Raw genomic sequence first — 56,767 nt, forward strand, 5'->3', positions numbered from 1 at the left:
TCAGCAGCAGCATCAGCGTGCCCAGGCCCACCATCACGCGGAAACCCCAGAACACCGGCGCAACCGGCGGCCGCTCGCTGGCGGGCACCGACTTCAGCGGCGGGATCTCGCCGTCCCAACTGTGCGTGAGGATCACGCTGCCCAGTCGCGGTACCGCGACTTCCAGATCGTTGCGCTCGGCCTCTTCGTCAGGCATCCCGAACAACACCAGCGGCACGCCTTCGCCCTTGGGGTAATGCTCCCAGTGGCCTTCCATCGCCGCGACCTTGATCGGCTGGTGCTCCAGCGCGTTCAGGCCGTGCTGGTCGCCGACGAAAACCTGCATCGGCACGGTGATCGCGGCGAAGATCACCGCGGCTTTGAGCATCCGCTTGCCCGCATCCACGTGCACGCCGCGCAACAGGTACGACGCAGCGACGCCGCCGATCACGAAACACGTGGTGATGAATGCCGCCAGCACCATGTGCGCCAGACGGTAGGGGAACGATGGGTTGAAGATGATCTCGAACCAGCTTTCGGGGTGGAACACGCCGTCGATGAGGGTGTAACCCTGCGGCGTCTGCATCCAGCTGTTGGCGGCGATGATCCAGAACGTGGAGATCAGCGTGCCCAGCGCGACCATCGATGTCGCCAGGAAATGCAGCTTCTCGCTCACCCGGCCCCAGCCGAACAGCATCACGCCCAGGAACGTCGCTTCCAGGAAGAACGCGGTGAGCACTTCGTAGCTCAGCAGCGGGCCGAGGATGTTGCCGGCCTGCTCGCTCAACGTCGCCCAGTTCGTGCCGAACTGGAAACTCATGACGATGCCCGACACCACGCCCATGCCGAAGGACACGGCGAAGATCTTGGTCCAGAAGAAGTAGAGGTCGCGCCAGAGGGTGTCGCGCGTGCGCAGCCAACGCCATTCCACGAAGGCCAGCCAACTCGCCAGGCCGATCGTGAAAGCCGGGAACAGGATGTGGAACGAAATCACGAACCCGAACTGGATGCGCGAGAGCAGCAGGGCGTCCACGGCGTCACTCCATCGATGTTGGCCGGGTGCGAAGTGTGCGACCGGCGTGGCGCGTGTGTCGTGCGCCAGAATGTCCTACCCCGGCGGGACCGGGTCCGGCCGGCCCGCGCCGGCCCTGCGCATCCATGACGCATGGCCCGATCCGGCAAAGCGGCGGGCTGCTAGGCTGCGGGGGTTTTGTCCAACCGTCCCGGTACGACCACATGCCATCGCGACCCTTCCGCATCACTTCCCTGGCGGCCTCCGCCCTTTTCCTGACCGGCGCGACCCTGGCCTGCGCCGCGAACGCGCAGACGCCGGTCACGCTGACCGAAGCGATGGCCGATCCCGACTGGATCGGGCCTCCGGTCGAACAAGCCTGGTGGGCCTGGGATGGTCAGCGGGTTCAGTACCAGCTCAAGCGTGAAGGGGCCGCGATCCGCGACACGTACCAGCAGGGCATCGCTGGCGGCACCGCGGTGAAGCTGGATGGCGCCGCGCGCGCCGATCTCGATGCACCGCGCGCGGTGTACGACGCCTCGCGCCAGCGCGCGGCCTTCGTGCGCAACGGCGACGTCTTCGTGCGCGACCTGCGCACCGGCGCGCTGACGCAGGTCACGCGCAGCAACGCCGACGAAGCCACGCCGCAGTGGAGCCGCGACGGCAACCTCGTCTTCCGCCAGGGCAACGACTGGTACCAGTGGCGTGCCGGCCAGGGCGTCGGCCAGGCCGCGGTGGTGAAGGCCGAGAAGGACCCGGCCGCCGCGCCCAAGCCCGACGACCTGCGCGAGCGCCAGCTCGCGATGATCGCGACGCTGAAGAAGGACAAGGAAACGCGCGACGCCGCACGCGAGCAGAACGACGCCTGGCGCCGCGCCGATCCCACGCGCGCACCCGCGCCGACGTACCTGGGCACCGACGTCGCGGTCGTCGACAGCGCGCTTTCGCCTGACGGCAAGTGGCTGCTCGTGGTCACCACCGCCAAGGGCGCCGACGAAGGCCAGGCCGGCAAGATGCCCAAGTACGTGACCGAGTCCGGTTACGAGGAATTCGAGGACGTGCGCACGCGCGTCGGCCGCAACGATCCGCTGCCGCACAAGCTGTGGCTGGTGGACGTGAATGCGTCCAAGGCGACCGAGCTGAAGTTCGATTCGCTGCCGGGCATCCAGGACGATCCGCTCGCCGCGATGCGCAAGGCCGCCAAGCAGGATCCGCTGAAGGGCGACCGCGCGGTTCGCATCGAAAGCGACGGCGACGGCAGCGGCCCGGCGATCCACTGGAGCGACGATTCCCGCAACGTCGCGCTACTCGTGCGCGCCGTGGACAACAAGGACCGCTGGATCGCCAGCATCGACCTGGCGAACGCGAAGCTGGTCACGCGCGACCGCCTCACCGACAAGGCGTGGATCAACTGGGGCTTCAACGACTTCGGCTGGACCGGCGACGGCGCGCTGTGGTTCCTGTCCGAGCGCAGCGGCTATTCGCACCTGTACGTCAACGAGAACGGCAAGTCGCGCCAGCTCACCTCGGGCCAGTGGGAAGTCTCCACGCCGACGCTTTCGGCCGACGGCACGACGTTCTTCTTCACCTGCAACCGCAAGTGGCCGGGCGACTACGAAGTCTGCGCCGTGCCGCGCAGCGGCGGCGACGTGCGCGAGGTGACCTCGCTCGACGGCGTGGAGGACTTCTCGCTCTCGCCCGATGGCAGCAAGGTCCTCGTGCGCCATTCGGCCAGCTACATGCCGCCGCAGATTTCGGTGGTGAACGCGGCCGGCGGCAACGCCACGCAGCTCACCGACACGCGCAAGCCCGAGTTCAAGAATCGCGAGTGGATCGCGCCGCAGTACGTGCAGGTGCCGAGCAAGCACGGCGCCGGCGTGGTGTGGGGCAAGTTCTACGGACCGAAGAACTTCGATCCGGACAGGAAGTATCCGATCGTGATGTTCGTGCACGGCGCGGGCTATCTGCAGAACGTGTCGGAGCGCTATCCGAACTACTTCCGCGAGCAGATGTTCCATAACCTGCTCGTGCAGCAGGGCTACGTGGTGCTCGACCTGGATTACCGCGCGAGCGAAGGCTACGGCCGCGACTGGCGCACGGCGATCTACCGCCAGATGGGTCATCCGGAACTCGAGGACTACCTGGACGGCCTGGACTGGCTCGTCGCCAACAAGCAGGGCGACAAGGACCACGCCGGCATCTACGGCGGCAGCTACGGCGGCTTCATGACGTTCATGGCGCTGTTCCGCTCGCCCGGCACGTTCAAGGCCGGCGCCGCGCTGCGCCCGGTGGCGGACTGGTCGCAGTACAACCACGAGTACAGCAGCAACATCCTCAACACGCCCGAACTCGATCCGCAGGCCTACCAGGTCTCTTCGCCGATCAATTACGCCGACAAGCTGCAGGACAACCTGCTGATCGCGCACGGCATGATCGACGACAACGTGTTCTTCAAGGATTCGGTGATGCTGTCGCAGCGCCTGATCGAACTGCGCAAGGACAAGTGGGAGATCGCGCCGTATCCGCTGGAGCGCCACAGCTTCACGCGCTCGGACAGCTGGTACGACGAGTACCGTCGCATTTACGAGCTGTTCGAGCGGACGTTGAAGTGATCCGGTTTCCCTCTCCCCTTGCGGGAGAGGGAAAGGCCGCGCAGCGGCCGAGGGAGAGGGGTCGGGCAACGTCACGGCCCTCGCCCTGACCGCCTCCGGCGGTCTGTCCCTCTCCCGCAAGGGGAGAGGGATTGGGGGGGGGCTACGGGGTCGTCGCAGCCGTCGCATCCACCTTCGCATCCGTCCAACTGCTATCCGGATCGTAGGCCTTCATCGCCTTCGCCAGCGCTTCACCGTTCGGGCCCAGGTCCTTCTCGAACACCTGCCCGTCCGGGCCGATCATGAAACTCATCACGCCGGTATCGGCGTACTTCGCCGGCCAGGCGACCAGCGCGAAACCGCGCGTCATGCGATCGCCGATCCTGTAATTGCGCGCACCACCGGGCGCTGACGGTCCCTGCGCAGTGAGGATGCGATAGCGGTAGCCCAGGTAATCGCCCTTGGGCGTGTCGTCGCCGAAGATCGGGCCGAGCGGACTCACGTCGCCGCTGTCGTCATCGGGCCAGTACAGGCCGTCGTGCTCGCCGTCGCTGCTGAGGATGCGCTGCGCGTACTCGAGCACGCCGTCGTCGTTGTGGTCGGTCTCGGCGTAGTCCAGCTGCGCATCGCGATACGCCTGCACCGCCTGCAGCACCGCCAGTTCGTTGCGGCCGATCCGACGCACGCGCATTTCCTCGCCGCCGGCCTTCGTATCGAAGCGCCACCCGCCCTTTTCCTGCTTCAGCGGGATGGGCAGCGTCCAGCCGTCGTTGCCTACCGCGACCTTCGCCGTCGCACCCTCGGCGAGGATGCGATGCGATAGCTTCCATTGCGCGAGGAAGGCGTCGATGTCTTCCTGGTCGATGCCTTCGGTCGGAATGTAGTCGCGCCACTGCGCGCCCAGCACCTTCTGCATCGCCGGGTGGTCGCGCTTCTCCACTGCGGCGACGAACGCGTCGGCGGCCGCCTCGGCGGTGGGATAGGCGCTCTGCGCGAAGACGGGCGTGGCGGCCATCGTCATGGCAAGGACCAGCGCGATCCGCATGGGACGATTCATCGCATCCTCCTCGTCGATCTGAACGCTCAACCGCGGCGCCGCGCGCCGCCTCCGCCGTGCTGGGCCCGCTGCACCTGGTGCCCACCCGATCCGCGCGACGACTGCGGCCGCTGCGAACTCTGCCGGCTCGCCTGGCCCCGATTGGCCTGCGCGCGCGCCTGCTGCGGATGGCTGGCGCCGGCGAATGCGTTGTTGCGCGAGGCTTCGTGCGAAGCGCGCGGTTGCGGGCGATTCTGTTGGCGCTGCACCTGAGCGCCTTGCGGCCGCGGCGTGTGCACCTGCGAGCGTTGCTGATGCTGCGTGCGCGCCTGCTCACGCGCCTGCGTGTTGGCGTGCGCGGTGCGCGGCCCCGCCTGCTTGGCACGCGAGCCGTCGCGGTGCTGCCCGGCCTGTGGATGTTGTGTGCGGGCGTTGGCGACATCACGCGCACGGTCGCGCTGCGCCTGCGTTCCTGCACCGCCCGCGCCGGGTCGTGCATCCAGACCGCCGCCGCCCGGGCGATCGCGAAGATCGCGCCCGGCTTCGCGCGCACGGTCCTGCGCCTGGCGATTGCTCGCGGCGGGCGCTTCCAGTCCACGACGCTGCATCTCCTGCCGCGCGCGATCGCGGCTGGCCTGGTGCGCGGCGTCGTTGCCGCGGAACGCCTGGCGGTTCTCCGCACCGGGCAGGCGCTGCTGGCCGAACTCCTGACGGCTGCGCGCGTCGCGGTACGGCACGTCGCCGCGGAAGTTCGAGTCGTGCCGCCATGTGTTGCGGTTCGCGTCGATCTGCCGGTTGACGTTGATGTTGTTGTAGCGGTTCACGTCGATGTCGACGTCGCCGCCGTGCCAGTCCCAATCGCCCCACAAGGCGTCTGCGACCGCGACGCCGGTGCCGAATGCCAGGCCCGCGACGATGGCGCTGCCCGGATACCACGCCGGCGACGGCGGGTAGTACGCGGGCGGATACGACGGATACGGCCATGCGCCGTAGACCGTGGTCGGGTTGTACGAGGGGACGTAGACGACCTCAGGATTGGCCGGTTCGATCTGGATGATGGTCTCGCTGCTGGCCGGCGGCGGCGGCGCGCCACCATCGGACGGCGCGGGCGCCGGTGCGGGCGCGGCCTGCGCGGGCACCACGGTGATCTTCTGCTGCTCGGAGGATTGCAGGTTGCCCGCGGCCTGCGCGGCGCGGCGCAGGCGCTGCACCGCGTCCATCACGTCGCCGGGCTGCGCGAGGAAGGCGTCGCCCAGACGCTGCACCCAGCCCGGATCCTGGCCCAGCGTCGCCATGACCTGCGGGAAGGCCACCAGCGACTGCACGCTCGGATCCCACGGCTGGGCGGCCACCTGCTTCACCGCCTCGTCGCCCTTGGCGTCGGGATTGGCCTTCGACCACGCCACCGCATCGGCGACGTTGCCCGGATACGTGGCTGCCATCAGCACCTGCGTCAGCAGCGAATCGGGATACAGCGCGATCGGCGCGACCATCTGGTCGAGTTCTTCCTGACCGAACACGCGCTCGGCCGGCGCCGTGGCCGGTGCGGTGGGCGGCACCGTGACCGGGGCCTTGGCGGCAGACGGGGTCGCGGCCGGTTGGGCCTCGCGTTTGCATGAGGTCGCGGACAGTCCGGCGATCAGCACGACGGACAGGACACACCACGGGCGGAGCATGCGCACGACACACCTCCCACACCAATCGATCCGGAACGCCCCGGCGCCGGCTCGCTGCGCGCGCATGCCGGTCCTTCGACGTTCCCCTGAACGGGCGGCGGCTATCATGCGCGCCGTCCCCGCTACGTTCTTGTGAACATGACCGAGCCCGCCCCCGGCTTCGACGACGTCCGCGCCTACCTCACCGGCTTGCAGGACCGCATCTGCGCGGCGATCGAGGCCGCCGACGGCAGCGCCCGCTTCCGCGAAGACCTGTGGGAGCGCGCCGAAGGAGGCGGCGGCCGCACGCGCATCCTGCGCGACGGCGCGGTTTTCGAGCAGGCGGGCATCGGCTTCTCGGACGTGTCCGGCACGAAACTGCCGCCGTCGGCCACGGCCGCAAGGCCGGAGCTGGCCGGCGCATCGTGGCGCGCCGTCGGCGTTTCATTGGTGTTCCACCCGCGCAATCCGCACCTGCCGACCACGCACGCGAACGTGCGCCATTTCCGCGCCGTGCGCGACGGCGAAACCGTGGCCTGGTGGTTCGGCGGCGGCTTCGACCTCACGCCGTTCTATCCCGTCGACGAGGACGTGCTGCACTGGCACCGCACCGCGCGCGCGCTGTGCGAGCCCTTCGGCGGCCAGGCGCGCTACGACAAGCACAAGCACTGGTGCGACGAATACTTCTTCCTCAAGCACCGCAACGAGACGCGCGGCGTCGGCGGTTTGTTCTTCGACGACCTGCACGAAGACGCCTCGCGCGACTTCGCGTACCTGCGCGCGGTGGGCGACGGCTTCCTCGACGCGTACCTGCCCATCGTCGAACGCCGCAAGCACACGCCCTACGGTGACCGCGAGCGCCAGTTCCAGCTCTACCGCCGCGGGCGCTATGTCGAGTTCAACCTGGTCTTCGACCGCGGCACGCTGTTCGGACTGCAATCGGGTGGACGCACCGAATCGATCCTGATGAGCCTGCCGCCGCTGGTGCGCTGGGAATACGGTTTCACGCCGGAAGAAGGCAGCGCCGAAGCGCGGCTGGCCGACTACCTGCGACCGCGCGACTGGCTGTCCGAGCTGGGCTGAGCGCGCCGATCACACACCTTCGTCGCCGCCCTTGGGCGGATCGCGCAGGAGGATGGTGATGTGGCCATTGGTTTCCAGCAGCGCGAGGTGGATGCGATCGACCTCGCTGCAACCGGCCTCGCGCATCGATTTGGCGAAGTCGTCGCGGCTGACCAGTTCACGGCGCAGCACATCGCGGTAGATGTGCCCGTTGCGCGCCAGCACCACCGGCGCGCCTTCCAGCAGGCGCTCGGCCTTGCGACTGCGCGCGGTCAGAAGGCCCACCGTCCAGTTCAGCACGATCAGCGTCGCCGCCAGCAGCAGCCCGCCGGTCATCGAGGTGTCCTTGCCCAGCAGCGCGTTCTGCACCGCGTTGCCGAGCAGCACGATCAGCAGCATGTCGAACGCGGTGAACTGCCCCATCGTCCGCTTGCCCGACAGCCGGATCATCGTCAGCAGCACCGCGTACACCACCACCGCGCGCAGCACGAACTCCCACCACGGCATCGACATCTCGAACATGGGCATTCCCGAACCGTTGGAATGCCGCCACGCTAACGGCCAACGGTCGCGCTGGTAAGGGGCGAGGTGTGAAGCGCGCTGACGGAGGACGTGGCGGCCTGGATCCCGGCCTGCGCCGGGATGACGGGATATGAAAAAGTCGCGGCGCCCCAGAACGGAGCACCAGCCCCCTTGGTAAGGGGGCGCGGCGGCAGCCGCAGGGATTGGAAGCATCGGCGCGGGGGCCCAAAGTTTTGCATCGCGAAACTTTGGGTTTATTTCTGGCGACGCCAGAAATAAAAAGCCCCGCAGGCAGGGGGGGCCGGCGGGGCTGGGGAGCGGGACCTGGGGAGGGGTCTTCGCTCCGGGATCACTCCAGGGGAGGGAGAGATCGGCGACAGGCGTTGCACCTGTCGCGACCTATATGACCATTCCGTACATGGATGGTTCGTGAAGATCCGGGTTAACAATTCGTTGGATTCAGGATGCATTCACTGAATTGGAAACGTTTTTCCCCGGGATTGCCGCTTAGAAGGCCTTCCGGGCATGTGGCATGAAACCTGACGGAAGGCCTCTCCGACGAACGGTCAGTGGGCCTCGTCCCAGTTGAGCCCGACGCCTGCGTCCACCACCAGCGGAACCCTCAGCCCGGCCGCACGCGACATCCGTTCACGGGCCTGCGTGAGCAGCGTATCGACGAACCCGGTCTCGACCTCGAACACCAGTTCGTCGTGCACCTGCAGCACCATCAGCGCGCGGTCGCGATGATCGGCCAGCCATGCGTCGATGGAGATCATCGCACGCTTGATGATGTCCGCGGCGGTGCCCTGCATCGGCGCGTTGATCGCGGCGCGCTCGGCGCCCGCGCGCAGGCCCTGGTTGCGGGCGTGGATGTTGTCCAGGTACAGGCGTCGGCCGAATACGGTTTCCACGTAGCCCTGCTCGCGCGCCTGCTGGCGTGTGCGCTCCATGAAGTCGCGCACGCCGGGATAGCGGCTGAAGTACAGCGCGATGTAGTCCTGCGCCTCACCGCGCGCGATGCCCAGCTGCCGCGCCAGGCCAAACGCGCCCATGCCGTACATCAGGCCGAAGTTGATCGCTTTCGCGGCGCGGCGCTCGTTGCCGCTCACCTCGTCCATCGCCTTGCCGAACACCTCCGCCGCCGTGGCGCGATGGATGTCGGCGCCGGACTCGAACGCGCGCAGCAGGCCCGGATCCTCCGACAGGTGCGCCATGATCCGCAGCTCGATCTGCGAGTAGTCGCAGGCGACGATGCGGCGGCCTTCCGGCGCGACGAACGCCTGGCGGATGCGACGGCCGTCGTCGGTGCGGATCGGGATGTTCTGCAGGTTCGGATCGCTCGACGCCAACCGGCCCGTCGCCGCGCCCGCCTGGTGGTAGCTGGTGTGCACGCGGCCGGTGTCGCGGTTGACCATCTCCGGCAGCTTGTCGGTGTAGGTGCTGCGCAGCTTGGCGAGGCCGCGGTACTCCAGGATCACGCGCGGCAGTTCGTGCTGGTCGGCGATGGCCTCCAGCGCCTCTTCGTTCGTCGACGGCGCGCCGGACGGCGTCTTCACCAGCGCCGGCAATTTCAGTTCGTCGAACAGCAACTGCCCGAGTTGCTTGGGCGAGTCCAGGTTGAACGTGCGGCCGGCCAGCTCCGTCGCCTTCTGCTGCGCGGCGAGCATGCGCTTGCCCAGATCGGCGGACTGACGGCGCAGCTCGTTGGCGTCGATCATCACGCCGTTGGCTTCCACGCGCTCCAGCACCGGCACCAGCGGCATCTCGATCTCGTGGTAGACGTGCGACAGGCCCGGCACGGCTTCCACCTTCGGCGAGAGCACGCGATGCAGGCGCAGCGTGACGTCGGCGTCCTCGGCGGCGTAGCGCGTCGCGTCCTCGATGGCCACCTGCGAGAACGGAATCGACTTGGCGCCCTTGCCAGCGACGTCCTCGTATCGGACGGTGTCGTAGCCCAGGTAACGCTTGGCGAGTGAATCCATGTCGTGCCGCGTCGCCGTCGCGTTGAAGACGAAGCTTTCCAGCATGGTGTCGTCGGCGTAGTTGCGCACCTCGATGCCGTTGCGACGCAGCACGTGCAGGTCGTACTTGCCGTGCTGGCCCATCTTCTTGCGCGAGGCATCCTCGAACAGCGGACGCAGCGCGGACAGCACTTCGTTACGGTCGAGCTGCTTGGGCGCACCGGGATAGTCGTGGCCGAGCGGAAGGTAGGCGGCGCGGCCCGTTTCGGCGGCGAAGCTCAGGCCGACGAGATTGGCCTGCATCGGATCGAGCGAATCGGTTTCGGTGTCGAACGCGAACTCCTCCGCCTCGCGCAGCCGCGCCAGCCAGGCATCGAACTGCTCGGGCGCGAGGATCGCCTCGTACTCGCCCTTCGCCGACAGCGCCGGATCCACGCCTTCGGCCACCGCGCCCGAACGCGCGTAGCCGGCGGCGGTGTTGCGCACGCCGCTGGGGCTGTTGGCGTGATCTTCGACCACCGCGCCGGGCCCTTCCAGCTCGCGCAACGCCTGCTTGAAGCCGTAACGCGCGTAGAGCTCGCGCAGCTCGTCGATGTGACGGTCGCGCAGGACCAGTTCGGTCGGCGTGCGTTCCAGTTCGAGGTCGGTGCGGATCGTCGTCAGCGTGCGGTTGAGCGGCAGTCGCGGCAGCGCGGCGCGCAGGTTCTCGCCGATCTTGCCCTTGATCTGCTCCGCATGCGCGATGACGCTGTCGAGCGTGCCGTACTCGCCCAGCCACTTCGCCGCCGTCTTGGGCCCGCACTTGTCGACGCCGGGAATGTTGTCGACGCTGTCGCCCATCAGTGCGAGCAGATCGATGATCTGGTTCGGGCGCACGCCGAACTTCTCGATCACGCTCTCGTCCGAATCCAGGCGGCTGCCGGTCATCGTGTTGACCAGCGCGATGCCGGGCCGCACGAGCTGGGCGAAGTCCTTGTCGCCGGTGGAGATGGTGACGTCGATGCCCTGCTCCGCCGCGCGCACGGCGAGCGTGCCGATGACGTCGTCGGCTTCCACGCCATCCACGCGCAGGATCGTCATGCCCAGCGCGTTGACGATGTCGCACATCGGCTGCACCTGCGCGCGCAGGTCGTCGGGCATCGCGGCGCGATTGGCCTTGTACTCGGGGTAGAGGTCGTCGCGGAACGTCTTGCCCGGCGCGTCGACCACGAAGGCGACGTAGGCGGGCTGTTCCTTCAACGTCGCGCGCAGCATGTTGACCACGCCGAACAACGCGCCGGTGGGTTCGCCGGCATCGTTGGTGAGGGGCGGGAGCGCATGGAAGGCGCGATAGAGGTAGCTGGAACCGTCGATGAGGACGAGGCGGGGCGTGTCGGTCATGGCGGGGATTCTACGCTCCGCTGCCGGCGCGGCCGTCACCCGCGCGATGATCGGCAGCGCGTATCCTGTGCGCTGGACCCGCCCCGTTCGCCCCCCCGGCCAGGAGACCGTCATGCGCACCGTTCTGTTTGCCCTGCTGCTTCCGCTGACCCTGATCGGCTGCGCGACGATGAGCAACGACCCGACCGCCGACCTGCAGAACGCGGAAGTGCGCTCGCGCACCGTGAGCGGCGGCGACACCATCGACGAGTACTACGTCGCCGGCCAGTTGCGCGTGGTCCGCATCACGCCGGCGCGCGGCCCGGTCTACTACCTGGTGGACAACAACGCCGACGGCATCCTCGACAGCAGCAAGGGCGAGGGCCCGATCTCGCCGGTGCAGTACAAGCTGCTGACCTGGTAAGCGCTCGCACGACACGCCGCACGATCCGGATATCGGGCGTGCATCGCGCCACCTAGAGTCGATCGCGTTCCTTCCACGGGAGAACGCGATGGACCTCAACGACACTTTCGACCTCCGGCACGATCCGCGCTGGGCTGCGCTGTGCGCACGCGATCGCGACGCCGACGGGCGCTTCGTCTATTCGGTCAGGACGACCGGCGTGTATTGCCGCCCGTCCTGCGCCGCACGTCGACCGCGCCCGGAGAACGTGCGTTTCCATGCGACGCCCGACGAGGCCGAGCGCGCGGGCTTTCGTGCGTACCGCCGCTGTCATCCGCGACGCGACGCGGCACGCCCGCAGGCCGTCCGCTTCGCCATCGGCGAAAGCTCGCTCGGCCTGGTGCTGGTGGCGCAGAGCGATGCGGGACTGCGCGCGGTGCTGTTCGGCGACGACGCCGGCGGGCTCGTGCACGACCTGCAAGCCCGCGAGCCCGACGCGACGCTCGCCGTGGACGCCGCCGGCATGCAGGCGACGCTGGAGGAAGTGGTCGATTGCATAGAGGCGCCGCACCTGTCGCTGGATCGACCGCTCGACCTGCGCGGCACGCCGTTCCAGATCCGCGTCTGGCGGGCGTTGCGCGAGGTACCCACCGGCACCACGGTGAGCTATGGCGAATTGGCGCGCAGGCTCGGCGCCGCAGGTTCCGCGCGCGCGATCGCCGCGGCTTGCGCGGCCAATCCGCTGGCGGTGGTGGTGCCGTGCCATCGCGTGGTGGCGGCGGACGGCGCGATCTCCGGCTATCGCTGGGGCGTGGCGCGCAAACGGGCGCTGCTGCAACGCGAGGCGCGCGCATGAGCGCCGCGCTGCGTCTTCGCGACGATGCGGCTGCGTTGACCGAGCGCATCGCGTGGCAGGACTGGGCAGGCGTCAGCACCGCGCTCGACGCACGCGGTCATGCCGTGCTTCCAGGCCTGCTCGACGACACCGAATGCGCCACGCTGGCCGCGCTGTACGACCTACCCGACGGTTTCCGCAGCCGCGTCGTGATGGCGCGGCATGGGTTCGGCAGCGGTGAATACCGCTACTTCGCCTATCCGTTGCCGTCGGTCGTCGCGCGGCTGCGCACGTCGGTGTATTCGCACCTCGCGCCCATCGCGAATCGCTGGTACGCGGCGATGGGCGTGGATGTGCGCTATCCGGCGGTGCATGCGGAGTTCGCGCGGCGTTGCCACGACGCCGGGCAACTGCGACCCACACCGCTGCTGCTGCGCTACGACGCCGGCGACTACAACTGCCTGCACCAGGATCTGTACGGCGAGCACGTGTTCCCGCTGCAGATGGCGGTGCTGCTGTCGCAGCCGGGCGCGGACTTCGACGGCGGCGAGTTCGTGCTCACCGAACAACGCCCGCGCATGCAGTCGCGCGCCGAGGTGGTGCCGTTGAATCGCGGCGATGCGGTGGTCTTCGCCGTGCATCACCGGCCGGTGCGGGGCAGCCGCGGTGTGTATCGCGTGAACATGCGCCATGGCGTGAGCCGGGTACGTTCAGGGAGACGTCACACTTTGGGCATCGTCTTTCACGACGCGCTGTAGAACTGGGCCATAGTCTCGCGACGACCCTGCGGCGATGCGGGCATTCAAGCTTCGCAAGCGACCGCCGTTAACGAGAGACCGCGCCGTTCACTGCCGGCGCGACGGAGGAAGCCCCGGCGTGTCCGGCAAAGAACGACGCAAACTCGCGCAGGCGCTCGACACCACTTCGTTGCGCCAGGGGCTGACCGAGGCCCAGCGCCGCACGCTCGAGGAACTGGAACACTTCCAGTGGACGCTGGAGTTCGTGCGCCGTCCGCTGTTCCAGGATCCGGTGCCGGTGATGTTCGACCGCCAGCGCACGCGCTGCGTCGCGCTGCTGCCGGACGGCACGCTGGACGAGGCGCCGAAGCTGCGGAAGTAGGCGAAGCCGCTGAGCGGGCGAAATCCCTCTCCCCTTGCGGGAGAGGACAGACTGCGAAGCAGTCAGGGAGAGGGGTACGGCTTACGCCGGCTGCAGATTCGCGTACGCCAGCACCAGCCACTTGCTGCCGGCGTCGTCGAAGTTCACCTGCACGCGCGCATGCGCGCCGCTGCCTTCGTAGTCGGTGACGGTGCCCAGTCCGAACGACGGATGGCGCACCATCGAACCCAGGCGCACGGCCGGTTGTTCGATCGCCGCATGCCCCATGTCGCGACGCTGCACGCCGCCGGAATACGGCCGCGACACCTGCACCTTCGGGCGCACTTCGTTCAGCAGCGGCGCCGGGATCTCGCGCAGGAAGCGCGACGGCACGCCGTACATGTCGGCGCCGTGGATGCGGCGCGTCTCGGCGTAGCTGAGCACCAGTTTCTGCCGCGCGCGCGTGATGCCGACATACGCCAGGCGGCGCTCTTCCTCCAGGCGACCGGATTCCTCGGTGGAGCGCCCGCTCGGGAACACGCCCTCCTCCATGCCGGCCAGGAACACCAGCGGGAATTCCAGTCCCTTGGCGCTGTGCAGCGTCATCAGCTGCACGCCCTCCTCGCCGGCCTGCGCCTGGCCTTCGCCGGCCTCCAGCGCGGCGTAGCTGAGGAAGGCAACCAGTTCCGGCATCGCCTGTGCGTCTTCCTCGTCGTTGCGCGTGAAGCGCGAGGCGACGGAGACCAGTTCGTCCAGGTTGTCCACGCGCGAATCCAGCTGGCCGCGCGATTCGTTGAAGTAGTGCTCGCGCAGGCCCGAGCGGATCAGCACGTGATCGATCTTTTCCGGCAGCGTCATCGTGGCGACTTCGTTGTCGACGTCGTCGATGAGCGCGAGGAAGCCCGCCACGGCATTGCGCGCACGCGCGGTGAGGGCGTTCTCGGCGACGATGCGCCGCGCCGCTTCCCACAGCGCGACGGCGTCGGCACGCGCGCGGCGGCGCACTTCGTCCAGCGTGCGCTCGCCGATGCCGCGCGTGGGCGTGTTCACGGCGCGCTCGAACGCGGCGTCGTCCAGGCGCGAGGCGATCAGGCGCAGGTAGGCCAGCGTGTCCTTGATCTCGGCGCGCTCGAAGAAGCGCTGGCCGCCGTACACGCGGTACGGCACCTGCTCGGCCAGCAGCGATTCTTCGAAGGCGCGCGACTGCGCGTTGCTGCGATAGAGCACCGCGACTTCGCCATAGCTGCCGCCGTCGCGCACCCACTGGCGCAGGCGCTCGACGACGAAGCGCGACTCGTCCATCTCGTTGTAGGCCGCGTACAGGTCGATCGGCTCGCCGGTGCCGCTGTCGGTCCACAGGTTCTTGCCCAGGCGGTCGGGGTTGTGCGCAATGACCGCGTTGGCCGCTTCCAGGATGTTGGCGCTGGAACGGTAGTTCTGCTCCAGGCGGATCGTCTGCGTGCCGGGGAAATCCTTGAGGAAGCGCTGCATGTTCTCGACCTTGGCGCCGCGCCAGCCGTAGATCGACTGGTCGTCGTCGCCGACGACGAAGACATGGCCGCTGTCGCCGGCCAGCACGCGCACGAAGGCGTACTGGATCGCGTTGGTGTCCTGGAACTCGTCCACCAGGATCTCGCGGAAGCGGTGCCGGTAATGCGCCAGCAGCGCCGGCGTGTCGCGCAGCAGTTCGTGCGCGCGCAGCAGCAGCTCGGCGAAGTCCACCAGGCCGGCGCGTTCGCAGCGCTCCTGGTAGGCCTCGTACGACTTGAGCATCACGTCGGCCCAGGGGTCGTTGTTGCCGAGCTGGATGTTCTGCGGACGACGGCCTTCGTCCTTCTGCGCGTTGATCCACCACGCGATCTGGCGCGGCGGGAAACGCGCCTCGTCCAGCTCCAGCGCCTGCACGACGCGCTTGACCAGGCGCAGCTGGTCGTCGGAATCGAGCACCTGGAAGCCTTCCGGCAACTTCGCCTCCTGCCAGTGCAGCCGCAGCAGACGGTGCGCCAGGCCGTGGAAGGTGCCGATCCACATGCCGCGCGCGCCGTGGCGCAGCTGGCCGTCCACTCGCGCGCGCATTTCGCCCGCGGCCTTGTTGGTGAAGGTCACGGCGAGAATGCCGTGGGTCGGCACACCGTGGACTTCGTTCAGCCAGGCGATGCGATGCGTGAGCACGCGCGTCTTGCCGGAACCGGCGCCGGCGAGGACGAGGTAGTGACCGGGCGGGGCGCTGACGGCCTCGCGCTGCGCTGGATTCAGCGCGTCGAGCAGGTGGGAGACATCCATGCGGGTATTGTAGCGGCGGCGGTCTCAGGGCCCGCGTCGCGCGGGCTCGATGGGCGGGCCGGAGGACTTCGGATGCGTTCGATCGTGACGCCGCTGCGCATCGTGCTGGGCCTGCTGCTGGTGGCCACGGCGACGGCGACGCCCGCACAGGACGAGACGACGCCCGATGCGATGCGCGTGCTGCGCGCCGGCGACAGCGAGCTGCGCGTGGAGGTGGTCGGCGTGGCCGATGCCGACCGTCGCGCGCAGTTGCAGGCATGGCTGGCGGAGGTCGCGCAGGCGCAGCTCACCGCCTACGGCCGCTATCCGCTGCGCAGCGCGCGGGTGCGGATCGAACAGGTCGACCGTGAAGACGAAAGCCCGGTGCCCTGGGGCCAGACCCTGCGTCGCGGCGATACCGCGGTGCTGCTGTACGTGCGCGGCGACGCGACCCTTCCGGAGCTGCGCGCGGACTGGACCGCGATCCACGAGCTCTCGCACCTGTTCCATCCCTATATGGGCCGCGACGGCCGCTGGCTGTCGGAAGGTCTGGCGAGCTATTACCAGAACGTGCTGCGCGCCCGCGCCGGGCTGCTGTCGCCGGAGCAGGCGTGGCAGTTGCTGGATGCGGGTTTCGAGCGCGGCCGGCGCGAATCCAGCGGCCGCCCGCTGATCGAACTCAGCCGCGATCACAAGGGCACGATGCGCGTGTACTGGGCCGGCGCGGCGTTCTGGCTGGAAGCCGACATCGCCCTGCGCCGCGACCACGGCCGCAGCCTGGACGAGGTGCTCTCGCGCTATTCGGCGCGCTGCCTCAACGGCACCGGCGAGGTCGCGCCGCGCGCGTTCGTGGAGGAACTGGACCGGCTCGCGGGCGCGCAGGTGTTCGCGCCGCTGTACGCGCGCTATGTCGATTCGCGCGCGTTTCCGTCACTGGAGGCGGCGTATCGCGCGCTCGGCATCGACACGCGCGGCGAGCGTCTGGTGTTTGGCGACAAAGGCCCGTCGGCGGTCTTGCGCCACGCAATCACCTCGCGCGGCAGCGGACGGGCCGCATCGCCTTGAGGAAACAACACCGCAGCGCCGTACGGCAGCCACCGTTCACCGCTCCGGCTCCATTGGCCCTCACCCCAACCCCTCTCCCGGCGGGAGAGGGGCTTGAAGGTTAGCGCGCGGCCGGGTGGGCGTCCTTGTGCGGCTTGTGCGAGGCGGCGGCCATCAGCTTGTCGGTGTAGGCGATGCCTATCGCCGACAGGATGAACACGCAGTGGATGATCGTCTGCCACATCACGCCGTCGGCGGTGTAGGTGCTGTCCGCGGCGCCGAGGTTGCCGATGGCGATGAAGGTCTTGAGCAGGTGGATCGAGGAGATGCCGATGATCGCCATCGCCAGCTTCACCTTCAGCACGCTGGCGTTGACGTGGCTCAGCCACTCGGGCTGGTCGGGATGACCTTCCAGGCGCAGGCGCGAGACGAAGGTCTCGTAGCCGCCGACGATCACCATCACCAGCAGGTTGGAGATCATCACCACGTCGATCAGGCCGAGCACCATCAGCATGATCTGCTGCTCGGTCCATTCCGTGGCGTGCAACATCAGGTGCCAAAGCTCCTTGACGAACAGCACCACGTACACGCCTTGCGCGGCGATCAGGCCCAGGTACAGCGGCAGCTGCAGCCAGCGCGAAGAGAAGATGAGGGCGGGCAGCGGGTTCAGCGAAGTCGGGCGCTCGGCCATGCGGGGCGTCTCGGCTCAAATCGGGGCCGGCTAGGGTAGCGGCCCCGGATGACGGTCGCCATGCCCGGGCGGGTCAGTGGGCGATCGAGGTTCGGGGCCCGGAGCTCCGGGCTTGGAGCTCGGCGCTCCGGGTTTGGAGCTCGGCGTTCCGGGCTCGAAGCTCGGCGCTCCGGGTTCGGAGCTCGGCGTTCCGGGCTCGAAGCTCGGTGCTCCGGGTTCGGAGCTCGGCGTTCCGGGCTCGAAGCTCGGCGCTCCGGGTTCGGAGCTCGGCGTTCCAGGCTCGCAGCTCGGCGCTCCGGGTTCGGAGCTCGGCGTTCCAGGCTTGGCGCTCGGCGTTCCGGGCGCCGGGCGCGGTCGCCCTTACACTGGGCGACCCCGCCGCCGCCGCCCACCGGAGCCCGACACCATGATCGACCTGCACTACTGGCCCACGCCCAACGGCCACAAGATCACGATCTTCCTGGAGGAAGCGGGCCTGCCGTACACGATCCACCCCGTCGACATCGGCGCCGGCGACCAGTTCAAGCCCGATTACCTGACGATTTCCCCCAACAACAAGATGCCCGCCATCGTCGACCGCGAGCCGGGCGACGGCGGCCCGGCGATCAGCGTGTTCGAGTCCGGCGCGATCCTGGCCTACCTGGCCAACAAGACGGGCAAGTTCGTGCCCGCCGACCTGCGCGGCCGCACCGAGGTCAGCCAGTGGCTGCACTGGCAGATGGGCGGCCTGGGCCCGATGACCGGCCAGTACGGCCACTTCCACGTGTACGCGCCGGAAGATCTGCCCTACGCCAAGGAGCGCTACCAGCGCGAAGTGCTGCGCCTGCTGGGCGTGCTCGACCGCCGCCTGGAAGGGCGCGAGTTCGTCGCCGCCGGGAGGCTGTCGATCGCCGACATGGCGATCCACCCCTGGATCAATCCCTACACCAAGGCGCCGCTGGATCTGACGCCGTTCGCCAACCTGCGCCGCTGGCACCAAGCCATCGCCGCACGCCCGGCGGTGAAGCGCGCCTACGCACTGGCCGAGAAGTACGGTGCCAAGCGCGAAATGACCCCGGAAATGCACAAGATCCTCTTCGGAACCCCGTCCAACCCCGCATGAAGAACCTGACCGTCCGCGGCGTCGCCGCCTCCTGCCTGCTCGCCATGTCGATGACCCCGTCGCTGTCGCCCCTGGCCCACGCGCAGTCCGCGCCCGCGCCGCAAAAGCTCACCCTCGAAGCCCTCGCCGGCGATGCGCCGCTGTCCGGCCCGAGCCTGATGAAGGCCAAGGTGGCCCCGGACGGCACGCGCGTGAGCTTCCTGCGCGGCAAGGACACCAACAAGAACCGGCTGGACCTGTGGGCCTACGACATCGCCAGCGGCAATACCGTGAAGCTGGTGGACGCCGACGACATCCTGCCGGGCGATGAAGTGCTCAGCGACGAAGAGAAGGCCCGCCGCGAGCGCCAGCGCATCGCCGGGTTGAGCGGCATCGTCGACTACCAATGGGCGCCGGACGGCAAGTCGCTGCTGTTCCCGCTGGGCGGCGAGCTCTACCTGTACGACCTGGCCAAGCCGGGCAAGGCCGGCGTGCGCAAGCTCACCCACGGCGAGGGCTTCGCCACCGATCCCAAGATCTCGCCACGCGGCGGCTTCGTCAGCTTCGTGCGCGAGCGCAACCTGTGGGTGATCGACCTGGCCACGGGCACGGCGACGCAGCTCACCCACGACGGCAGCGACGTGATCGGCAACGGCGTGGCGGAGTTCGTCGCCGACGAGGAAATGGGCCGCCACACCGGCTACTGGTGGGCGCCCGACGATTCGGCCCTCGCCTTCGCCCGCATCGATGAAACGCCGGTGCCCGTGCGCAAGCGCCAGGAGGTCTACCGCGACCGCACCGACGTGATCGAACAGCGCTACCCCGCGGCCGGCGACCACAACGTGCTGATCAAGCTCGGCGTGATCGCGCCCAATGCCGGTGCCGCGCCGATGTGGGTGGACCTGGGCGCCAACCCGGACATCTACCTCGCCCGCGTGGACTGGCGCGATCCGCAGCGCCTGACCTTCCAGCGTCAGTCGCGCGACCAGCACAAGCTCGAGCTGGTCGAAGCCAACCTGCAAAGCGGCCGCCAGCGCGTGCTCGCCACCGAAACCAGCACCACCTGGGTGCCGCTGCACGACAACCTGCGCTTCCTCCAGGACGGTCGCATCCTGTGGGGCAGCGAGCGCAGCGGTTACGAACACCTCTACGTGCTGTCCGAAGACGGCGCCAAGGCCACCGCGCTGACCTCCGGCGACTGGCCGGTGGACGGCGTGCTCGCGGTGGATGAAACCGCCGGCTTCGTCTACTTCGCCGCGGGCAAGGATTCGCCGCTGGATTCGCAGGTCTACCGCGTGCCGCTGGCGGGCGGCGCGATCCAGCGCCTGTCGAAGGCCGACGGCACGCACAGCGCCAGCTTCGCCGGCAATGCCAGCGTGTACGTCGACAACTGGTCCAACCCGACCACGCCGCCGCAGTTGGAGCTGTTCCGCAACGACGGCACGCGCATCGCCGCGCTGCTGAAGAACGACCTCAAGGATCCCCAGCATCCCTACGCGAAGTACGCCGGCGCGCAGCAGCCGATCGAGTTCGGCACGCTCAAGGCCGCCGACGGCAGGACGACGCTGCACTACAGCCTGCTCAAGCCGGCGGGCTTCGATCCGAAGAAGCGCTATCCCGTGGTTGTGATGGTCTACGGCGGTCCGGCGTCGCAGACGGTCAAGCGCGCGTGGGCGCCCGACTTCAACCAGTACCTCGCGCAGCACGGCTATGCGGTGTTCTCGCTCGACAACCGCGGCACGCCGCGCCGTGGCGCGGACTTCGGCGGCGCGCTGTACGGCAAGCAGGGCACCGTGGAAGTGGCCGACCAGCTCAAGGGCGTGGAGTGGCTGAAGTCGCAGCCGTGGGTCGAGGATTCGCACATCGGCGTGTACGGCTGGTCCAACGGCGGCTACATGACGCTGATGCTGCTGGCCAAGGCCTCCGACCAGTACGCGTGCGGCGTCGCCGGCGCGCCGGTCACCGACTGGGGCCTGTACGACACGCACTACACCGAGCGCTACATGGGCCTGCCGTCGGCCAACACCGACGGTTACCGCGAAGCGCGCGTGCTCGCGCATGTGGACGGACTGAAGTCGCCGCTGCTGGTGATCCACGGCATGGCCGACGACAACGTGCTGCTCACGCACACCACCGCGCTGGCCGAGGCCATGAACGCACGCGGCCAGGCCTTCGAACTGAAGACCTTCCCGGGCGCGAAGCACGGCTTCAAGGGCGACGACAACCTGCAACGCCTGCGCCTGACGGAGAATTTCTTCGCGCGGTGTCTGAAGCCCTGAGGGTTGGCGACGCCTCCGCTGTTGCTCTCTCCCCTGCTTGCAGGAGAGGGTTGGGGAGGGGTCGCGAAGCCGCAACGCGGCGAGTTCGGCGCTGACGCGCCTCACAACCCCCTCCCAACCTCCCCCTGCACGCAGGGGGAGGAGCAACAAGCTGCAGATAAGCAACCGCGCATGACGTTAGAGGGATGGCCTCGTCAGACCTGACCCCTCATGCTCGCCGGAGGACCCATCCTCCTGCGAAGCCATGATCAAGCCGCTGACCCTCGCGATCGCCCTGTCCCTCACCCTCGCCGTCGGCGCCCCCGTGCTGGCCCAGACGGCGCAGCCCGCCGCCAAGTCTGCCGCCGCACCCAAGCCTTCGCCGGCCTGGGTGACCCAGAGCAACGAATACGCCCAGGTCCTGCTCAAGTCGCAGGCGGAATTCGCGCCGGAGCAGATGTCGTTCTTCGGCGTGCCCGGTTACGACGAACGCGTCGCCGACCTCAAGCCCGATGTCTCCAAGCGTTTCCGCGCGCAGACCGCGAAGGCGCGCGACGAACTCAAGGCCAAGCTCGCCACCGAGCGCGATCCGAACGTGCGCCAGGATCTGGAAATCATGATCCGCGCCGCCGACGACAGCATCGAGAGCAGCGAGCTCAACGAACGCCTGATGCTGCCGTGGAACGACGTGCCGCAGATCGTCTTCAGCGGCCTGCAGGGCCTGCTGTCCGACCAGACGCCGCCGGAGCGTCGCGCCAAGGCGCTGGAACGACTGAAGAACTACGTCGGCCAGGGCACCGAAACCACGCCGATCACCGAGCTGGCGAAGGCCCGCTACACCGAGCGCGCCTCCGACACGAAGCTCACGCATCCCACCAGGCTGGAAGTCGAGCAGTCGCTGGGCAACGTCGACACCTACATCGCCGGCATCCGCAAGCTGTTCGACAAGTACAAGATCGAAGGCGCGCAGCAAGCGCTGGCCGCGATGGAAACGCAGCTGAAGGATTACGGCAGCTGGGCCCGCGCCAACGTGCTGCCGACCGCGCGCACCGACACCAAGCTGCCGCCGGAGCTGTACGCCAACAGCCTCAAGCAGTACGGCATCGACATCGACCCGAAGCTGCTGATCCGCCGCGCCCAGGTGGAGTTCATGGAAACGCGCGCGGCGATGCAGCAGCTCGCCCCGCTGGTGGCGAAGGCGAACGACCTGAAGGTCGCCGATCCGCACGACTACGTGGCGGTGATCCGCGCGCTCAAGCAGCGCAACATGCCCAACGACCAGCTCGAGGCGCGCTACCGCACGGTCATCGACGAGATCGATCCGATCATCCGCAAGGAGCGCATCGTCGATGTGCCGCAGCGTCCGATGGTGATGCGCCTGGGCAGCGAGGCCGAATCGGCCGCGCAGCCCGCGCCGCATTTCCTGCCGGCGCCGCTGATCGGCAACACCGGCCAGCAGGGCCAGTTCGTGCTGCCGGTGTCGGTGCCCACCGCCGACGGCAAGGCGCTGGAGTACGACGACTTCAACTTCGACGCGGTGCGCTGGACGCTGTCAGCGCATGAAGGCCGTCCGGGCCACGAGCTGCAGTTCACCGCGATGGTCGAGCGCGGCATCTCGCTGGCACGCACGATGTTCGCGTTCAACTCGGTCAACGTCGAAGGCTGGGCGCTGTACGCCGAGGCCGAGATGGTTCCCTACGAGCCGCTCGACGGCCAGCTGATCGCGCTGCAGTTCCGCCTGATGCGCGCCGCGCGCGCGATGCTCGATCCGATGCTCAACCTGGGCCTGATCGGCCGCGAGGAAGCCGGCCGCATCCTGCGCGACAAGGTCGGTCTGTCGGAGGCGATGACCAAGCAGGAACTGGACCGCTACACCTTCAATGCGCCGGGCCAGGCGGGCAGCTACTTCTACGGCTACAGCCGCATCCTGGAGCTGCGCATGGAGACGGAGATCGCGTTGGGCGACAAGTTCGACCGCCTCGCCTTCAACAACTTCCTGCTCGACCAGGGCCTGCTGCCGCCGGACCTGCTGGCCAAGGCCGTGCGCGAGCAGTTCGTGCCGGCGCAGAAGGCCCTGGCGAAGAAGAAGTAAGCACGTCCTGAAGCGCTGATGCGCCTTGAACCCCTCTCCCGCGTGCGGGAGAGGGGTTGGGGTGAGGGCCCCAACGCTGCCTCAAGGTAAGAGCGCCCTCATCCGCCCTGCGGGCACCTTCTCCCGCAAGCGGGAGAAGGGAACACCCCGGCGCCGCTGCACCGCCCCATTCACTCAATGCCGACCTTCCCCCGTCGCGCCTGAACACAACGGCCGCCCGCACGCCGCGGACGGGCCGCGCGCACCCCGCTGGCTATACTTTCGCGAACGCCGACCGGGAACCCTTCGTGCCATCCACGCTGCATCCGTCCACCGCGCAACCGATGGCGCCCCTGGCAATCCGTGCCTGTACCGCAACCAGCGCCGTCGGCGCCGGCCGGCAGGCGCTCGCCTCGGCCCTGCGCGAAAGCCGCAGCGGCCTGCGCAGGAATGATTTCGGCATCGACCCGCTGGCCTGCTGGATCGGCCGTGTCGACGGCCTGGAGACGCTGGCGTTGCCGGCCGCGCTCGAGGAATGGGATTCGCGCAACAACCGCCTGGCCTGGCTGGCATTGCAGCAGGACGGCATGCGCGAGGCGATCGACGACGCCATCGCGCGCGTCGGCGCCGATCGCATCGCCGTCATCATGGGCACGTCCACGTCGAGCATCGGCAGCACCGAAGAAGCGTACGCATCGTTGGATGCGGGCGAATTTCCCGAGCATCTCGCGCGCCCGCACGTCCACACGCCGCATTCGCTCGGCGAGTTCGTCCAGCACGCCACCGGCCTGCGTGGCCCGTGCATGACCGTCGCCACCGCCTGTTCGTCCAGCGCGAAGGTGTTCGCGCAAGCCGCGCGGCTCATCGCCGGCGGCCTGGCGGATGCGGCGCTGGTCGGCGGCGTGGACACGCTGTGCGGAAGCGTGTTGTTCGGCTTCAACTCGCTGCAGCTGGTGGCCGACGAACCGTGCCGTCCATTCGATGTCACGCGCACCGGTCTGTCGCTCGGCGAAGCCGGTGGTTTCGCGCTGCTCGAACGCGCGCGTGAGGGCGACACCGGCTTGCAGCTGCGCGGTTACGGCGAATCCAGCGACGCGCACCACATGTCCTCGCCGCACCCGGAAGGCCTGGGCGCACGCCTGGCGATGCGCGATGCGCTGCTGCGCGCGGGCATCGACGCCGGCGATGTCGGCTACCTCAACCTGCACGGCACCGCCACGCCCGCCAACGATTCGATCGAAGCGGCGGCCGTGGCGTCGCTGTTCCCCGCAAGCCTGCACGCCAGTTCGACCAAGGGCTGGACCGGCCATACGCTGGGTGCGGCCGGCATCGTCGAATCGGTGATCGCGCTGATCGCACTGGAACGCGGCGAACTGCCCGGCACGCTCAACAGCGCCGCGCCCGACCCCGCCTGCGGCCCGCAGATCCGATTCGCGCCGCAACGCGCCGACATCCGCTACGCGATGAACAACTCGTTCGGCTTCGGCGGCAACAACTGCTCGCTGGTATTCGGTCGCGCATGAGCATGGCGGAATCGCGGATGTTGCAGGCGCGGATCGAAGGAATCGGGTTCTGGACGCGCGGCCTGCCCTCTTGGGCGGCAGCGCGCGCCTATGCGCTCGACGGCACGCAGCCGGCGGACGCGCCTTCGCGTCCGTCGCCGCAGCTGCTGCCGCCGAACGAACGCCGCCGCGCGCCGGAAACGGTCGCCATCGCCCTGGAAGTGGCCATGGCCGCGTGCGAGGCCGCGGGGCGCGATCCGGCGTCGATGCCGTCGGTGTTCGCCTCCACGCATGGCGAACTGGCGATCACCGACTACATGTGCGCGACGCTGTCGCAGGATCCGCGCGCGCTGTCGCCGACGCGCTTCCACAATTCCGTGCATAACGCCGCGGCCGGCTACTGGACCATCGGCACCGGCGCGATGCAGCCGGCCAGCGCGATCAGCGCGCATGCGGCCAGCTTCGCGCAGGGGCTGATCGAAGCGGTGACGCAACTGGCCGGCGGCGCCGAGGCGGCGCTGCTGGTGGCCTACGACGGCCAGGCCATCGGCCCGCTGGCGCGCGTGGCGCCGAGCGAGGGCCTGCTCGGCGGCGCCCTCGTGCTTTCGCGCGACGGCGCGGGCCCGTTGCTGCGCGCACGCCTGGTGGCGAGCTCGCGGCCGGCGCCCGCGATCGGCCCGCTGGCGCGTTTTTCCGCTGGCAATGCGATGGCGCCGATGCTGCCGCTGTTCGACGTGCTCGTGCGTGGCGAGGGTTCGGCGTACCTGCCGGCCGGCATCGCGCACGATCTGTTCGTGGAGGTGACCCCATGATCGACCGCAATTCCCGCCCGCACCTGAGCCGCGACGATCTGGTCGTCGTGATTCCCGCATTGAACGAGGCGCTGCGCATCCGCGACGTGGTCGAAGGCGCGCTGGCCGAATGCCCGCACGTGATCGTGGTGGACGACGGTTCCGACGACGGCACCGCGCAGCGCATCGCCGACCTGCCCGTCACCGTGCTGCGCCACGAGGCGCGCATGGGCAAGGGCGCAAGCCTGCGCGACGGCTTCGCCCGCGCGCTGGAGATGGGCGCGCGCGCGATCATCAGCATGGACGGCGACGGCCAGCACCGGCCCGCCGACATTCCGCGGATGCTCGCGGCGGCGAACCGTCATCCGGGCCACATCGTGATCGGCGCGCGCCTGCGGCGGCGTTCGCAGCAGCCGATCTACCGCCGCCTGGCCAACGAGTTCGCCGACTGGGGCATCGCCTGGGGCACCGGCTACCAGCTCGCCGACAGCCAGAGCGGGCAGCGTCTGTACCCGGCCGCCGTCGCGGCGATGACCGACGTGCCGGGCGAGGATTTCGTGTTCGAGGCGCAGGTGCTGATTTCGGCGGCGCAGCAGCTGGGCACGCGCTGCGTCTCGGTACCGATCGAATCGCGCTACAAGTGCGTGCACAGCGACGAGCAGTTCCGCCCGAGCCACTTCAAGCCACTGCGCGATTTCACGCGCATCACCAGCCACGTCGTGTTCGGCGTGCTGCGGCGCGGCGGCATTGCCGAGATGTTCCGGCGCATCCGCGCCAATCCGGTGTTGATCGACGATCCGTCCGGCGAGTTCGCAAGCCAGCCGCTCGAAGACGCGTTACCGACGCGCTCGCCCTGACTGCTTTTCGCTCCTCCCGCTTCCTGCCCCTCCCCTGCGTGCAGGGGAGGGTTGGGGAGGGGTCGCGAAGCCGCGTCGCGGTGAGCTCGGAAGAGCCCCCTCACTTCACCGGCGACGGCGCCTGCTGCGGCGCCACCGGCGCTTGCGAGGCCGGCGGCGGATTGGGCACGTAGATCGCCACGCCCTGACCGAACTTCTTGGTCGGCGAGATGTTCACGCCGATGCCGCCGGAGCTGAAGCTGCCGCCTCCGCCACTCCAGCTGCCACCGCCCGCGCCCACGCCCACGCTGCTGCCGCCGCCGGTGTTCTGGGCGCCCATGAACAGCACGCCGTTGGCGCCGAGCTTGGCCGCTTCCACACGCAGGTTGTTGATGACCGCGTCCATCTTGTTCTGCTCGCCGTAGGTGAAGTTGCCGCTGGCGGTCTCCAACTGGGCGATCTCCTCGTAACCGCCCGGCGGCGGCGTGAAATAGACGCGCACCTGCGACGGGTCGATCGGCGCGCGCGGCGTGCCGGTGACCAGTTGCGAGGTGGACGAGCAGCCGGCCAGCGCGGCCAGGGCGAGGACGGCGAGGGTCGATGCAATGCGGCGCATGGCGGCGCCTCCGTGTTGGGTTGCCGCGATCCTACGCCAGCGCAGGTGGGCTGAAAGCGAAAAATGTCGCTTTCCGTTCAGCTCATGCCGCCGTCGATGCCGATCACCTGGCCGTTGATGTATCCGGCCGCGTCCGAGCAGAGAAAACCGATCAGCGCCGCCACTTCCTCCGGCCGCCCCGCGCGCCCGGCGGGCACGAGCTGCTTGATGGCGTCGGCCGGGAACGCCGCCTCCGCCATGCGCCCTTCCACCACGCCCGGCGCCACGACATTGCAGGTGATGCCGCGGCTGCCCATCTCGCGCGCCAGCGACTTGGTGGCGCCGTGCAGCGCGGCCTTGGCGGCGGCGTAGTTCGCCTGCCCCCGATTGCCCAGCACCGCGGCCACCGACGACACGCTCACCACCCGGCCCCAGCGCGTGCGCGCCATCGGCAGCAGCAGCGGCTGGGTGACATGGAAGAAGCCGTGCAGCGACACGTCGATCACGCGCTTCCACTTCGTCTCGCTCATGCCGGCCATCGGACCGTCGTCGTGCACACCGGCGTTGTTGACGACGACCTGCACCGGGCCGTGCGCCAGCAGCGATGCCATGGCCGCCTGCGAAGCCTCCGCATCGGCCACATCGAACGCGACCGCCTCCGCCCGGCCACCGGCCGCGAGGATCTGCGCGACCACCGCGTGCGCGCGTTCGACATTGCGATTGGCATGCACGATCACCTCGCAGCCGTCGGCCGCCAGGCGCCGGCAGATGGCGCTGCCGATGTCGCCGCTGCCGCCGGTGACCAGCGCGCGACGCGGACCGTCGTGTTTCTTCTGCGCACTCATGCGCCATCTCCGGAAGGAAGCGAATGCAGCACGGCAGCGCGACCTTCGGCCAACGGCGCGCCCTGGTGCGTGACGAGGAAACGGTACTGGCTGCCGCCGGCATCGGCCATCAGGCAGTGCGCTTCCACGTCCAGCGCACCGGGCAGGTCGTCGAAACGCGCCACGTGCAGCCTCACGTCGCGCAATGCGACGAGCATGCCCGGCTTCACGCCCTCGCCGGCCGCGCGTGCGAGCAGGCCGCCGTGCACGGCCATCGCCTGCGCGCCGTATTCGCACAGGTGCACGGCATGCAGCCGATCGCGATGGCGCAGCGGATGCGCGGCATCGCGGTGGTTGTGCGCGCGCAGACGGATCGATTGCGCATCCCAGGCGACGACTTCATCCCACAGGCACATCGCGCCCTGATGCGGCACCAACGTGAGGATCTCGTCGCGGCCCAGGCGTTGCGTCACGCCACTTGCCTCACCGGCGCGCGCACGATCAGCAGCGCCAGCACGAAGTTGAAGGCCACGCCCAGCGCCACGGTGCCGCCGATCGCGCGCAGCACCGGAATGCTCGACGTCGCCAGCAGCGCGAACACCAGCAAGGTGGTGAGGCTGCACACGATCACCGCGTGCAGCGTGCGCAGCTGCTCGGCGCGATCGTCGCCGGCGTGATCGAAGAACAGCGCGTAGTCCAGGCCCAGGCCCGCGGCGAGGATCAACGACACCAGATGGAAGAGGTTGAGCTCCACGCCGATGCCACGCAGCACGGCGAGGATGAGCAGCGTCGTCAGCGCCATCGGCGCGAGCACGCGCAGCACGCGGCGCGGCGAGCGCAGCGCGAACCACACCGCGCCGGCCAACAGCACCGCCGCCAGCGCGAGCGCCCATAGCACGCGCTCGCGGTACTCCGCGACCAGGGATTCGGACGCCTGCTTCAGGTCGAGCAGCTGCGCGCCGTGGGTCTGCGCGATGCGCGCCACGGCGCCGGGATCGCGCAGGCCCGACAGCGCGACGAGCGCGGTGGCGTGCCCTTCGCGTTGCAGCAGCAGGCCTTCGACGCTGGCGGCCAGCGGCGTGCCGGACACGTCGGCGGGCGTCAGCGGCCGCGCATCGCGCGCGGCGGCGACATCACGGATGAAATCGGCGAAGGCATCCTCGTTGAACGCGCCGCCGGCCATCGCCTCGCTCAGCGCAGCGCGCAGCGCATCGTCGGACGGCAGCTTCGCCTGGCGCGCGCGTTGCGTCGCCGCGCTGGGCAGGTACCGCGCGGCGAGATCGAAGCCGGCGATGCCGCCTTGCACGCGCAACACGTCCAGCGAACGCAGCAGATCTTCGGAAGCTTGCAGCGCGTGTTCGGCGTCGGGCGCCTGCAGCGCGATCACGTAACGGACATCGGGTGCACCGAGCTCACCGCGCAATTGCGAATCGCGCGCGAGAGCCTCCGCCGGCACCGGCGTGAGTCGCGCCAGATCGTTCTGCCAGAACGCGCCGGGCGTGAAGACGATCACCGCCACGGCGATCGCCGCCACCGCGCAGCCCACGGCGCCGCCCATGCGCGGCCAGCGCGCGAGCGCCGTCCAGCAGCGCGCCAGCCAGGCCGAATCGGCCGCATCGCGTGGCGCGGGATCGATCAGCGCCGGCAGAAGGAAGCGCGTCGCCAGCGCAGCGGTTGCCAGCCCGACCACGGTGAACACCGCCAGTTGCTGCAACCCGTCCACGCCGGACACCAGGAAGGTCGCGTAAGCGATGCACGTCGACGCCACGCCCGTGCCGAGCGTCGGCCACAAGGCGCGCGCACTCGCCCACGGCGACATGCCCGCGCGCTGGTGGCTGAAGAGGTGGATCGGATAGTCCTGCACCACGCCGATCAGCGTGAAGCCGAACGCGACGGTGATGCCGTGCACGCCGTCGAAGGCGAGCGCCACCGCACCCAGTCCCGCCAGCCCCGCGCTCGCCAGCGGCAGGCCGCCGAGCAACGGCGCCTTCCAGCTGCGGTACGCGATCCACAGCAGCAGCACGAATACGAGCGAATCGATGGTGCCGATCAGGCTGGCTTCGCGCGCTGTGCGCCCGCCGATCTCGACCGAGAATGCGCCCGGCCCCGTCAACGTCAGCCGCGTCTTCGTATCGCCGCGCACCGCGTCGAACGCGGCGTGGATGGCGTCCACCGCCGCCTGCTGGCCTTCGGTATCGAAGCCGGCGGCATGCGTTTCGATGGCGAGCAGTGCTTCGCGGCCGGCGCGGTCGAACCACACGCCGTGCAGGCGCTGCGGCGCATTCGCCGGTTGCCAGGCCTCGACGAGCTTCAGCGTTTCCAGCGTCGGATCGGACGGCAGCAAGGGCTCGATCATCGCCGCGGCGGGCGAGCCAAGATCCTGCAGGCGCGCATCGAGTTCAGCGCGCAGGAACGCGGCATCCAGACGCTGCATGTCCAGCGTGGAAGACAGCAGGTAGCGGTACGGACGCAGGTGCGCCGGGATCGCATCGAGCCCGACGTCGGCGCCGTTGGCGACCAGCTTGAACGGCGTCGTCGCCGCGCCGCGCGGGGGGGCAAGCAGGCGTTCGCGCATGGCCTGCGACTGCGCCGCGAGCGTCTGTGGCGCGTCACCGGACAGGGCGACCAGCAGCAGCCGCGAGCCCGGGCCTTCGCCCAGTTCGTCGATCAGCAGCTTCTGCGCGGGCGTCTGCGGCGCGGGCATGAACTTGCGCAGGTCGCCGCTCAACTGCACGCGCGGCGCGATCAGCGCGCCCAGCAGCGCGAGCACCGCCAGCCACAGCAGCGCGAGCGCGAGCCGGCGCGTGGCGCTCATCGGACGCTCGTTCATTGCGCGCCCGCGCCGTGGCACAGCGTGGCGAGCGCTGCGCTGTCCTGCACCTTCGCCGCGTCCTGCGCGGCGCCGGCCAGCAGCGTGCGTTGCGCTTCGACGTTGCCCACCGGGCGCGTCTCGATGCAGCGAAGTTCTGCGCCGCGTCCGTACAGCACGATCGCCTGCAGCTTCGCCGCCATCGCCGCGTCCCTGGGCGTCATCGTCATCGTCCAGCGCTGGCGGGTGCCGTCGGCCTGCAATCGGTAATGGGCTTCCAGCGCGGTGCGGTCGCCTCCGAGCAGCGCGCCGAAGCCGTTCTGCAGGCCGGCCAGCTCGGGCACGCGCGACAGCGAGAAGCGGCGCGGCGATTGCCCGGCGCGCTGGATCACCGCCTCACCCGCGCGCAGCGTCGTGGTTTCCGCGTACGGAGTGCGCACGTCGCGCACGAGCGTGTCCGCGTCGGGACGCACGTACTCGCCGGTGAGGCGCAATGGCGTCTTCAGCAGCTTCGAGCCGCGCACCTCGACGAAGGGCGTGCGGGCGGGCGCCGGCCGCGCGATCTTCGCCAGGATCCAGCCCGGCTCCGCCGACGATTCCGCCGACGATTCCGCCGACGATTCCGCCGGGGGTTCAGCCGGCGCGGCGCAGGTCGCGGCGCTCGCCAGCAGCAACGCCGGCGTCAGCCGCATCGCCCAGGTGCGGAAGTGAAGTGCCGGGGTCGTCCGCCGCGTCGTTGCCATGCCAGAAGTCGTAGAAGTTGAACCAGTTGTAGGGCGCGCGGCGCACATGGTGCTGCAACCTCGCGGCATAGCCGCGCACCAGCGCGGCGAGTTGTTCGCGGCGATGCTGGCGCGGGATGTCCAGCCGTTCGCTGAATTCCTCGAACACCAGCTCGTAGCGGTTGTCGCCACGGTACAGGCCGAACGCCAGCATCACCGGCACCTTCAGCGTCGCCGCCAGCGACCACGGCGCGGAGGGGAACGACGCCTCGTGTCCGAGGAACGACGCAGGCGCGGTCGCGTCGCCCGGTTCGGCGCGATCGACCAGCAGCGCGACGAGCTCGCCGTTCGCCAGCGCTTCCTGGATCGCCAGCACGATCGACACGCCGTCCTGCCCCGCATCGATGACATCGCGCGCAAGCTGCGGATTGAGCGCGCCCAGCAGGCGCGTGATGGCCTGGTTGTGGGCGACGTCCAGCACGATGCGCACGCGCAGCGCCGGGCGCGTGAGCGCCAGCACGCGCAGGGCGTCGAAGCTGCCGTGGTGGGAGCCGAAGATCAGCACGCCTTCGCCGCGGTCCACGCGCGCGGCCAGCGCCGGCAGGCCGACGGTCTGGATATCGAAACGCGCCAGCTGCCCGCTGAGCAGGAACACGCGGTCCAGGATGGTCGCGGCGAACGTGTGGATGTGGCGGGCCGCGTCCCACAGCGTCGGCCTGCGATCGAGCACCCGCGCCAGGTAGGCCAGCGAGGCCTGGCGCTCGGGGCCGCGCACGATCAGGAAGTAGAGCGTGATCGGATACAGGCAGGCGCGCGCGACCGCGCGTCCGCCGTGGCGCGCGATGCCGCGGATCACCCACAGCGCGAACATGCCGCCGCCTTCCGGACGTTGTTTCCAGTGCGCGTTCATGCGACGGCCTGCGCGTCCATGGCGACGATTTCGCCGCTGGCCAGCAGCGTGGTTGCGCGCAATACGCGGAAACGCCAGCGCGGTGGCTGGCCGTCGAGTTCGATCGACGCCACCTCGCCGGGCAGCAGCGGCTGCAGGAATTTCACTTGCGGCAGGCGCAGTGCGCGCTGCGGGCCGTGGGCGGCTTCGATCGCCTCGACCACGCGCTCCAGCAGCACCACGCCGGGCACCAGCGGACGTCCCGGGAAATGCCCGGGCAGGCTGGGGTGGTCGTCGGGAAGGCTGAAGTCCATGCGGGGCGGCGGCTGCGCGCGGAAAGCGCTCAGGATAAGCCAGCGGGGCAGCGGCCGTGGCGCGGTCGCACCGCCCACGCCGGGAGCGCGCGCATCAATCGAACAGCCCGCGCCAGAAACGCGGCCCCAGGGCCGCCATCTGCCGCAGGAAATCGAAGAAATGCCGGTACGGGCGATGCGGGAACAGCCAGCGCCGCAGCGCGTACTCGCCGACGAAGAAGCCGCCGACGATGCCGTAGTTGAGCAGGTTGGCGAACAGCGACCACTCCTCCTGTCCGATCGCCACCGGCGGCGTATGCCCCAGTCGCGCCAGCACGCCGTCCGGCACGGCGATCATCGCCAGCACGCCATTGGCCAGCGCCAGCGCGGCCATCACGTAGGCCCAGCCGGCGGTCAGGCCGCGCGAATAGCGGTACAGCGGCGGCGGCAGTTGCGACGGCTCGCAGCGCTCCATCGCGGCCACGATCCGCGTGATCAGTGGTTCGCGCGGCGGTCGCAGGCTGCGCCAGAACATCCACGCCACGAAGCCCACGAACAGCATCGGCGGGGCCAGCAGCAGCATTTGCGGGTAATGCGTCTGCGCCAGCCAGGCCAGCCCGGCGGCGCAGCCGGCGGTGGCCGCCCAGGCCCAGGCCTTGCCCTGCATCAGCGGCGCGATCAGGCACAACGCCACCAGGTCCAACAGGGCGATGGCGGCCGACACCCCGCCGCCGTCGTGCGTGGCCCAGTGGGCGAGCAGCGGGTAGGCGACGGCGAGCGCGATCGGCGGGACGGCCCGCAGGACGGCGGAATTCACGGCCCGGGTCCGGCGGCGACGATCAGGCCGCGCGGCGCTGTTCGATGTGCGCCGCCAGCGCGCGCAGCGAGGCGAAGATGCGGCGGTTCTCGTCGTTGTCCGAGCGCAGCTGGAAGCCGTACTTGCTGGAGATCGCCAGCGCCAGTTCCAGCGCGTCGATCGAATCCAGGCCCAGCCCCTCGCCGAACAGCGCGCCCTCCGGATCGATGTCGCACGGCGCCACGTCTTCGAGGTTCAGGCTGGCGACCAGCAGCTCGGCCAGTTCGCGTTCGACGGGGCTTTGTTCAGACATCTTCGGTTCCAGCGGTGGCATTGCAAGGGACGCCACGATCCGGCATCGGCGTCGCGCGCGCAACCGTCCACCACGGGCGCCCGCCTAACAGCCTCCCGGGCCCGGCGCTGCACGGGCTGGCGGCGGGCATTCCCTTATCATGCGCGCCATGACCGATACCGTCCCCGAGTCCGCGCCGGCAGCTCCTGCCCCGGCCGAGCTGAACACGCCTTCCGACGCACCCTCCACGCTGACGCCCGACGTCCTGGTGATCGGCGGCGGCCCCGCCGGCACCACCGCCGCCACGCTGCTGGCGCGCAAGGGATGGAAGGTCCTGCTGCTGGAGAAGGACGCGCACCCGCGCTTCCACATCGGCGAATCGCTGCTGCCGATGAACCTGCCGATCCTGGAGCGCCTGGGCGTGCTGGAGCAGGTCAAGGCCATCGGCACGTTCAAGCCGGGCGCGGAGTTCCCGATCGTCAACGACGACGGCACGCCGATGCAGTCCGGGCAGGACGGCGCCGACCAGTACAACACCTTCCGCTTCGAGCGCGCGCTCAATCCGCTCTTCGGCTACGCCTACCAGGTCAAGCGCGAGGAGTTCGACGAACTGCTGTTCCGCCACGCGCAGGCCAACGGCGTGGATGCACGCGAACGCCACAAGGTCGAACGCATGGAGTTCGGCGCCGACGGTCGGCCGTCGATCGCGCATGCGCGCGACGCGAAGGGCAATGCCTTCACCGTGCGTGCGCGCTACGTCGTCGACGCCAGCGGCCGCGACACCTTCTTCGGCAACCAGCTCAAGCTCAAGCAGAAGAACACGCTGCACCAGTCGGCGGCGATCTTCAGCCACTTCACCGGCGTGGAACGCCGCCAGGGCGATGACGCCGGCAACATCACCGTGCAGCGCTTCGCGCACGGCTGGATGTGGCTGATCCCGCTGCGCGACGGCGTGATGAGCGTGGGCGCGGTGTGCTTCCCCGAATACCTCAAGCAGCGCCGCGGCGAAAACGAAGCGTTCCTGATGAAGACGCTCGAGTCCGAACCGCAGGTGCGCAAGCGCATGCAGAATGCGCAACGTGTCGCGCCGGTGCACGTCACCGGCAACTACTCCTACACCTGTACGCGCATGCACGGCCCGGGCTGGGTGATGGTGGGCGATGCCTACGCCTTCGTCGATCCGGTGTTCTCCTCGGGCGTGTACCTGGGCATGAACAGCGCCGAGCAGGCCGCGCAGGTGGTCGATGGCGTGCTGCGCGATCCGTCGCGCGAATCGGCCCTGCAACGCGGCATGGACAAGCGCCTCAAGCGCGGCCTGAAGCATTTCCAGTGGTTCATCTACCGCTTCACCACGCCGGTGATGCGCCACCTGTTCAACCATCCGCGCAACATCTGGCAGGTGGAACAGGCAGTGATCTCGCTGCTGGCGGGCGATGTGTTCGACAACCCCGAGGTGCTCAAGCGCCTGCGCCTGTTCCGCATCATCTACTCGATGACTGCCATCAGCATGGCGCCGCTGGCGCTGCGCGGCTGGTTGAAACGGCGTCGCCAGGTCGGTGTGGACGTGGGCCTGCACGGCGCCGCCGACACGCTGCAGCCGGGGCCGGATCAACGTGACATGGGACTGCGCTCGTGAGCGCAGTGCGCCCCATGCCGCTGGCGGCGCCGCGCTGGTCGGTGGAATACGTGCATGCCGCGCCCGAATCCGTATTGACCGCGCCCGACGTGCTCGCGGTGATCGGCTTCGGCGCGCAGGCGCCGCATAGCGACGACCCGCGCTACCTGCGCGTCGCGCTGGAGCCCTACGGCGATTCACCGCTGGAAGTCTGGCGCGCAAGCGGTCCGGTGCAGTGCGGACGCGACGGCGACGTCGCCTGGGCGGAAGACGGCGCGCTGCAGTTCGGCGCGATCGAACTGGACGAGGGCGACGACACCCTGCCCGGCCGCAGCGACATCGAAGCCACCGCCGACCGCCTGTACCGTCGCCTGATCGAGTTCGTGCAGGCGCGCGGTTATCCGCACCTGCTGCGCGTGTGGAACTACCTCGACGGCATCACCGTGGGCGAAGGCGACCTGGAGCGCTACCGCCAGTTCTGCGTCGGCCGCGCGCGAGGCCTGGGCGAAGTGGAGCCGCATTCGTTGCCGGCGGCCACGGCGATCGGCCAAGTGAACGCCGAAGGCGCGCCGCGTCGCTTGCAGGTGTACTGGCTCGCCTCACGCGTGCCCGGAACGCCGCTGGAAAACCCGCGCCAGATCAGCGCCTACCGCTATCCGCGCCAGTACGGCCCGCAACCGCCGAGCTTCGCCCGCGCGATGCTGCCGCCGCCCGGCAGCGCGATGCCGCTGATGCTCTCGGGCACCGCGGCCATCGTCGGCCACGAATCGCAGCACGCCGATTCGGTGGCGACGCAGTTGGACGAAACGCTCGCCAATTTCGACAGCCTCATCGCCGCCGCGCGTTCGCAGTGGCCCTCGCTGCCGGCGCATTTCGGCGCGCATTCGCCGTTGAAGGTGTACGTGCGCGATCGCGACGAACTGGACACGGTGAAGCGCGCGCTCGATGCGCGCCTGTCGCCCGAAGTGCCGCGCGTCGTCCTGCACGCCGCGGTGTGCCGGCGCGAGTTGCGCGTGGAAATCGACGGCGCGCACGGGTAGGGATTCGGGATTCGGGATTCGGGATTCGGGATTCGGGATTCGGGATTCGGGATTCGGGATTCGGGATTCGGGATTCGGGATTCGGGATTCGGGAATCGGGAATCGGGAATCGGGAAAGCGTCTCCGAAGCCGTCATCCCGGCGAAGGCCTGTCCTGAGCTTGTCGAAGGGCCGGGACCCAGGCCGTCACGCCCTCCCACCCATCACGTCATTCCCGCGAAGGCGGGAATCCAGGGACTTTCCATGCTTTACCGATTGCGTGTCGAGCGACAAGCGCGACGCTGTTGCTTCTGACAAGTAACAGGTAAGGCGTGAAACTTCCCTGGATTCCCGCCTTCGCGGGAATGACGGGGGCAAGGCCAGAGACGCCCGCAGACGATCCGCCCCGGCGCCCCGGATTCCTCGGTACGCCCCGATTCCGCGCCACGCTCCGCCCCTCATTTGCCCCGTTTCGGAACCCCATCCGGCCGTTTCGTCGGAACGCATGTTCACGCCACCCGGTGCCCGGTAATCTCGGCACTGCACCGCATCGCCACCCGGCCGCCCGTCGGCCCTCACGAGGAACGTCGCCATGGGTCTCATCAGCCTGCTCTGGGGCATCGTCGCCATGATCTGGATGGTGATCGCATTGATCCCGCTGCTGGGATGGGGCAACTGGCTGCTCATCCCGTTCGCCTCGGTGGGCGCGATCATCGCCGCGCTCGGCATCCTCTTCACCAGCCCGGGCAACCGCGGCCGCGCGAAGACCGGCCTGGTGCTCAACGGCATCGTGATCGTGGTCGGCATCGTCCGCCTGGGCATCGGCGGCGGCATCATCTGAAGCGTCCACGGTCGCGTCGCACGCGACGCGCGTGATGATGTTCTTCACGCGCACGCTCCGTACGTGGCCGCATTTTCCGCCTGAATACGTAGGTCGCGCGATGTTGCGGCGCAAGCTTGTCGCGCGCGTCGAAGCAGGCGCATAGTCGGCACGGGTTGAAGGGGGAAGCCCACATTGCATCCCCAACAGTCGATTCTTCGCGATGGCCATCGCGAGGGCGGAATCGGCCGGGGAAACATCACCTTCAAGATCGGGACGTGACCCATGAAAAGGATCGGATCCGCGCTTTGGTTGTCAGGTGTAGCGCTTGGACTGTGCTTCAACGTCCATGCCGCTGATGCCCAGTCCACACCCCATCAAGTGACCGTCGCGGGCGTCAAGGTCGGCATCGATGCCGAGACCGGACAACTGCGCCCGCTTACCGCCAGCGAGAGCGCGCAGCTCGACCAGGCGCTGACTCAAGGCAAGCAGGCCAAGGTCGCGCCGGCGATGGCGAAGACGTTCGCCGCGCCGCAGGATGCGGCGGCCGCGCGTGCCACGGTACGTCGTTCCGCGCACGGCGGCGTGTCGGTGAAGGTGCCCGAATCGCAGATGACCTCGTTGACCGCGCAGCGTGATGCGTCCGGCCAGCTGGTGATCCAGCACTCCGGCGACGAGAGCAGCGATTCCCATGACACGCACAACGAGGAGCTGCTGAAATGAGAAAGCAACTTCTCGCCTGCGCGCTGGCCATGACCGGTGCATTCGCCTTCGCCAACGCCGACGCCGCGCAGCTGGTGCTGCTCAACGGCGATGCCGGAACGGGCCTGGGCCTGGACGATCCCACGCCGGCCACGCCGATCGGCCTCAACCCCGGCACGACGGTCGGCCAGCAGCGCCAGATCGTCTACCGCTTCGCGATGGACCTGTGGGGTTCGGTGCTCAAGAGCGACGTGCCGATCAAGGTCGGTGCGTCCTTCCAGCGCCTGAACTGCACCGCGACCGGCGCCACGCTCGGTTCGGCCGGTGCGAACTGGATCGACCGCGACTTCCCGAACGCGCCGCGTCCGGGCATCTGGTACCACTCCGCGCTCGCCGACTCGCTGGCCGGCGTCGACCTGGATCCGGTTCCCGATGATCCGGCCGACATCGTCTCGCGCTTCAACGGCGACCTCGGCAAGCCCGACTGCCTGGCCGGCACGACCTGGTACTACGGCCTGGACGGCAAGACGCCGGCCGGCGGCATCAACTTCCTCAACGTGGTGATGCACGAGATCGGCCACGGCCTGGGCTTCCAGGGCTTCCTGGACAAGTTCACCGGCAACTTCGGCGACTTCGACGGCACCGGCCCGCGTTCGGACATCTACACGCAGAACGCGTTCGACAACGTGCTCAACATCGGCTTCAACGATCCGGCCAGCACGCCGGCGCAGCGCGCCGAAGTGATGAAGACCTCCGGACGGTTGGTGTGGTCGGGCAATCGCGTGAAGAACGAAGCGGCGCTCGTGCTCGACAACCGCCAGTACTTCACCGTGACCGCGCCCGCGGGCATCGCCGGACGCTACCTGTACGGCACGGCGAGCTTCGGCCCGGTGGCATCGCCGGCGAACTTCACCGGCCAGGTCGTGCTCGGACAGGACGAGGCCAATGCGGCGGGCCCGACGACGGGTGACGCCTGCACGGCGCTGACCAACGCCGCGGCGGTGGCCGGCAAGTTCGTGCTGGTCGATCGCGGCACCTGCGGCTTCGTGATCAAGGCCGCGAACGTGCAGGCCGCGGGCGGCATCGGCATGGTGGTGGCGGACAACGTCGCCGGCTCGCCGCCGCCGGATCTGGGCGGTACCGATCCGAACATCACCATCCCGGCACTGCGCATCACCCAGGCCGACGGCGTCACCTTCAAGGCGAACCTGCCGGTGAGCGTGACGTTCCAGGTCGATCCGGTGCTGCTGCAGGGCGCCGACGACAAGGGCCGCACGCGTCTGTACGCACCGGCGGTGGTGGCCGGCGGTTCGACGTTCTCGCACTACGACACCGCGCTGTCGCCGAACGCGCTGATGGAGCCGTTCGACACGCCGACGGTGCAGGCGCAGTACAACGTCGACCTCAGCCCGGCGCTGTACCGCGACATGGGCTGGAAGGTGAACTCGGGCGAAGCGAAGATCGGCAAGTGCAACACCACGGTCGATCTGCTGGAGCCGGGTGGCTTCATCGTCGGCGCCAACGTGCAGGCCTGGAACAACCTGTGCAAGGTGACCAACAAGAACCCGGGCAAGTACGTGCAGTGCATGGTCGATCTGCAGCAGCGCCTGCGCGCCGCGAAGCTGATCCATCCGCTGCAGGGTGCGGTGATCATGTTGTGCACGGCGACGAACCTGAAGTAAGTCGCTCGCTTCATGCCCCACCGGAACCGGCGCCGAAAGGCGCCGGTTTTCTTTTGCAACTTTGGCCCCTCCCCCTGCGAGCAGGGAGAGGTTGGGAGGGGGTCGCGAGGGCGCGAAGCGCCGAGCCTTGGCACGGTGAACTCGCCGCTACGCGGCTCTTACCCCTCCCCAACCCTCCCCTGCGAGCAGGGGAGGGAGAACACCTCACGATTCCTTAGCACCCCGCCCCCGCTCATACCGCTTCGGCATGAGCGCATGACGCTCCCGCCCTTGTCCGGCGCGGCTTGGGCGGCGACAGTCGCGCCGTGCCGCCCGACACCGGCAGGCCCGCCCTCCCCTCCCAGGAATCCCACGCCATGCCCAGGTATCGAACGCGACGATCGCCCGTTCCCTCTCTTGCCGGCAGCGTGCTGGCCTGCGGAATCGTGGCCGCGCTGGCACTGCCCGCGTCTGCCTTCGCGCAGCAATCCCAACCGACGGTGGAAGAACTCGCCCGTCGCCTGCAAGCCATCGAACAACGCCTGGGCACCGCGCCCGCGGCCGGCGACACCACCGACGCCAACGGCCTGGCCGATCTCGACCAACGCCTGCGCGTAATCGAACGCAAGCTCGACCTGCAGGCCGAGGAAGCCGAGGCCAAGGCCGCCAGCACGCCGGTCGTGAGCCTGAGCGCGGCCAAGGGCCTGTCGGTGAAATCGCCGCCGCCGGGCGATGTCGAACTGAAGTTCCGCGGCCTCGCGCAGGCCGACGGCCGCTTCTACATCGACGACGACGCGCTCCCGCAGAACGACACCTTCCTGTGGCGCCGCGCGCAATTGACGATCGAGGGCAGCTGGGGCCCGCTGCTGGCCTTCCGCATCACGCCCGAACTGGCCGGCGACAGCGTCACCCTGCTCGATGCCTGGGCCGACCTGCGCTTCAGCCCCGCGGCGACGCTGCGCATCGGCAAGACCAAGAGCCCGGTGGGCCTGGAGCGCCTGCAGGCCAGCGGCGCGACCGAGCTGATCGAACTGGGCTTCCCGAGCGAACTCGCGCCCGGCCGCGACCTTGGCGTGCAGTTGCAGGGCGAAGTGGCCGGCAGCACGGTCAACTACGTCGTCGGCGTCTACAACGGCACCGTCGACGGCCGCGACGCCGTGACGACCAACCCCGACAACCATTTCGAAGTCGCCGCGCGCGTCTTCGTCGAACCGTGGAAGAACGACGCCAGCGCGCTGTCCGGCCTGGGCTTCGGCATCGCCGGCAGCAGCGGCGACAAGGAAGGCAGCGGCAACAATTTCCTGCCGCGCTATCGCACGCCGGGCCAGGTGCAGTTCTTCAACTACCGCAGCGCGGTGGTCGCCGACGGCGAGCAGACGCGCTGGTCGCCGCAGGCGTACTACTACCGCAACGCGTTCGGCGCACTCGCCGAATACATCAGCTCCGAGCAGGAAGTCCGGCTTCCCGCCACCGGCGCGCGCGCGAAGGTCGAGAACACCGCGTGGCAACTCGTGGCCGGTTACGTCCTCACCGGCGAGGACACCGGATACCGCGGCGTCGCGCGGCCTAACCATCCTTTTACGGTCGGCAGTGCAGGCTGGGGTGCATGGGAACTGGTGGCGAGGTACGGTGAACTGGAGATCGACGAGGACGCATTCCCCGTGTTCGCCGATCCCAACGCCGTGGCGCGACGCGCCAAGGCGTGGGGATTGGGCGTGAACTGGTACCTCACCGGAAACTTCAAGCTAGTCGCCAACTACACGCAGACCGACTTCGATGGAGGCGCCGCCGCGGGCGCCGACCGTGAAGACGAAAAGACGTTCTTCACGCGTGCGCAGTTCTCCTTCTGACCTTTCGGCCTTACGGGAAACGACACCATGAAAACCTTTCTCCGCAATGCGGTGCTCGGCCTGTCGGTGGCGCTCGCCAGCGGCGCGGCCTTCGCGAAGGACGTGCAGCTGCTCAACGTCAGTTACGACCCCACGCGCGAGTTCTACGCCGAGGTGAACCAGACCTTCGCCGCGCAATGGAAGCAGCAGAGCGGCGACACGCTCAACATCCGCGCCTCGCACGGCGGCTCGGGCAAGCAGGCGCGCGCGGTGATCGACGGGCTGGAAGCGGACGTGGTCACGCTCGCGCTGGCCGCCGACATCGACGCCATCGCCACCAACGGCAAGCTGCTGCCCCCCGACTGGCAGAAGCGCCTGCCGCACAACAGTTCGCCGTACACCTCGACGATCGTGTTCCTGGTGCGCAAGGGCAATCCGAAGCAGATCCGCGACTGGGGGGACCTGGTCAAGCCGGGCATCGGCATCATCACGCCGAATCCGAAGACGTCCGGCGGTGCGCGCTGGAACTACCTCGCCGCGTGGGCGTGGGCCTCGCAGGAATACCGCGACGGCAACAAGGTCACCGATTACCTGACGCGACTGTTCAAGAACGTGCCCGTGCTCGACACCGGCGCGCGCGGCGCGACGACGACGTTCGTCGAACGCGGCATCGGCGATGCGCTGCTGGCGTGGGAGAACGAAGCGCTGCTCACGCTCAAGGATGCCGATACGCGCGACAAGTTCGAGATCGTCGTGCCGAGCCTAAGCATCAAGGCCGAACCGCCGGTGGCGTGGGTCGACAAGAACGTCGACAAGCACGGCACGCGCAAGGTGGCCGAGGCGTACCTGCGTTTCCTCTACACGCCCGAAGGCCAACGCCTGGCCGCCAAGCACGGCTATCGCCCGTCCGAACCGGACAAGGTGCCGGCGGAGGAACTGGCGCGGTTCCCGCAGGTGAAGCAGGTGACGATCGACTCGGCGTTCGGCGGCTGGAAGAAGGCGCAGGCGGAGCATTTCGCCGATGGCGGGTTCTTCGACAAGATTTATCGGCCGCGGTGATGTGTGCGTGCCACGTGGTTTTGCTCCTCCCCCTGCGTGCAGTGGGAGGGAGCCGTAGCGTCCGTGTCGTAGCGACGGAGTTCTGATGTCCACCCTCGCCCTGCCACTCCCCCTCACCCGCCGCGGCCGCCGTCCGCTGCCCGGCTTCGGCCTCAGTCTCGGCCTGGGCCTGGCGTGGCTCAGCGTCGTCGTGCTGTTGCCGTTGGCGGCGCTGGCGATTCGCGCCGCCGGGCTGGGCCTGGACGGCTGGCTGCGCGCGATCCAGGACGAACGCGTGCAGGCATCCCTGAAGCTGAGTTTCACCGCTTCGCTCGTTGCCGCGCTGATCGCGTCGGTGGCCGGTGCGCTGGTGGCGTGGGTGGTGGTGCGGTATCGCTTCCCGGGTCGGCGCCTGCTCGATGCGCTCGTCGACCTTCCCTTCGCGCTGCCCACCGCCGTGGCGGGCATCGCGCTGACCGCGATCTATTCCGCCAACGGTTGGGTCGGACGCTACACCGAGCCGCTGGGATTGAAGATCGCCTACACGCCGATCGGCATCACCATCGCGCTGATCTTCATCGGCCTGCCGTTCGCGGTGCGCACGGTGCAACCCGTGCTGGAGGCGCTGGGTCGCGAGCAGGAAGAGGCCGCTGCCTCGCTGGGCGCATCGCGCCTGACCACGCTGCGACGCGTGGTGCTGCCGGAACTGCTGCCGGCGCTGCTGACGGGCTTCTCGCTGGCGTTCGCGCGTGCGCTGGGCGAGTACGGTTCGGTGATCTTCATCGCCGGCAACCTGCCCTACAAGACCGAGATCGCGCCGCTGCTCATCACCATCCGTCTGGAGGAATACGACTACGCCGGCGCCATCGCGATCGCCGCGCTGCTGCTGGCGGCGTCGTTCGTGTGCCTGCTGGCGATCAACGCGATTCCGTCGTTGTTCGCGCATGAGCGCAAGGGGGCCAAGCGTGGCGCGTGACGTGAAGCATCGCGACGACTTGCAGGAGCCGGCATGGCTGCGCTGGGCGTTGATCGCGCTGGCGGTGCTGGTGATGCTCTCGCTGGTGGTGCTGCCGCTGCTGATGGTGCTGGGCGCGGCGTTCGCCAAAGGCTTCGGTACGTGGATCGATTCGCTCACGCAGCCCGACGCGCTGTCCGCGCTGAAACTCACCCTGTTCACCGTCGCGATAGTCGTACCGGTCAACGCCGTGTTCGGTCTATTCACCGCGTGGGCGGTGACGCGCTTCGAGTTCCGCGGCAAGCAGTTGCTGCTGTCGCTGATCGACCTGCCCTTCGCGGTATCGCCGGTGGTGGCGGGTTTGTGCCTGGTGCTGCTGTTCGGTTCCAGCGGCTGGTTCGCGTCGGTGCTGGAGCACTACGACGTCAAGATCCTGTTCGCGCGCCCGGGCATCGTGCTGGCGACGCTGTTCATCACCTTCCCCTTCGTCGTGCGCGAGTTGATCCCGCTGATGCAGCAGCAGGGCGCGGACGAGGAACTGGCCGCGCGTTCGCTCGGCGCCGGCGGCTGGACGATGTTCCGCCGCGTGACGCTGCCCAACATCAAGTGGGGCCTGCTGTACGGCGTGCTGCTGTGCTCGGCGCGCGCGATGGGCGAGTTCGGTGCGGTGTCGGTGGTGTCGGGCCACATTCGCGGGCTCACCAACACGCTGCCGCTGCACATCGAGATTCTCTACAACGAGTTCGACAGCACGGGCGCGTTCGCCGCGGCATCGCTGTTGGCCGGGCTCGCGCTGATCACCCTCATCCTCAAGTTCTGGCTGGAGTCCCGCCATGGCGACGCCCTTGCGAAGTCCCACCGTCGACATTGACGCCGCCGATGCGGTTGGCGCACCCACCACCGGCCGGCGCTCCGGCCACGCGGCGCATGTGACGGCCGCGCATTCGACCGCGCCGGCCGGGTCTGTCACGCTGCCGACCACGCCCGCTCCCGCCCGGCCTTCGACCCGTTCCGGCATGGACCTGCACCTGCGCCAGCTCAGCAAGCGCTACACCGGCGTGGCCGCGCTGGATGGCGTGGACCTGCACGTCGAGGCCGGCGAGCTGGTGGCGTTGCTCGGCCCGTCGGGCTCGGGCAAGACCACACTGCTGCGCGTGATCGCAGGCCTGCTGCATCCGGATTCCGGGCAGGTGCTGTTCGGCAAGGACGATGCGACGCGGTTGAGCCTGCGCGAACGCAACGTCGGTTTCGTGTTCCAGCATTACGCGCTGTTCAAGCACATGACGGTGGCAGAGAACATCGCCTTCGGCCTGCGCAGCCGTCCGCGCCGCAAGCGCCCCGACAAGGCGACCATCGCGCGCCGCGTGGAGGAGTTGCTTGGGCTGATCCAGCTTCCGGGCTTCGGCAATCGCTATCCCGAACAGCTCTCCGGCGGGCAGAAGCAGCGCGTCGCGCTCGCGCGCGCACTCGCCATCGACCCGACCGTGTTGCTCCTGGACGAACCCTTCGGCGCACTCGATGCGAAGGTGCGCGTGGAACTGCGCCGCTGGCTGCGCCAGCTGCACGAGCGCACGGGCCAGACGACGCTGTTCGTCACGCACGACCAGGAAGAAGCGCTGGAGCTGGCCGACCGCATCGTCGTGCTGCGCGAAGGCCGCATCGAACAGGTCGGCACGCCGGACGAGATCTACAGCGCGCCCGCGTCGGCCTACGTGTTCGATTTCATCGGCCGCGCGAACGTGCTGGAAGGCGAAGTGCGCGGCGGGCGTTTTCATCTGCCCGGGCATGCGCACACCTTCGCCGCGGACGATGTCGCCGACGGCCCCGCGCGGCTGTACGCGCGTGCGCACGACTTCGCACCGGGCGACGGGAACGACGGCATCGGCGCGCGCGTGGTCGCGGCGCACCGGCTGGCCGACCGCATCACGCTGGAGCTGAACGTCGAAGGCCAGGCGCGGCCGGTGGAGCTGGACTTCTCCGCGACGCCCGGGCTGACCACGCCGGCGCCGGGGAGCGAAGTGCGGTTGGTGCCTTTGCGGTATCGGGTGTATTCGACTTAGCAGCCATGCCCTCCCTCTGCACGCGGGAGGGAGGTTGGGAGGGGGTGCGAGGCGCGCCAGCGGGCGGGCGTACAATGCCCCGCCATGAGCACCTACCCCCATGCACGCCCGCGGCGGATGCGCCGCGATGAGTTCTCGCGCCGCCTGATGCGCGAGTCGGTCCTCACCGCCAACGACCTGATCTATCCGGTCTTCGTGCACGAACGCGACGGCCGCGAAGCCGTCGCCTCCATGCCCGGTGTCGAACGCCTGTCCATCGACGAACTGCTGCGCGTGGCCGAACAGGCCTGCGAGCTGCGCGTTCCCGCCATCACGCTGTTCGGCGTGCCGGACATCGCGCGCAAGACGCACGACGGCGTGATCGCGTGGGACGACGACGGCATCGTCCAGCGCGCGGTGCGTGCGCTCAAGCAGCGCTTCCCGGAGCTGGGCGTGATCACCGATGTCGCGCTCGATCCCTACACCACGCACGGCCAGGACGGCCTGCTCGACGAGAGCGGCTACATCCTCAACGACGACACCGTGCAGGCGCTCGTGCGCCAGGCGCTGTCGCACGCGCACGCCGGCGCCGACGTGGTCGCGCCCAGCGACATGATGGACGGCCGCATCGGCGCGGTGCGCGCCGCGCTGGAAGAGGCCGGTTTCGTCAACACGCGCATCCTCGCCTACAGCGCGAAGTACGCCAGCGCGTACTACGGCCCGTTCCGCAGCGCGGTCGGTTCGGCCGCGGCGTTGGGCAAGGGCAACAAGTACACCTACCAGATGGACCCGGCCAATTCGGACGAAGCGCTGCACGAAGTCGCGCTCGACCTGGACGAAGGCGCCGACATGGTGATGGTGAAGCCGGGCATGCCGTACCTGGACATCGTGCGTCGCGTAAAGGACGAGTTCCGCGTGCCCACCTACGTCTACCAGGTGAGCGGCGAGTACGCGATGCTCAAGGCCGCCGCGCAGAACGGCTGGCTGGACGAGCGCGCCACCGCGATGGAAGCGCTGCTCGCGTTCAAGCGCGCCGGTGCCGACGGCGTACTCACCTACTACGCGCTCGACGCGGCGCGCTGGCTGCGCGAAGGCTGAGCGTGGGCGACGCGTCGACGAACGCCACCCTGCGGCGCGCCCGCGCCGACGATGCCGCCGAACTGGCGCGGCTGTCGGCGCAGCTGGGCTATCCGCAGCAGGCGGATGCGTTCGCGCGACGCCTGCGGCAGGTGCTGATTTCCGCCGATCATCCCGTCGTCGTCGCCACCGACGACGGCACGCGGCTGCTCGGCTTCATCGCGATCGAGCGCCGCTTGATGCTGGAAACCGGCGAGCGCGTGGAGATCGTCGGCTTGGTGGTCGACGACGCCGCGCGACGGCGCGGCATCGGCCAGGCGCTGGTGCGGGCGGCGGAAGACTGGGCGCGCGCGCAAGGCCTGGACGAGGTGATGGTGCGTTCGAATGTCCTGCGCGCCGATTCGCATCCGTTCTACGAAGGCGCCGGGTTCGAGCGCACCAAGACGCAGCACGCCTATCTGAAGCGGTTGTAGCGCGCCGCGCCACGGCACGGCACGGCACGCGAAACAGGACAACGTGGAGGTCCGCATGCAGAAGATCGTGATCGTCACCGGCGGCAGTCGCGGCATCGGCGCGGCCACCGCGAAACTCGCGGCGAAGTCGGGTTATCGCGTCTGCGTCGCCTATCGCAGTCGCGAGACCTCGGCGGCCGATGTCGTCGCAGCGATCGAACGCGACGGCGGCGAGGCCATCGCGGTGGCGGCCGACGTCGGTCGCGAAGCCGACGTGCTTCGACTGTTCGACGAGGTCGACCGCCGCTTCGGCGAAGCGACCGCGCTGGTGAACAACGCCGGCATCCTGGAACGGCAGATGCGCGTGGAAGAGATGGACGCCGAACGCCTCACGCGCGTGTTCAACGCGAACGTGGTCGGCAGCTTCCTGTGCGCGCGCGAGGCGGTGCGGCGCATGTCGACGCGGCACGGCGGCCACGGCGGGGCCATCGTCAACGTCTCTTCCGTCGCGGCGCGCCTGGGTTCGCCGAACGAATACATCGACTACGCCGCGTCGAAGGCGGCGATCGACACGCTTACCGTCGGACTGGCGAAGGAAGTCGCTGCCGAAGGCATCCGCGTCAACGCGGTGCGGCCGGGCTCGATCTACACCGACATCCACGCCAGCGGCGGCGAACCCGGACGCGTGGACCGGGTGAAGGCGCGCATCCCGATGCAGCGCGGCGGCGAGGCGGAGGAGATCGCGCGGGCGATCGTGTGGCTGCTGTCGGACGAGGCGTCGTACATGACAGGAAGCCTGGTGGATGTGGCGGGCGGGTTGTAGGTGCCTCGGATCGCATCGCCCTGAACGATTGCGCCAGCCCCTCCATCCCGTCATCCCGGCGAAGGCCGGGACCCAGGCCGACACGCCCTCCGACGTCTTTCCCGTCATTCCAGCGAAAGCTGGAATCCATTTTGATCTGCGTAGCGTCCGGCATGCAGGTGCGGAGAGTGACGGCGAGCGCGTGCCTCGACACTCCGCCGCCCCTCGCCCCAACCCCTCTCCCGGTGGGAGAGGGGCTCAAAAGCGGATCAGCGGCGGACTAAATACAGCCCGCCTTCCCCTCCGCCACCGGCGCCTTCATCCGGTACAGGTCCATCTTCCCTGCGCGCGGCGCCTTGGCCGTGCCGCTGACGATCAGCTCGCCCGGCTTGTTCCAGTCCACCACCGGCCCGAGCGTGGTTCCCTCGGCCGTGTTGAACGACAGGGCCAATGGCCCCGCGTCGTCGTAGCGCGCGCCGTCGCAATGGGCGAGGAATAGCCGGACCGGCTTCGTCGCCGGATCCTGCGAACGGGCGTACACCAGCGTGCGCCCGTCGCCGAGCCAGGCGGCGTCGAACTCGTCAGCCTTCGTGTTCACCCCCGGCACCGGCTTCGGATCGACGAACGCCTTCCCGTCCCAGCGCGCGACGAACAGGTCGTGCCCGCCCGCGCCACCCTGGCCGTCGCTGGCGAACAGCAGGCGCGTGCCGTCGCGGCTGGGCGTGGGCGCCCATTCGTCGCCGCGCGTGTTCACGCCGCGGCCGAGGTTCTCGACGGGGCCGAAGCTGCCGTCGGGCTTGATCGCGGCGCGGTACAGGTCGTCCCCGCCGATACCGCCGGGGCGGTTGGAGAAGAAGTACAGCCAGCGGCCATCGCCGCTGAACAGCGGGTCGAAGTCATTGGCGGGCGAGTTGATCGCCAGCGGACGGGCGTCCTGCCAGCGGCCGTCCTTCAGTCTTGCCTGCCACAGATCCCAACCGCCCGCGCCGCCTTCACGATCGGTGCTGCCCCAGACGATATGCTGGCCATCCGGGCTGACGCTGCCGCGGATTTCGCTGGCCTTGGTCGATACCACGTTCATGCCTTCGATGCCGAACTCGGACAGGGTCATGCCCGATGAAGGCGACGACGCCGGGCCGGACACCGCGACACCGCCCACGATGAGCGCCGCCAGTACACTCGAAAGCCTGCAATGCCTGCACGCCAAGGCCGGGCTGCGTTGCATCGTGCGTCTCCTGTCTTTGTGAACCCCAGTCTATTCGAGGCCCGCCCGTGTCCAACTTCGCCTCCGTCGCAAATCCGGCCGTGGTCAAACGGTTCGCCGTCATCGGCCACCCGGTCGCGCACTCGCTGTCGCCGCGCATCCACGCCTCCTTCGGCCGGCAGACCGGCGTGGCGCTGCAGTACACCGCGATGGACGCGCCGCCGGAGCTGTTCGACGCGATCGTCGCGGAGTTCGCTGCGGAAGGCGGTGTGGGCGCGAACATCACGCTGCCGCACAAGAACCGCGCGGTCTCGATCTGCACGACGCTGACCGAGCGCGCACGCCGCGCCGGCGCGGTGAACACGCTGGTGCGCACCGCCACCGGCTGGGAAGGCGACAACACCGACGGCGCTGGCCTGGTGCGCGACCTCACCGAACGCCAGGGCCTGGACCTGCGCTCGCGTCGCACGCTGTTGATTGGCGCCGGCGGTGCCGCGCGCGGTGTGGCGCCGGCGCTGCTCGATGCCGGCATCGGCGATCTGTACATCGTCAACCGCACGCCCGAACGCGCCGATGCGCTGGCCGACGCACTCGCCATGCCGGGCCGCGTGCATCCGCGCTATCTGCGCGACATCGACACGCTCGGCACCTTCGACCTGATCGTGAACGCCACCTCCGCCGCACGCGCCGACGGCCTGCCCTCGCTGCCGATGGCGCTGGCGAATCCGCGCACCGCCGCCGTGGACCTGAGCTACGGCGAGGTCGCCATCCCCTTCCTCGCCTGGGCGCGCGCGGCCGGTTCGCACGACTGCATCGACGGGCTGGGCATGCTGGTGGAACAGGCCGCCGAAAGCTTCCTGCGCTGGCACGGCACGCGCCCGGAAACGGACGAGGTGTACGAAGAGCTGCGCGAGCATCGCGCCGAACTCGTCACCGCCGACTGACCGGCCACGACATCGAACCCATGGACTGCCGCGCCCATTGCGGCGCGTGCTGCATCGCGCCGTCGATCACCTCGCCCATTCCCGGCATGCCGCACGGCAAGCCGGCGGGTGTTGCGTGCGTGCAGCTGGATGAGGACCTGCGCTGCCGGTTGTTCGGAAAGCCCGAGCGGCCGGCGTTCTGCGCGTCGTTGCGACCCGGTCGCGAGATGTGCGGCGATTCACGCGAGGACGCCAACCTGTTCCTGCTCGAACTGGAACGGCTGACGCACCCGCATGCGGTGCCGGTTCCACCTTGATCACGTGCATTGCGGATGTGCGGTCGCGCGATCGCGACACCGCACTTCGCGCGTGACCGGCGGCAATGCTCCGCCCCGTTTGAAGTAGGCACGCTTTCGGTCATCAACAGGGCCGCACGAAATGCCCACTCGCCGCCCAACTGGAGACTGACATGTCCCGCTCGCGTTCCGTGGCACGAATCCTGTTCGTTGCGATGCTGCTCGCCGCGCTTCCCGTGCTGCACGCCGCTGCCGAAGTGCGACCCTTCCCTGCCGACTTCCGCGAAAGCCAGATGACGGTGAGCGGTGGCACGCAGTATGTCCGCATCGGCGGAAAAGGCCCTGCGGTGGTGTTGCTTCATGGCTTCGGCGACACGGGCGACATGTGGGAGCCGCTGGCGGCCAGGCTCGTCAAGGACCACCTCGTCATCGTGCCTGACCTTCGCGGCATGGGGCTGTCGTCGCATCCGGAAGACGGCTACGAGAAGGCGGCCCAGGCGCGCGACCTCGTCGGCATCCTCGACAAGCTCAAGGTCGGCAAGGTGCAGTTGGTGACGCACGACATCGGCAACATGGTCGGTTACGCGCTCGCCACGCACTATCCGGACCGCGTCACGGCCTGGGTGGTGATGGACGCGCCGCTGCCCGGCATGGGAACGTGGCAGGCGCAACTGGTGAATCCGAAGGTGTGGCACTTCAACTTCCGTGGCCCCGACGTGGAACGCCTGGTGGCCGGACGCGAGCGCATCCTGCTGGACCGCTTCTACAACGACCTCGGCGGCGACCCCAGCCGCATCGACGAACCCACGCGCCAGCACTACGCCGAACTCTATGCGCGGCCGAACGCGATCCACAACGCATTCGGCGGGCAGTTCGAGGCGTTCTCGCGTGATGCGGAAGAGAACAAGGCCACCTTCGCCAAGTCGGGCAAGCTCACCATCCCGGTGCTCGCAATCGGCGGCGAGCAGTCGTATGGCAGCTCGATGAAATCCGAGATCGATTACGTCGCATCAAACGTCGAAGGCGCCGTCATCCGGAACTCGGGGCACTGGATCATGGAGGAGCAACCGCAGCAGGCGGTCGACCTGATCCTGCCGTTCCTTGCCAGCCACTGAGGATTGCGCCGGCACGAAGACGCATGTGATGTCCGATTACGGCTGCCGCGCGCCCAGCGTTCGCGCTCCGCCGACAGCGAACGTTTGCATCACGAATGCCCCGGATGAAAACCGCCCTCGACCTCGGACGTGGGCTGCTTGAACTCGCCCCAGAGCGATTCGAGGATCTGATGCGCGCTCTCTGCCGGGTCCAGGCCGCTTCTCTCCTCAAGTGCATTCGCTACGTGGCGGATCACGTCTGCCAGCAGGATGCCCCAGGCTGCCGTCTCGTTTCTCCCCTGCGCCTCCCACAAGCCGACATTGAGGCTGCAGTGCAATCCCTTCTCGGCGATCCAGCCGCTGATCATCTGGATCGAATTTCCGTCGCGCTGTGCAGCGGGCGGAATGACGAGCGGCTTCATGCGGGTCGGTCCTTGTAATGTCGGAGCTCAATGTCTGACGGTGTCCGCGAAGGATTGAAAGCAGCCCGCGAGATCGCCGCGCTACAGCAACCCGTCGCGCTTGACCGCCAGGTAACGTTCCACCAGCGACGCAGCGAGCTGATCGCATGCCACGTCCAGCACCATCACGCCGTGATTGCGCAGCGCCTCGTGCGCGGCGTTGCGCTGCGCGAGGTAGTGCGCGGTGGCGCCGGCACGCACGGCGCCGGGGAGGTCCTGCATGGGTTCGGCCAGCGCCGCGTCGAGCGAGCCTTCGCGCAGGCTCGCCACGCACACCAGGTGGCGCTTGCGCAGCATCGTCACCGCGGCGAGCAGGTCGTCCATGTCTTCATCGCGCAGGTTCGTCACCAGCATCACCAGCGAACGCCGACGTTGATGCACCGACAGGCTCGTAGCGGCCGCGAGGAAATCCGTCGCCACCGGTTGCGGTTGCAGCGCGTAGGTCGCGCGCAGCAGTTCGTCGATGGCGCCCACGCCCCGTCGGGGCGGCACCCACGCGCCCGCGCCGCCGCTGGCCAGCAGGCCGACCGCGTCGCCCTGACGCAGCGCGAGGTACGCCACCACCAGCGCCGCATCCAGCACGTGATCGAAATGCGCCAGCGCGCCGTCGCGCGCCATCAGGCGGCGGCCGGTGTCGAGCAGCAGCACCAGTTGCTGGTTCTTCTCGTCCTGGTATTCGCGCGAGATCAGGCGGCGTGCGCGCGCGGTGGCCTTCCAGTCGATCTGGCGCAGGCTGTCGCCGATGCGGTATTCGCGCATCTGATGAAAGTCCGTGCCCTCGCCGCGCCGGCGGCGCAGGTGCGCACCGACCAGTCGCGACGCCTGGTCCGCACTGAACATCGCAAACTTCGCCAGCGGGGCGAAGTTGGGGAACACGCGCACGCCCTGCGCCTCGCCGGCCACGCGCAGCTGCCACCACAGGCGCAGCGGCGAATGCAGCCGCAACTGCACGCCGTCGAAGCGGAAGTCGCCGCGCTCGTTCGCGCACAGGTGGTAATCGAATGCGGCTTCCTCGCCGCGCCGCAATGCCAGCCGACGCGGCAGTCCCTGCATGCGCCAGCCGCCGGGGTGCAGGTCGAACACGTCGACGCGCTGTCGGCGCGCGCTTTCCAGGCTCAGCGTGACGGGGCGCTCGATGCCGATCGGCCAGGTGTCGGCGAGGCGGCGCTCGACGCGCGGCGTCGGCGCCCACCACAGCAGCGCGGCGTCGAGCAGCAACAGCATCAGCAGCGCCGCACCCGCCGCGTACCACGACGGCTCCGCCGCGACGCCGAACGCCACCGCCAGCCCGTGCAGCGACCACAGCACGAGCAGGACGATCGCGACGGGCGCGGGACGCGGCACGCTGCGCATCACTTGCGCGGCGCCTCCACCTTGGCCAGCAGCGCATGCAGCACGTCGTCGGGCTCCTGCCCTTCGATCTGCAGTTCCGGCGCCAGCGCGATGCGGTGACGCAGCGCGGGCTTGGCGATCTCGCGCACGTCGTCCGGCGTGACGAAATCGCGGCCCGACAGCACGGCCTGCGCGCGCGCCGCGCGCACCAGCGCCAGGCTGCCGCGCGGGCCGGCGCCGAGCGCGATGCCCGCCCAGTCGCGCGTGGCGGCCACGATGCGCACGGCGTAGTCGATCACCGCATCGTCCACCGCCGTCATCGCGGTGCCGGCCTGCATGGCGACGATGTCCTGCGGGCCGAGCACGCGCGCCACCTGCGACAGGTCGAAGTCCGATGCGGCGCGACCCTGGCTCACCGCCGCCACCATGCGCTTCTCGTCGTTGCGCGACGGATAGCCGATGAGCACCTTCAGCAGGAAACGGTCGAGCTGCGCCTCGGGCAGCGGATACGTGCCTTCCTGCTCCACCGGGTTCTGCGTGGCGAGCGTGAGGAACGGCGGCGTGAGCTGGAAGCTGTGGCCTTCGATGGTCACCTGCATTTCCTGCATCGCTTCCAGCAGCGCGGACTGCGTCTTGGCCGGCGCGCGGTTGATCTCGTCGGCCAGCAGCAGGTTGGTGAACACCGGGCCGCGGCGGATGTTGAACGTCTCCGTCTTCGGGTTCCACACCGCGTGGCCGCTGATGTCGCTGGGCATGAGGTCGGGCGTGAACTGCACGCGCGCGAAGCCGCAGTCGATCGCCCGCGACAGCGCGCGCACCAGCAGCGTCTTGCCCAGTCCGGGCACGCCTTCGATCAGCACGTGGCCGCCGGCGAGCAGCGCGATGAGGATCTGGTCGAGCACGGCTTCCTGGCCGATGAAGGCCTTGCCGACTTCATCGCGCACGGCGGCGGCGCGGCCGGCCAGCGCTTCGCCGGTGATCGGAACGATGGGAGCGGGTGCGGTGTCGGCGTTCATGTCGGTGGTTTCCGGTTCAAAGTGAATTGCGCATGCGCATCAGCAGCGCGACGCGGTGGCGGAAGGCGGTGTGGTCGCGCGCGATGGGGGTGGCCAGCGCGTCGCGGATGTCGGAAGGCGGCAGGCTGAAACGTTCGGCGAGCATCGCGGCCTGCGCCTCGCCTTCCAGCGCGGCGGCCTGCGGGTCGCGCCGGCGCAGTCGCGCGAGGAAAGCCTGCCGCGCGGCGTCGTGCAGCAGATGGGCGTAGCCGTAGCGGTAGACATGCTCGCCGCTGGCGGTGATGTGTTCGAGCAGCGATCGCCGCTCCACCGCCGCCGCCGGCAGCATCGGGCCGAAGCGCTGCATGCGGCGCCACAGCCACGCCAGCAGCGCCAACAGCAGCGGCGCCCACACCATCCAGTTGTCGAGCAGCAGCGCCATCCAGAACGAGGGCATCTGCGCGGCGTAGATCAGGTGGATCGTGCCGGCGCCGTAGTTGGGCGCCAGCAGTTGCCGCGCCAGCGCGATGTGCGGACCGTCCTTCAGCGAATCGTTGTCGAGGAAGACGAAATCGCCGACGACGTCGATCGCGCCTTGTCCATGCGGCAGGCGCACGAAGACGTAACCGCGCTCCTCGTCGCCCCAGCGCAGCTGCGTGGGCGGGGCGTCTTCGCCCACGTCGAAGCGGCGGCCGCGGCAGAACTCGATGTGGCCGTCCTCGCCGCGAACGTCCAGACCGGCGCATTCGGGGCCTTCGTTGCGCACCGCGATGCCCATGTCGTCCAGCAGCGCGATCGGCGCCTCGACATCCAGCGGGCCCGGCGGCGGCGTGCGCACCAGCAGGTGGCCGCCGCCCTCGACCCAGGCGAGCAGCGCCTTCGTGTCGGCCTTGGTCAGCGTGCGCGGATCGTTGTAGAGCAGCACCGTGTCGCGCGCGGCCAGCGTCACGCGATCGCGCTGCAGGCGCGGACGCGCCTGCGCCTTCACGCCGTCGGCGCGCAGGGCGAGCTTGAGGACGTAGAGCGGATTGCGCTGCGCCTCGCCGGTGCGCGGCAGGTCGACCCATTCCTCGGTGCGTTCGTAGGTCGCCTTCCACCAGGCGAATCCGCCGGCGAGCAGCGCCGCGGCGGCGATCAGGCCCAGCGCGATGAGTCCGTGGCGTGAGGTGAGTTTCATGCCGGCACGCTCCCGTCGGAGCGCACATGACCGCTCCAGCCGAAGCGCGCGGCAAGATCGCTCAGCAGCGTCTCGAAATCGGTGGCGTCCGGGAACGCGTGCGCATAGGCCGCGTACTGCCACGTCCGAACCGCGCGTGCGAAGGCGTCGCGATCCTCGCCCAGCGGCAGGCGACGTGAGGCGCGCAGCACTTCGGCCTCGGTCGCGCCGGGCACCAGGATGGCCTGGGTGCGCGCGACCATCGTCTCCACGCTGGCGCGGTAGAGCATCGCCAACGCTTCGCGCTCGCGACCTTCGCGCCACAGGCGGCGGATCGCGGTGGGAATGTCGTCGGGCAATGGCGCCTGCATGGCGTCGGCGTCGCTGCGGCGGATTTCGTCGGCCTCGCGGCCTTCGCGCGCGAGGCCGCCGCGGAACCACTTCAACCAGCGCGGCGACGTCCACAGCAGGACGCCCGCGAGTGCGGCGACCAGGATCCACAGGCCATACGAGCCGATGGTCGCCAGCACTTCGCCCACGCCCGCCAGCGGTGGTGGCTGGCGTCGCGGTTCGTCGGGCTTCTTCTTCACCTCGCGCTTCTTCCAGGTCACGACCTTGCGTTTGGGCGTGACCGTGGGATCGGCGTAGGCCTGCTTCACCGCGCGGCGCAGGCGCCCGTCGTCGGCGAGCGCATGCCCCGCGCCTGCGGTGCCCGTCGTGCCGCCACCCGGCGTGCCAGTGCCGGGTGACACCTCGACCGCAGGCGGTGCGGGCTGCGGCGTCTTCTGTGCATCGACGCCATCGCGCAGGCCCTGGTCGTCGGCGATCGTGCCGAAAACCTGTTCGAGCGTGACGCGGGCGATGTCTTCCTCGCCCTCGCTCTCTTCGGCGTCGTCTTCAGCGGATTGCGCCGCGGTGTCGTCGGCGTCCTGCGCGCGCACCGTCGTCGGCATCAGCGCCACGCCGAACGCGAACACGAGCAGCAACGGCGCCGCGCCGCGCAGCAGGCGGTCGCGAAGGCGGCGCAGGGCGAGTTCGATGTCCCACGCTTCCACTTCGGTGCGGCGGTTGAGGTACAGGCCAAAGCCGGCGCCGACGTAGAACGGTTCGATCAGGCTGGTTGCGATCCAGCCCAACGCATTGGACAGTAACAGAAACCACGGCGGGGCCTCGCGCAGCACGGCCCAGGCGCGGGTCAGCGCTTCCTTCACGTATTCGTCGGGCACGAACACCATCGCCAGCGACGCCGTGCCCAGGTACACCGCCACTTCGAAATGCAGGCACACCAGCGTGAGCAGGATGCCCACGCCGTTCACGGGCGCGCCGAGCGCGCGGCGGCGGTCGCGTGCCTCGCTGCCGTGCGCGCCTTCGAGCAGGTCCACGGGCAGGTTCAACGAACGCAGCGGGCTCAACCGCCGCCAGGTCAGGTAACCCAGCATCGACGACACGCCCCAGCGCCGCTGCGCCACCAGCGTCTGGCGGGGCGTTGGCACGTCGCCGAACACCGCGCGGGAGAGCACGAACAGCGGGATGCGGTCGAACGCCGGCTTGAGCCACCACATCGCCAGGCCGGCCAGCCACAGCACGTCGAGCGCCCACGCCGCCGCGTTGAGCACGGCGAACAGCGGCAGCGTCAGCAGCAGCCACGGCGTCCAGATCGCTTTCGCATGCCGACGCACGAGCGCGCTGCCGAGCTCCACGGCTTCCCACGCGGAGCGCGGGCGCAGCGCGACGGTCAGCGCTTCGATCTTCATGCGATGTCGTCCGCAGCGGGCAGGTTGCGGCCGCCGAGCAGCAGCCACGCCGCGGTGAGTGTCCACAGCACGCCGCCGACGCTGTACTTGATCCACGCCGGAATCCACGCGATCGACGACCAGAACGCTTCGACGAACGCCGCGAACACCAGCATCGCCAGCACGCCCACGCACAGCAGCGCGCCGCGACGTCCGCCTTCGATCAGCGAATCCACGCGCCGTCGCTGGCCGGGCGCGATCAGCGAAAGCCCCAGCCGCAACCCGGCGCCGCCGGC

At 69.1% G+C, this 56,767-nt stretch carries 53 protein-coding genes (2 of these 53 cut by a window edge); 30 read left to right on the forward strand and 23 right to left on the reverse strand.

All coding sequences use genetic code 11. From position 1 onward, the window contains the following. Positions 1-1,012: the 5' portion of a cytochrome ubiquinol oxidase subunit I gene (locus tag JI752_RS12490; RefSeq protein WP_216964546.1), read on the reverse strand. It extends 392 nt beyond the left edge of the window; the window shows 1,012 of its 1,404 coding nt (coding positions 1-1,012); it begins with the start codon at positions 1,010-1,012; its stop codon lies off the left edge, out of view. A 203-nt stretch (positions 1,013-1,215) separates the two neighbouring features. On the opposite strand from JI752_RS12490, the gene JI752_RS12495 reads away from it, so the two are divergent. Further along, positions 1,216-3,603 carry a S9 family peptidase gene (locus tag JI752_RS12495; RefSeq protein WP_216964548.1) on the forward strand — a complete coding sequence of 796 codons (2,388 nt, stop codon included), beginning with the start codon at positions 1,216-1,218 and terminating at the stop codon, positions 3,601-3,603. Between the two features lie 142 nt (positions 3,604-3,745). Here the strand turns inward: JI752_RS12495 and JI752_RS12500 are convergent, their stop codons facing one another. Together JI752_RS12500 and JI752_RS12505 are read right to left on the reverse strand one after the other, a co-directional pair. Beyond that, positions 3,746-4,639 carry a DUF2950 domain-containing protein gene (locus JI752_RS12500; protein ID WP_216964550.1) on the reverse strand — a complete coding sequence of 298 codons (894 nt, stop codon included), beginning with the start codon at positions 4,637-4,639 and terminating at the stop codon, positions 3,746-3,748. A gap of 26 nt (positions 4,640-4,665) precedes the next feature. After that, positions 4,666-6,294, reverse strand: a complete 1,629-nt coding sequence (locus JI752_RS12505) for a DUF3300 domain-containing protein (protein ID WP_254200816.1) — start codon at positions 6,292-6,294, stop codon at positions 4,666-4,668. A gap of 138 nt (positions 6,295-6,432) precedes the next feature. Between JI752_RS12505 and hemF the strand changes: the two genes are divergently transcribed. Then, the gene (hemF, locus tag JI752_RS12510) at positions 6,433-7,356 is read left to right on the forward strand and encodes an oxygen-dependent coproporphyrinogen oxidase (RefSeq protein ID WP_216964554.1); all 924 of its coding nucleotides are present in this window, start codon (positions 6,433-6,435) and stop codon (positions 7,354-7,356) included. Between the two features lie 9 nt (positions 7,357-7,365). On the opposite strand, the gene JI752_RS12515 is transcribed toward hemF, so the two are convergent. Both JI752_RS12515 and polA read right to left on the reverse strand, forming a co-directional pair. Next, positions 7,366-7,863 carry a YetF domain-containing protein gene (locus JI752_RS12515; protein ID WP_216964557.1) on the reverse strand — a complete coding sequence of 166 codons (498 nt, stop codon included), beginning with the start codon at positions 7,861-7,863 and terminating at the stop codon, positions 7,366-7,368. 560 nt (positions 7,864-8,423) lie between these two features. After that, the gene (gene polA, locus JI752_RS12520) at positions 8,424-11,198 is read right to left on the reverse strand and encodes a DNA polymerase I (RefSeq protein WP_216964559.1); all 2,775 of its coding nucleotides are present in this window, start codon (positions 11,196-11,198) and stop codon (positions 8,424-8,426) included. Between the two features lie 112 nt (positions 11,199-11,310). Here polA and JI752_RS12525 point away from each other — a divergent pair, with 112 nt between their 5' ends. From JI752_RS12525 to JI752_RS12540, 4 genes are all read left to right on the forward strand, one after another. Continuing rightward, the gene (locus JI752_RS12525) at positions 11,311-11,601 is read left to right on the forward strand and encodes a DUF2782 domain-containing protein (protein WP_216964561.1); all 291 of its coding nucleotides are present in this window, start codon (positions 11,311-11,313) and stop codon (positions 11,599-11,601) included. A gap of 88 nt (positions 11,602-11,689) precedes the next feature. Further along, the gene (locus JI752_RS12530) at positions 11,690-12,436 is read left to right on the forward strand and encodes a methylated-DNA--[protein]-cysteine S-methyltransferase (RefSeq protein WP_216964563.1); all 747 of its coding nucleotides are present in this window, start codon (positions 11,690-11,692) and stop codon (positions 12,434-12,436) included. Beyond that, complete coding sequence (locus JI752_RS12535) at positions 12,433-13,173, forward strand: 2OG-Fe(II) oxygenase (protein ID WP_216964565.1); 741 nt, start codon at positions 12,433-12,435, stop codon at positions 13,171-13,173. Before JI752_RS12530 ends, JI752_RS12535 begins: the two co-directional genes overlap by 4 nt. 118 nt (positions 13,174-13,291) lie before the next feature. Beyond that, positions 13,292-13,534, forward strand: a complete 243-nt coding sequence (locus JI752_RS12540) for a hypothetical protein (RefSeq protein WP_342316610.1) — start codon at positions 13,292-13,294, stop codon at positions 13,532-13,534. Positions 13,535-13,615: 81 nt separating this feature from the next. Here JI752_RS12540 and uvrD read toward each other — a convergent pair whose 3' ends face one another. Continuing rightward, positions 13,616-15,796 (reverse strand): DNA helicase II, encoded by a 2,181-nt coding sequence (uvrD, locus tag JI752_RS12545; RefSeq protein ID WP_216964567.1) that lies wholly within the window; start codon positions 15,794-15,796, stop codon positions 13,616-13,618. 72 nt (positions 15,797-15,868) lie between these two features. On the opposite strand from uvrD, the gene JI752_RS12550 reads away from it, so the two are divergent. Beyond that, on the forward strand, positions 15,869-16,840 hold the full coding sequence (locus JI752_RS12550; RefSeq protein ID WP_216964574.1) for a hypothetical protein: 972 nt from the start codon (positions 15,869-15,871) through the stop codon (positions 16,838-16,840). A gap of 100 nt (positions 16,841-16,940) precedes the next feature. Here the strand turns inward: JI752_RS12550 and JI752_RS12555 are convergent, their stop codons facing one another. Then, positions 16,941-17,510 (reverse strand): TIGR00645 family protein, encoded by a 570-nt coding sequence (locus JI752_RS12555; protein WP_216964576.1) that lies wholly within the window; start codon positions 17,508-17,510, stop codon positions 16,941-16,943. Positions 17,511-17,916: 406 nt separating this feature from the next. On the opposite strand from JI752_RS12555, the gene JI752_RS12560 reads away from it, so the two are divergent. From JI752_RS12560 to JI752_RS12585, 6 genes are all read left to right on the forward strand, one after another. Beyond that, positions 17,917-18,612: a glutathione S-transferase N-terminal domain-containing protein gene (locus JI752_RS12560; protein ID WP_216964577.1), complete on the forward strand. Its 696-nt coding sequence runs from the start codon at positions 17,917-17,919 to the stop codon at positions 18,610-18,612. Between the two features lie 44 nt (positions 18,613-18,656). Continuing rightward, entirely contained in the window at positions 18,657-20,870 is a 2,214-nt protein-coding gene (locus JI752_RS12565) for a S9 family peptidase (RefSeq protein WP_216965328.1), read from the forward strand. A gap of 247 nt (positions 20,871-21,117) precedes the next feature. Next, entirely contained in the window at positions 21,118-22,941 is a 1,824-nt protein-coding gene (locus JI752_RS12570; protein WP_216965330.1) for a DUF885 domain-containing protein, read from the forward strand. A gap of 323 nt (positions 22,942-23,264) precedes the next feature. Continuing rightward, a complete protein-coding gene (locus JI752_RS12575; protein WP_216965332.1) occupies positions 23,265-24,443 on the forward strand; it encodes a beta-ketoacyl-[acyl-carrier-protein] synthase family protein in 1,179 nt (392 codons plus the stop codon). Positions 24,444-24,460: 17 nt separating this feature from the next. Further along, entirely contained in the window at positions 24,461-25,234 is a 774-nt protein-coding gene (locus JI752_RS12580; RefSeq protein ID WP_216964579.1) for a beta-ketoacyl synthase chain length factor, read from the forward strand. Then, positions 25,231-26,070 (forward strand): glycosyltransferase family 2 protein, encoded by an 840-nt coding sequence (locus JI752_RS12585; protein ID WP_216964582.1) that lies wholly within the window; start codon positions 25,231-25,233, stop codon positions 26,068-26,070. The genes JI752_RS12580 and JI752_RS12585 overlap by 4 nt, the downstream gene beginning before the upstream one ends. Positions 26,071-26,170: 100 nt before the next feature. On the opposite strand, the gene JI752_RS12590 is transcribed toward JI752_RS12585, so the two are convergent. The 9 genes from JI752_RS12590 to JI752_RS12630 all read right to left on the reverse strand — a co-directional run bounded on the left by JI752_RS12590 (position 26,171) and on the right by JI752_RS12630 (position 33,290). Beyond that, positions 26,171-26,665 (reverse strand): DUF4156 domain-containing protein, encoded by a 495-nt coding sequence (locus tag JI752_RS12590; protein WP_216964583.1) that lies wholly within the window; start codon positions 26,663-26,665, stop codon positions 26,171-26,173. 77 nt (positions 26,666-26,742) lie between these two features. Then, entirely contained in the window at positions 26,743-27,489 is a 747-nt protein-coding gene (gene fabG / locus JI752_RS12595; protein WP_216964585.1) for a 3-oxoacyl-ACP reductase FabG, read from the reverse strand. Further along, on the reverse strand, positions 27,486-27,884 hold the full coding sequence (locus JI752_RS12600; RefSeq protein WP_216965334.1) for a phosphotransferase: 399 nt from the start codon (positions 27,882-27,884) through the stop codon (positions 27,486-27,488). Before JI752_RS12600 ends, fabG begins: the two co-directional genes overlap by 4 nt. 53 nt (positions 27,885-27,937) lie before the next feature. Beyond that, the gene (locus JI752_RS12605; RefSeq protein WP_254200742.1) at positions 27,938-30,283 is read right to left on the reverse strand and encodes an MMPL family transporter; all 2,346 of its coding nucleotides are present in this window, start codon (positions 30,281-30,283) and stop codon (positions 27,938-27,940) included. A gap of 11 nt (positions 30,284-30,294) precedes the next feature. Further along, the gene (locus JI752_RS12610; RefSeq protein WP_216964590.1) at positions 30,295-30,969 is read right to left on the reverse strand and encodes a LolA-related protein; all 675 of its coding nucleotides are present in this window, start codon (positions 30,967-30,969) and stop codon (positions 30,295-30,297) included. Further along, the gene (locus tag JI752_RS12615; RefSeq protein ID WP_216964592.1) at positions 30,911-31,909 is read right to left on the reverse strand and encodes an acyltransferase; all 999 of its coding nucleotides are present in this window, start codon (positions 31,907-31,909) and stop codon (positions 30,911-30,913) included. The genes JI752_RS12610 and JI752_RS12615 overlap by 59 nt, the downstream gene beginning before the upstream one ends. Then, a complete protein-coding gene (locus JI752_RS12620; RefSeq protein WP_216964594.1) occupies positions 31,906-32,202 on the reverse strand; it encodes a hypothetical protein in 297 nt (98 codons plus the stop codon). Before JI752_RS12620 ends, JI752_RS12615 begins: the two co-directional genes overlap by 4 nt. Before the next feature lie 94 nt (positions 32,203-32,296). Beyond that, positions 32,297-32,998 carry a ketosynthase gene (locus tag JI752_RS12625; RefSeq protein WP_345777351.1) on the reverse strand — a complete coding sequence of 234 codons (702 nt, stop codon included), beginning with the start codon at positions 32,996-32,998 and terminating at the stop codon, positions 32,297-32,299. Positions 32,999-33,020: 22 nt separating this feature from the next. Further along, positions 33,021-33,290 (reverse strand): phosphopantetheine-binding protein, encoded by a 270-nt coding sequence (locus JI752_RS12630; protein ID WP_216964596.1) that lies wholly within the window; start codon positions 33,288-33,290, stop codon positions 33,021-33,023. Positions 33,291-33,438: 148 nt separating this feature from the next. Between JI752_RS12630 and JI752_RS12635 the strand changes: the two genes are divergently transcribed. The 13 genes from JI752_RS12635 (at position 33,439) to JI752_RS12695 (ending at position 47,298) form a co-directional block, all read left to right on the forward strand. Beyond that, complete coding sequence (locus tag JI752_RS12635) at positions 33,439-34,905, forward strand: NAD(P)/FAD-dependent oxidoreductase (protein ID WP_216964598.1); 1,467 nt, start codon at positions 33,439-33,441, stop codon at positions 34,903-34,905. 14 nt (positions 34,906-34,919) lie between these two features. Then, positions 34,920-35,924, forward strand: a complete 1,005-nt coding sequence (locus JI752_RS12640; RefSeq protein ID WP_345777360.1) for a pteridine-dependent deoxygenase — start codon at positions 34,920-34,922, stop codon at positions 35,922-35,924. A gap of 570 nt (positions 35,925-36,494) precedes the next feature. Further along, positions 36,495-36,743, forward strand: a complete 249-nt coding sequence (locus JI752_RS12645) for a hypothetical protein (RefSeq protein ID WP_216964600.1) — start codon at positions 36,495-36,497, stop codon at positions 36,741-36,743. A gap of 360 nt (positions 36,744-37,103) precedes the next feature. Beyond that, entirely contained in the window at positions 37,104-37,445 is a 342-nt protein-coding gene (locus JI752_RS12650; protein WP_216964602.1) for a hypothetical protein, read from the forward strand. Continuing rightward, the gene (locus JI752_RS12655; protein WP_216964604.1) at positions 37,442-39,106 is read left to right on the forward strand and encodes a PA domain-containing protein; all 1,665 of its coding nucleotides are present in this window, start codon (positions 37,442-37,444) and stop codon (positions 39,104-39,106) included. The genes JI752_RS12650 and JI752_RS12655 overlap by 4 nt, the downstream gene beginning before the upstream one ends. A 356-nt stretch (positions 39,107-39,462) precedes the next feature. Then, positions 39,463-40,935: a porin gene (locus JI752_RS12660; RefSeq protein ID WP_216964606.1), complete on the forward strand. Its 1,473-nt coding sequence runs from the start codon at positions 39,463-39,465 to the stop codon at positions 40,933-40,935. 27 nt (positions 40,936-40,962) lie between these two features. Next, entirely contained in the window at positions 40,963-41,973 is a 1,011-nt protein-coding gene (locus tag JI752_RS12665) for a sulfate ABC transporter substrate-binding protein (protein WP_216964608.1), read from the forward strand. Between the two features lie 85 nt (positions 41,974-42,058). Next, positions 42,059-42,928: a sulfate ABC transporter permease subunit CysT gene (gene cysT / locus JI752_RS12670; RefSeq protein ID WP_216964610.1), complete on the forward strand. Its 870-nt coding sequence runs from the start codon at positions 42,059-42,061 to the stop codon at positions 42,926-42,928. Beyond that, a complete protein-coding gene (gene cysW / locus JI752_RS12675) occupies positions 42,918-43,778 on the forward strand; it encodes a sulfate ABC transporter permease subunit CysW (protein WP_342316594.1) in 861 nt (286 codons plus the stop codon). Before cysT ends, cysW begins: the two co-directional genes overlap by 11 nt. Before the next feature lie 145 nt (positions 43,779-43,923). Next, a complete protein-coding gene (locus JI752_RS12680; protein ID WP_216965340.1) occupies positions 43,924-44,967 on the forward strand; it encodes a sulfate/molybdate ABC transporter ATP-binding protein in 1,044 nt (347 codons plus the stop codon). 84 nt (positions 44,968-45,051) lie between these two features. Next, positions 45,052-46,044 (forward strand): porphobilinogen synthase, encoded by a 993-nt coding sequence (hemB, locus tag JI752_RS12685; RefSeq protein ID WP_216964615.1) that lies wholly within the window; start codon positions 45,052-45,054, stop codon positions 46,042-46,044. Between the two features lie 2 nt (positions 46,045-46,046). After that, entirely contained in the window at positions 46,047-46,496 is a 450-nt protein-coding gene (locus tag JI752_RS12690) for a GNAT family N-acetyltransferase (protein WP_216964616.1), read from the forward strand. Positions 46,497-46,551: 55 nt separating this feature from the next. Next, on the forward strand, positions 46,552-47,298 hold the full coding sequence (locus JI752_RS12695; protein WP_216964618.1) for an SDR family oxidoreductase: 747 nt from the start codon (positions 46,552-46,554) through the stop codon (positions 47,296-47,298). 259 nt (positions 47,299-47,557) lie between these two features. Here the strand turns inward: JI752_RS12695 and JI752_RS12700 are convergent, their stop codons facing one another. After that, complete coding sequence (locus JI752_RS12700) at positions 47,558-48,388, reverse strand: TolB-like protein (RefSeq protein ID WP_254200744.1); 831 nt, start codon at positions 48,386-48,388, stop codon at positions 47,558-47,560. On the opposite strand from JI752_RS12700, the gene JI752_RS19335 reads away from it, so the two are divergent. The 4 genes from JI752_RS19335 to JI752_RS12715 all read left to right on the forward strand — a co-directional run bounded on the left by JI752_RS19335 (position 48,387) and on the right by JI752_RS12715 (position 50,815). Then, positions 48,387-48,524, forward strand: coding sequence for a hypothetical protein (locus JI752_RS19335; RefSeq protein WP_254200747.1), 138 nt, complete (start codon positions 48,387-48,389; stop codon positions 48,522-48,524). The two genes, JI752_RS12700 and JI752_RS19335, sit on opposite strands and share 2 nt — an antisense overlap. A 58-nt stretch (positions 48,525-48,582) precedes the next feature. Beyond that, entirely contained in the window at positions 48,583-49,425 is an 843-nt protein-coding gene (aroE, locus tag JI752_RS12705) for a shikimate dehydrogenase (protein WP_216965342.1), read from the forward strand. A gap of 20 nt (positions 49,426-49,445) precedes the next feature. Continuing rightward, the gene (locus JI752_RS12710; protein WP_216964621.1) at positions 49,446-49,721 is read left to right on the forward strand and encodes a YkgJ family cysteine cluster protein; all 276 of its coding nucleotides are present in this window, start codon (positions 49,446-49,448) and stop codon (positions 49,719-49,721) included. A 152-nt stretch (positions 49,722-49,873) separates the two neighbouring features. Then, positions 49,874-50,815 carry an alpha/beta hydrolase gene (locus tag JI752_RS12715; protein ID WP_254200749.1) on the forward strand — a complete coding sequence of 314 codons (942 nt, stop codon included), beginning with the start codon at positions 49,874-49,876 and terminating at the stop codon, positions 50,813-50,815. Positions 50,816-50,904: 89 nt separating this feature from the next. On the opposite strand, the gene JI752_RS12720 is transcribed toward JI752_RS12715, so the two are convergent. The 6 genes from JI752_RS12720 to JI752_RS12745 form a co-directional block, all read right to left on the reverse strand. After that, positions 50,905-51,216 (reverse strand): DUF5076 domain-containing protein, encoded by a 312-nt coding sequence (locus JI752_RS12720; RefSeq protein WP_216964623.1) that lies wholly within the window; start codon positions 51,214-51,216, stop codon positions 50,905-50,907. Positions 51,217-51,297: 81 nt separating this feature from the next. Beyond that, positions 51,298-52,608 (reverse strand): DUF58 domain-containing protein, encoded by a 1,311-nt coding sequence (locus tag JI752_RS12725; RefSeq protein ID WP_216964625.1) that lies wholly within the window; start codon positions 52,606-52,608, stop codon positions 51,298-51,300. After that, a complete protein-coding gene (locus JI752_RS12730) occupies positions 52,608-53,603 on the reverse strand; it encodes a MoxR family ATPase (protein WP_216964627.1) in 996 nt (331 codons plus the stop codon). The genes JI752_RS12725 and JI752_RS12730 overlap by 1 nt, the downstream gene beginning before the upstream one ends. Positions 53,604-53,619: 16 nt before the next feature. Further along, complete coding sequence (locus tag JI752_RS12735) at positions 53,620-54,759, reverse strand: DUF4350 domain-containing protein (protein WP_216964629.1); 1,140 nt, start codon at positions 54,757-54,759, stop codon at positions 53,620-53,622. Next, entirely contained in the window at positions 54,756-56,492 is a 1,737-nt protein-coding gene (locus JI752_RS12740) for a DUF4129 domain-containing protein (RefSeq protein WP_216964631.1), read from the reverse strand. The genes JI752_RS12735 and JI752_RS12740 overlap by 4 nt, the downstream gene beginning before the upstream one ends. Then, a protein-coding gene (locus JI752_RS12745; protein ID WP_216964633.1) for a stage II sporulation protein M crosses the window boundary here: on the reverse strand, positions 56,489-56,767 show its 3' portion. Its footprint extends 732 nt past the window's final position; 279 of the gene's 1,011 nt are visible here — the last part of the coding sequence; the start codon falls outside the window, past its right edge; it ends in the stop codon at positions 56,489-56,491. The genes JI752_RS12740 and JI752_RS12745 overlap by 4 nt, the downstream gene beginning before the upstream one ends.

The organism is Lysobacter sp. MMG2, assembly GCF_016735495.2.
In the GTDB taxonomy this organism is placed as follows: Bacteria; Pseudomonadota; Gammaproteobacteria; order Xanthomonadales; family Xanthomonadaceae; genus Lysobacter_J.

Bases quoted from the DNA above. Each gene is read 5' to 3' on its own strand.
- JI752_RS12740 (WP_216964631.1), bottom strand. From the start codon at position 56,492: ATGAAGATCGAAGCGCTGACCGTCGCGCTGCGCCCGCGCTCCGCGTGG.
- cysT (WP_216964610.1), top strand. From the start codon at position 42,059: ATGTCCACCCTCGCCCTGCCACTCCCCCTCACCCGCCGCGGCCGCCGT.
- polA (WP_216964559.1), bottom strand. From the start codon at position 11,198: ATGACCGACACGCCCCGCCTCGTCCTCATCGACGGTTCCAGCTACCTC.
- JI752_RS12525 (WP_216964561.1), top strand. From the start codon at position 11,311: ATGCGCACCGTTCTGTTTGCCCTGCTGCTTCCGCTGACCCTGATCGGC.
- JI752_RS12590 (WP_216964583.1), bottom strand. From the start codon at position 26,665: ATGCGCCGCATTGCATCGACCCTCGCCGTCCTCGCCCTGGCCGCGCTG.
- JI752_RS12585 (WP_216964582.1), top strand. From the start codon at position 25,231: ATGATCGACCGCAATTCCCGCCCGCACCTGAGCCGCGACGATCTGGTC.
- JI752_RS12700 (WP_254200744.1), bottom strand. From the start codon at position 48,388: ATGACCCTGTCCGAGTTCGGCATCGAAGGCATGAACGTGGTATCGACC.
- JI752_RS12535 (WP_216964565.1), top strand. From the start codon at position 12,433: ATGAGCGCCGCGCTGCGTCTTCGCGACGATGCGGCTGCGTTGACCGAG.
- JI752_RS12560 (WP_216964577.1), top strand. From the start codon at position 17,917: ATGATCGACCTGCACTACTGGCCCACGCCCAACGGCCACAAGATCACG.
- JI752_RS12725 (WP_216964625.1), bottom strand. From the start codon at position 52,608: ATGCGCAGCGTGCCGCGTCCCGCGCCCGTCGCGATCGTCCTGCTCGTG.
- JI752_RS12605 (WP_254200742.1), bottom strand. From the start codon at position 30,283: ATGAGCGCCACGCGCCGGCTCGCGCTCGCGCTGCTGTGGCTGGCGGTG.
- JI752_RS12695 (WP_216964618.1), top strand. From the start codon at position 46,552: ATGCAGAAGATCGTGATCGTCACCGGCGGCAGTCGCGGCATCGGCGCG.
- JI752_RS12680 (WP_216965340.1), top strand. From the start codon at position 43,924: ATGGACCTGCACCTGCGCCAGCTCAGCAAGCGCTACACCGGCGTGGCC.
- JI752_RS12495 (WP_216964548.1), top strand. From the start codon at position 1,216: ATGCCATCGCGACCCTTCCGCATCACTTCCCTGGCGGCCTCCGCCCTT.
- JI752_RS12635 (WP_216964598.1), top strand. From the start codon at position 33,439: ATGACCGATACCGTCCCCGAGTCCGCGCCGGCAGCTCCTGCCCCGGCC.
- JI752_RS12630 (WP_216964596.1), bottom strand. From the start codon at position 33,290: ATGTCTGAACAAAGCCCCGTCGAACGCGAACTGGCCGAGCTGCTGGTC.
- hemB (WP_216964615.1), top strand. From the start codon at position 45,052: ATGAGCACCTACCCCCATGCACGCCCGCGGCGGATGCGCCGCGATGAG.
- hemF (WP_216964554.1), top strand. From the start codon at position 6,433: ATGACCGAGCCCGCCCCCGGCTTCGACGACGTCCGCGCCTACCTCACC.
- fabG (WP_216964585.1), bottom strand. From the start codon at position 27,489: ATGAGTGCGCAGAAGAAACACGACGGTCCGCGTCGCGCGCTGGTCACC.
- JI752_RS12710 (WP_216964621.1), top strand. From the start codon at position 49,446: ATGGACTGCCGCGCCCATTGCGGCGCGTGCTGCATCGCGCCGTCGATC.
- JI752_RS12715 (WP_254200749.1), top strand. From the start codon at position 49,874: ATGTCCCGCTCGCGTTCCGTGGCACGAATCCTGTTCGTTGCGATGCTG.
- JI752_RS12515 (WP_216964557.1), bottom strand. From the start codon at position 7,863: ATGCCCATGTTCGAGATGTCGATGCCGTGGTGGGAGTTCGTGCTGCGC.
- JI752_RS12640 (WP_345777360.1), top strand. From the start codon at position 34,920: ATGCCGCTGGCGGCGCCGCGCTGGTCGGTGGAATACGTGCATGCCGCG.
- JI752_RS12550 (WP_216964574.1), top strand. From the start codon at position 15,869: ATGCGTTCGATCGTGACGCCGCTGCGCATCGTGCTGGGCCTGCTGCTG.
- JI752_RS12615 (WP_216964592.1), bottom strand. From the start codon at position 31,909: ATGAACGCGCACTGGAAACAACGTCCGGAAGGCGGCGGCATGTTCGCG.
- JI752_RS12730 (WP_216964627.1), bottom strand. From the start codon at position 53,603: ATGAACGCCGACACCGCACCCGCTCCCATCGTTCCGATCACCGGCGAA.
- JI752_RS12655 (WP_216964604.1), top strand. From the start codon at position 37,442: ATGAGAAAGCAACTTCTCGCCTGCGCGCTGGCCATGACCGGTGCATTC.
- JI752_RS12565 (WP_216965328.1), top strand. From the start codon at position 18,657: ATGTCGATGACCCCGTCGCTGTCGCCCCTGGCCCACGCGCAGTCCGCG.
- JI752_RS12530 (WP_216964563.1), top strand. From the start codon at position 11,690: ATGGACCTCAACGACACTTTCGACCTCCGGCACGATCCGCGCTGGGCT.
- JI752_RS12505 (WP_254200816.1), bottom strand. From the start codon at position 6,294: ATGCTCCGCCCGTGGTGTGTCCTGTCCGTCGTGCTGATCGCCGGACTG.
- JI752_RS19335 (WP_254200747.1), top strand. From the start codon at position 48,387: ATGCCCGATGAAGGCGACGACGCCGGGCCGGACACCGCGACACCGCCC.
- JI752_RS12610 (WP_216964590.1), bottom strand. From the start codon at position 30,969: ATGCGGCTGACGCCGGCGTTGCTGCTGGCGAGCGCCGCGACCTGCGCC.
- JI752_RS12575 (WP_216965332.1), top strand. From the start codon at position 23,265: ATGGCGCCCCTGGCAATCCGTGCCTGTACCGCAACCAGCGCCGTCGGC.
- JI752_RS12555 (WP_216964576.1), bottom strand. From the start codon at position 17,510: ATGGCCGAGCGCCCGACTTCGCTGAACCCGCTGCCCGCCCTCATCTTC.
- JI752_RS12720 (WP_216964623.1), bottom strand. From the start codon at position 51,216: ATGAAGCCGCTCGTCATTCCGCCCGCTGCACAGCGCGACGGAAATTCG.
- JI752_RS12600 (WP_216965334.1), bottom strand. From the start codon at position 27,884: ATGTGCCTGTGGGATGAAGTCGTCGCCTGGGATGCGCAATCGATCCGT.
- JI752_RS12645 (WP_216964600.1), top strand. From the start codon at position 36,495: ATGGGTCTCATCAGCCTGCTCTGGGGCATCGTCGCCATGATCTGGATG.
- uvrD (WP_216964567.1), bottom strand. From the start codon at position 15,796: ATGGATGTCTCCCACCTGCTCGACGCGCTGAATCCAGCGCAGCGCGAG.
- JI752_RS12665 (WP_216964608.1), top strand. From the start codon at position 40,963: ATGAAAACCTTTCTCCGCAATGCGGTGCTCGGCCTGTCGGTGGCGCTC.
- JI752_RS12620 (WP_216964594.1), bottom strand. From the start codon at position 32,202: ATGGACTTCAGCCTTCCCGACGACCACCCCAGCCTGCCCGGGCATTTC.
- JI752_RS12735 (WP_216964629.1), bottom strand. From the start codon at position 54,759: ATGAAACTCACCTCACGCCACGGACTCATCGCGCTGGGCCTGATCGCC.
- JI752_RS12660 (WP_216964606.1), top strand. From the start codon at position 39,463: ATGCCCAGGTATCGAACGCGACGATCGCCCGTTCCCTCTCTTGCCGGC.
- JI752_RS12580 (WP_216964579.1), top strand. From the start codon at position 24,461: ATGTTGCAGGCGCGGATCGAAGGAATCGGGTTCTGGACGCGCGGCCTG.
- JI752_RS12500 (WP_216964550.1), bottom strand. From the start codon at position 4,639: ATGAATCGTCCCATGCGGATCGCGCTGGTCCTTGCCATGACGATGGCC.